The sequence below is a fragment of the Serratia sp. CoH_122_TC_1 genome, from assembly GCF_058191755.1.
Map to the genome: position 1 here is coordinate 173,015 of NZ_JBXWLA010000006.1, position 57,671 is coordinate 230,685.

The following is a 57,671-nucleotide window of genomic DNA, read 5'->3' on the forward strand; positions in this document are numbered from 1 at the left end:
TATTGCCTCCAGTCTGCGGCCCGAGCGTTTTAATCTGCTGGTGATTGGCATTGAAACCTTGCACGAAGCATCGGGTGTGCTCAATCCGGCGATGAGAGAGTCACTGTTACTGACACTGGCCAAAAAGCTACGTGCGTGTATCGATGAAAACGGCGTATTGGCGCAGTTGAGCAACACCGAGTTTGCCATTCTGGCCAAAGGCGTTGAGCGCCCCTTCCATGCGATGCAGCTGGCACGCCGCATCATGGCGCAGATCAATGCGCCGCTGAGCTTGCAGGAAATGCCGTTGAGGCCAAGTGCCAGCATCGGTATCGCGCATTACCTTAATTCGGGAGAGAGTGCGGAACAACTGCTGCGTAGCGCGACTTCGGCCATGATGTCAGCACATCGTGAAGGTAAAAATCAGGTGCTGTTTTTCGAGCCGAGCCTGACGGAGCGTACCCAAAAGCGGCTGACGCAGGAAAGTGAAATTCTGCAGGCCATTGAACAGCGTCGATTTACGCTATTTTTGCAGCCACAGATAGATATGCAGTCCAATGCGGTGATAGGCGCAGAAGCGCTGCTGCGTTGGCAGCAGTATGACGGCAGCTATACCCTTCCGGCAGATGTGATCCCGTTAGCTGAAGAGCTTGGGGTGATTGTGCCACTCGGTAACTGGGTGCTGGAGGAGGCATGCCGTATTTTGGCTGATTGGCAGAGCCGTGGTATCAGCATGCCGCTAGCGGTCAATGTGTCTCCCATCCAGATGCAGCATGAAGATTTTGTCCCGCATCTGAAAAGTGTGCTTGCGCAGCACCACATTGATCCGCGTAAGTTGCTGCTGGAAATTACCGAAACGGTACGTATTGACGATCTCGATCGTGCACTGGCCTTGCTACGTGAATTGCACGACCTGGGGCTGTCCATCGCATTGGATGACTTTGGTATGGGATATTCCAGCCTGAATTATCTGAACCGATTGAAATGCCTGCCGATCGATTTGATTAAAATCGACAAGAGCTTTATTCAGGGCCTGCCGACAGATGACGCCATGGTGCGTATCGTCAGTTCTATTTCTGAGGTATTGGCGCTGCCGGTGATGGCCGAAGGTGTCGAAAATGCCGAACAACGCGATTGGCTGCTACGACACGGTATTCATAGCGGGCAGGGCTTCCTGTTTGCCCGCCCGTTGCCGCGCAGTGAGTTTGAAGCCGAATTCTGCCAGCCACCCGCCTGATTTTACCTTTCTGATCTCTCGGGCGATTCCTGTGTCGCCCGCCCGCTGCCTCGTCCGAGAATGCCTGTCTTTACTACCGCTTTTGAGTTAATGCAAAGAAATGCTTACGCAATTTACAGCCTTGCATTTGGGCTGGCGCGTTTCAGCTCTTAAATTCGTATCAACATGTATCTATTGGTGCAACAAATTATTTCCATGTTGTTAGGTGGGTGTTATTTTCCGCGCAAGCGATGAACAGGCGAGATAACGAGAATACCGCCTGGTGCGTGTCTTCCCCCCCAAAGGATGTTCATATGAAATTCACTATCTTTAAGAGCCTCTATTTTCAGGTGTTGACGGCGATTACGCTGGGCATCCTGCTTGGTCATTTCTATCCTGACATTGGCGCACAGATGAAACCTCTGGGCGATGGATTCGTTAAACTGATTAAAATGATCATCGCGCCGGTGATCTTCTGTACCGTGGTGACGGGTATCGCGGGTATGGAGAGTATGAAAGCCGTCGGCCGTACCGGTGCGATCGCACTGCTCTATTTTGAAATCGTCAGTACCATTGCACTGTTGATTGGCCTGCTGATTGTTAACCTGGCCCAACCGGGCGCCGGGATGAACATCGATCCAGGGACTTTGGATGCCAAGGCGGTGGCCGTTTATGCTGAACAGGCCCAGCAACAGGGCATTATTCCGTTCTTGCTGGATATCATCCCTGGTAGCGTCATCGGTGCCTTCGCCAGTGGCAACATTCTTCAGGTGTTGCTGTTCGCCGTACTGTTCGGTTTTGCCCTGCATCGTCTGGGTGATAAAGGCCAGCTGATCTTCAACGTTATCGACAGCTTCTCCCGCGTGATTTTCGGCATTATCAATATGATTATGCGCCTGGCGCCACTGGGTGCCTTCGGGGCGATGGCGTTTACTATCGGTAAATATGGCGTGGGTACGCTGTTGCAACTGGGTCAGCTGATCGCCTGTTTCTACATTACCTGCATTCTGTTTGTGGTGGTGGTGCTGGGCTCCATTGCCCGCGCCAACGGTTTCAGTATCTTCAAATTCGTTCGTTATATAAAAGAAGAACTGCTGATCGTGCTGGGGACTTCTTCTTCCGAGTCGGTGCTGCCGCGGATGCTCGATAAAATGGAGAAGCTGGGCTGTAAGAAATCGGTGGTGGGCTTGGTGATTCCGACCGGCTACTCGTTTAACCTGGACGGGACCTCTATCTACCTGACTATGGCGGCCGTGTTTATCGCGCAGGCGACCAACACCCATATGGACATCGTGCATCAGGTAACGCTGTTGGTGGTGTTGTTGCTGTCCTCTAAAGGGGCTGCAGGGGTGACCGGCAGCGGCTTTATCGTGCTGGCTGCCACTATTTCTGCTGTCGGCCACTTGCCGCTGGCCGGTCTGGCGTTAATTCTGGGCATTGACCGCTTCATGTCTGAAGCCCGTGCGTTGACTAACCTGGTCGGTAATGGTGTGGCAACGGTCGTCGTGGCTAAATGGTGTAAACAGTTGGATGAAAAGCAGTTGCAAGACACCCTGTCCAACAAGCAGGTAACAGGTGCCGATAAAACGCTGCCTTCAGCCTGATTGACTCCTCAAATCACCGGTTGCAGCCGCAACCGGTGACGTTTTATCCCCCCGCGTAATGAATTCTTGCATTAAAAAATCGGTTATCCATTATTTTTCACACTAATGAGTGACATCCGCAAAGGCGCGCGGTCTAACTCGATGGTACACTTTCTGCTTTCCGCCCCACTGTGAAACTCAGGGCGTATTTGTAGGTTGTTTGTCGCAGCCTAATATTCCGGTGAATGGAATATCCGCATTTGCATAAAGAAATTGGATAGTAATTAAGTAGGGGTTCACATGCAGGGCACCAGAATTCATCTCATAGTAGGTGGGCTGCTGTTGGCTGCAGCCAACAGCAGCGTGCAGGCTGAAGCACTACAACCCGATCCTGCTTGGCAGCAGGGGGCGTTGGCCAACGGGTTTTCATGGCAGATACTCGATACGCCGCAACGGCCGAGCGATCGCGTCGAGTTGCGGTTGATGGTCAACACTGGCTCGCTCGTCGAGTCTTCGCAGCAGATTGGCTTTGCCCATCTGCTGCCGCGCCTGTCGTTGGCGCGCAGCGAAAGCTTTACCCCACCGCAGTTACGTTCACTGTGGCAACAGAGCGTGGACAGCGAGCGACCTTTGCCTCCGGCCATCAGCTCTTATGACTTCACCATTTATAATCTCAGCTTGCCGAATAACCGCCCAGACTTGCTGAAAGAGGCGCTGACGTGGCTTTCCGACACCACCGGCAAACTGGCGATTGACGAACATACGTTGCACGCGGTGATGAACTCTAGCGTCGATCCGGTTGGCACGTTCCCGCCAAACCCAAAAGATGCCTGGTGGCGCTATCGCCTAAAAGGCTCAACGTTGTTGGCGCACGATCCGGCTCAACCGCCGAAACGGCCAGTGAATGTCGACCAATTGAAGAAATTCTACCAGCAATGGTACACCCCCGACGCGATGACGTTATACGTTGTGGGCAAGGTGGACAGCCGCAGCTTGGGTGAGCAAATCAACAAAGCTTTCTCACCACTGAAAGGCAAGCGTGAAACTCCCGCTCTGATGCCGACGTTGACGCCGTTGCCACCGCAGCCGGTTAGCCTGATCAGTGAACAGGTTAAGCAGGATACGTTGTCGATTATGTGGGATGCGCCATGGCACCCGATCCGCGATTCGCAAAACCTGAGCCGTTATTGGCGTGGTGATATGGCGCGTGAGGCGTTGTTCTGGCATCTCCAACAGGTGCTGGAAAAAAGCGACCAGAAAAACCTGCATTTGGGCTTTGATTGCCGCGTGCAATACCAGCGTGCCCAATGTGCTATCCATCTCGACACGCCGAATAACAACCTGAACAACAGCCTGAGCTTTATTGCACGAGAGCTGGCTAACGTGCGTGACAATGGCCTGTCGCAGGATGAGTTTAACGCGCTGCTGGCGCAGAAAACCGATCAACTGAGCAAGCTGTTCGCCACCTATGCCCGTACCGATACGGACGTGCTGATGAGCCAGCGCCTGCGCTCGCAGCAGAGTGGCGTTGTGGATATCGCACCGGAGCAGTATCAGAAACTGCGTCAGGAGTTCTTGAGCGGGTTAACGCTTGAGGCGCTGAATCAGGAATTGAAACTACAGCTTTCGCAAGATGCGACGTTGGTGTTGATGCAGCCGAAGGGCGAGCCAGAGATGAGCATGAAGCAGCTACAGGAAACCTATAGCGGCATTATGTCTCCGGCCCCTGCCGTGGTGTCGGAAGAGGTCAAGCCGACCGACACCGCGCCCGCACCAGAGACCAGCGCACAGTAACGACAGAGGGGGCGTTTGCCCCCTTAGTTACGGTACAGCACTTTGATGATGTGGTAGCCGAACTGGGTTTTCACCGGGCCGTAGGGCTTCAACAATGGAATGCTGAACACCGCTTTATCAAAGGCGGCCACCATGGTGCCCTTGTTGAATTCACCCAAAGAGCCACCGTTGCGTTTTGACGGGCAGGTCGAGTATTTGCGCGCCAGCGTGTCAAAGCTGACACCACGTTTAAGCTTGGCCAGCAGTTCATCGGCCAGTTTTTCATTGTCTACCAGAATGTGCAGAGCGCACGCCGTCTTTGCCATGGTATTGCCTTTATCGATACAGAAATTGCGCTGATTATATACCCTAAATAATTGGAGGTGTATCAAGGCGGCAAGGGCGCTCTCAGGTCAGTGATTTGGGGGAGTGAATGCAGCCAACACAGGTGCAGCTTCAAGTATGGCGGGTATACCCGTTAAATCTCATCGGGGCTTTCTGCTACAATCCCTTTCCACGTTATAAAGTCGAGCAATAAAGCGCCATGCGATTAAACCCCAGCCAACAACAAGCCGTCGAATTCGTTACCGGGCCCTGCCTGGTGCTGGCCGGTGCAGGTTCCGGCAAGACGCGCGTCATCACCAACAAAATCGCTCACCTGATCCACAACTGTGGTTATCAGGCGCGGCACATCGCCGCCGTGACCTTTACCAATAAGGCCGCACGTGAGATGAAAGAGCGTGTGGCGCAAACCATGGGGCGCAAAGAAGCGCGCGGGCTGATGATATCCACCTTCCACACGTTGGGCCTGGAAATCATTAAACGTGAATATGCCGCGTTGCAGATGAAGTCTAACTTTTCGTTGTTCGACGATCAGGATCAGCTGGCATTGCTGAAAGACCTGACCGAGAAATGGCTGGAGAATGACAAAACGCTGGTGGCGCAGCTGATCTCGACTATCTCCAATTGGAAAAATGACCTGGTCGATCCCAAAAAGGCTATGGAACTGGCGCGTTCGGAACGCGACAAACTTTTTGCGCATTGTTATGGCCTGTATCACGCGCACATGCGTGCCTGTAACGTGCTGGATTTTGACGATTTGATCCTGCTGCCAACCTTGCTGTTGCAGCGTAATGAAGAGGTCCGCGAACGCTGGCAGAACCGTATTCGTTACCTGCTGGTGGATGAATATCAGGATACCAACACCAGCCAGTACGAGTTGGTGAAACTGTTGGTGGGCAACCGTGCGCGCTTTACCGTGGTGGGGGACGATGATCAGTCGATCTACTCCTGGCGCGGTGCACGTCCGCAGAACCTGGTGCTGTTGAAGGAAGACTTCCCGGCATTGCAGGTGATCAAACTGGAACAGAACTACCGTTCGAGCGAGCGCATTCTGAAGGCGGCGAATATTTTGATCGCCAACAATCCACACGTGTTTGAAAAACGGCTGTTTTCCGAGCTGGGCTATGGCGAAGAACTGAAGGTAGTGACCGTCAATAACGAGGATCATGAGGCTGAGCGGGTCGTGGGGGAACTGATTGCCCATCACTTCGTGAAACGAACCAATTACGGTGATTATGCGATTCTTTATCGCGGCAACCATCAGTCGCGGCTGTTTGAAAAAATGCTGATGCAAAACCGTATCCCTTACAAGATTTCCGGCGGGACCTCGTTTTTCTCACGGCCAGAAATCAAAGATCTGCTGGCCTACCTGCGCGTCCTGACTAACCCGGATGATGACAGCGCGTTTCTGCGTATCGTCAATACGCCGAAGCGTGAAATTGGCCCGGCAACGCTGCAAAAGCTGGGAGAGTGGGCTAACCAACGTAACAAAAGCCTTTTCCGTGCCAGTTTTGATCTCGGGTTGAGTCAGCATCTGACCGGCCGTGGGCTGGAGTCTTTGCAGCGCTTCACCCATTGGCTGGACGGCATTGCCCAGTTGGCGGAGCGCGAGCCGGTAGCCGCGGTACGCGATTTAATTCATGGCGTGGACTATGAAAGCTGGCTGTTTGAAACCTCGCCCAGCCCGAAAGCCGCCGAAATGCGCATGAAAAACGTGAATACCCTGTTTGGTTGGATGACGGAAATGCTGGAAGGCAGCGAGCTGGATGAACCCATGACGCTGACGCAGGTGGTGACGCGCTTTACGCTGCGGGACATGATGGAACGCGGTGAAAGTGACGAGGAGCTGGATCAGGTTCAGTTAATGACACTGCATGCCTCCAAAGGGTTGGAGTTCCCTTATGTCTTCCTGGTGGGGATGGAAGAGGGGCTGTTGCCACATCAGAGCAGCATTGACGAGGATAACGTTGATGAAGAGCGTCGCCTGGCTTATGTGGGGATCACGCGAGCCCAAAAAGAGCTGATTTTCACGCTGTGCCGTGAGCGTCGCCAGTATGGCGAGCTGGTGCGACCGGAACCGAGCCGTTTCTTGCTAGAACTGCCGCAGGATGATTTGGCGTGGGAAAGTGAACGTAAGGTGGTTAGTCCGCAAGAGCGAATGCAAAAAGGGCAGAGCCATTTGGCCAATATTCGAGCCCAGTTGGCCAAGGCCAAAGGCGGAAACTAAAAGAAAGGGCGCGGTAAGCGCCCTTGTCATATCAACGTTGTTCTTCCAGGATGAGCGGCCAGTGCACATAGCTTTGCCAATGGCTTTCCTGATCCAGCGCTTCTGCGCGTAATGGATGCTGTTCAAGCCAGCCCGGTGGCAGGATCACTGTCAGTTCGTCATCATTATTGGCACGCAGGCGTACCGCAGGCAGTGTGTCGTCGCGACGACGGCTGGCAAAGATAATGGCCAAGCGCAGAATCCGGCATAAACGTTGCGCCATACGCGGTGGCAGTGCGTTTTGCTGGCTGAGCAGCGGCAGATCGATGGTGTTGCTTTGGTTTTGCAGCAGGGTGGCGAGCAGCTTTTTTTGCGCCGGGGTAAAACCGGGTAAATCCAGATGGCGGATCAGATAAGCGGCGTGTTGCGGCGCTTGCTTGAAATCAACACTGAGGCCAATTTCGTGGATCAGGCAGGCGCTGTGCAATAACTCGCGACATCGCGCATCCAATTGCCATTCATTACTGACCTGCTGCGAAAAGTTGGCAGCCAATTGGCTGACGCGTTCGGCCTGCTCGGTGTCCAACAGATAGCGACGTTGCAGGTTGCGAATCGTGCGGCTGCGAATATCCTGTTCCACTGGCAGGTGCAGCATGCCGTAGACCAAGCCTTCGCGCAGTGCGCCGCCAGCCAGCATCATGCTTTCAATACCCAGTTCCTGGAAAATCGCCAGCAGGATGGATAGCCCACTGGGAAATACCAGCGCGCGTTCCAGCGTCAGCCCTTCAATTTCCAGCTCTTCCAACTTACCGCACTGAATGGCACGTTGTTTCAACTGACGCAGTTTGGACAGGGTGATTCGTTCATCCATACCCTGCGCAACCATGATTTCCTGCAGTGCCTGGACGGTGCCGGAAGCGCCGACGCAGATCTGCCAACCGTGTTGACGCAGCTGTGGCGCAATAGGGCGCACCATTTCACGCGCAGCCTGTTCAGCCCGTTCGAAATTCTCCTGCCCCAGATTGCGATCGCTGAAAAAACGCTCCAGCCAGGTGACACACCCCATCGACAGGCTATACAGCTGGGCTGCCTGTGCGCCGGTACCTGTGACTAATTCGGTACTGCCGCCACCGATATCGACCACTAAACGTTGGTCTGGTCCACCGGTAGTATGGGCAACACCGTGGTAGATCAGGCGGGCTTCTTCCTCGCCGCTGATCACCTGGATCGGGCAACCAAGGATCTGCTCGGCAGTCTGTAGGAATTCATCGGCATTGCACGCCAGACGCAGCGTAGCCGTGGCGACTACGCGAATCTGTTCACGGGGAATGTCCTGCAGGCGTTCAGAGAACAGCTTCAAACATTGCCAACCGCGCTGCATAGCTTCTTGCGACAGGTGGTTGTTCTGATCCAGCCCGGCTGCCAGGCGCACTTTGCGCTTAATGCGCGCCAGTGTTTGAATACTGCCGGCTACCTCGCGCACCACCAACATGTGGAAGCTATTGGAGCCAAGGTCGATCGCGGCATAAAGTGCGCTGGAACTGAGCATTGTCTATCAGCCTGAACGTTTACGGTTGTTGCGCGGTGCACCGCCACGACGTGGCGAAGAGTTACGACGCGGGCCGTTGCCACCGCGTGGGCGAGCCAGGCGCTTAGGCGCAGGCAAGTCACTCATTAAGGCATCGCTGTTGTACTTGCTCACTGGAATGCAGTGGCCGGTATAGGTTTCGATCGCCGGCAGGTTGAGCGCATACTCTTCACAGGCCAGACTGATGGAGTGACCGCTTTCGCCGGCACGACCGGTACGACCAATACGGTGGACATAGTCCTCGCAGTCGTCAGGCAGATCGTAGTTGAATACGTGCGTAACCAGCGGGATGTGAAGACCGCGGGCGGCGACGTCGGTGGCAACCAGAATATCCAGGTTACCCTTGGTGAAATCGTCCAGAATACGCAGACGCTTCTTCTGCGCGACATCGCCGGTCAACAGGCCTACACGGTGACCATCGGCGGCCAGATGGCCCCAAATGTCTTCACAGCGATGCTTGGTGTTGGCGAAGATGATGCAGCGGTCAGGCCATTCTTCTTCGATCAGCGTCTGTAACAGGCGCATTTTTTCTTCGTTGGACGGGTAGAACAACTCTTCTTTAATGCGGTGGCCGGTTTTCTGTTCCGGTTCCACTTCAACATATTCAGCGTTGTTCATTTGTTCGAAAGCCAGCTCGCGTACGCGATAAGACAACGTGGCAGAGAACAGCATGTTCAGGCGTTGATCGACCGGAGGCATACGACGGAACAACCAGCGGATATCTTTGATAAAGCCCAGATCGTACATACGATCGGCCTCATCCAATACCACAACCTGGATTGCGCTCAGGTCAATATAGTTTTGTTTGGCGTAATCGATCAAACGACCGGTAGTACCGACCAGGATATCCACGCCGCTTTCCAGCACTTTCAGCTGTTTGTCGTAGCCGTCGCCACCGTATGCCAGGCCAAGTTTCAGGCCGGTAGATTTGGACAGGGCTTCTGCGTCGGAGTGGATCTGTACCGCCAGCTCACGCGTTGGCGCCATGATCAAGGCGCGCGGCTGATTGGTCTGGCGATCCTGTTTCGCCGGGTGAGAAAGCAAATAGTGAAAAGTAGACGCTAAAAATGCCAGCGTCTTTCCGGTACCGGTTTGCGCCTGACCTGCAACGTCACGCCCAGAGAGCGTGAGCGGCAATGCTAACGCCTGGATAGGCGTGCAATGTTGAAACCCTTTCTTTTCAAGGGCTTCAAGGACTAACGGGTGCAGGGCGAAGTCGGAAAACTTCTGTTCGGTCAAGTGTGTTTTGCTCATAGTGTGGTAGAATATCAGCTAACTATTGCTTTACGAAAGCGTATCCGGTGAAATAAAGTCACCTTAGGTTGGTTAATGCTACACCAACAAGGTAGACACAATCCTTTGGAGTAGAACATGAGCGATAAAATTATTCACCTGACTGACAGCAGCTTCGACACCGACGTGCTGAAAGCTGAAGGGCCAATCCTGGTCGATTTCTGGGCTGAATGGTGTGGGCCGTGCAAGATGATTGCTCCGATTCTGGATGAGATTGCCGAGGAGTTCGAAGGCAAGCTGACCATCACCAAGCTGAATATCGACCAAAACCCGGCAACCGCACCTAAGTACGGTATCCGTGGTATCCCTACGCTGTTGTTGTTCAAGAACGGTGAAGTGGCTGCGACCAAGGTTGGTGCGTTGTCCAAAGGCCAGCTCAAAGATTTCCTTAACGCGAATCTGTAATTGGGCGAGAAGCCGTATGCCCAATGGATTTGACACTGCGGTTCACAACGTCGCAGTGTGAGAGGCAACGGGGATATACAGGCGTCTGGCGGGGATGTTCAATTCACCGCTAGACGCCTGCCAAGAAGCGTGTTAAGTTTAACCATACTGCATATAGAACTTGCCCGAAGTTTTAAATCTAAAGAGTCTAAATCTAAAGCGTTACTCTGTGTTGAACCGCTGGCGTTGAAAGAAAAATGAACTCAGCCCGTGTTTTAACAATCAAACGGTTTTGCAAAATCAATTTTAAGGTACCTTCGATCTTAAACCGTCAATGCGCGCGTCCTCTGTAAGCCATTTCTTACCGTGACAGCTCAGCGCCCGGTGATCGAACGTCCAGTAAACAGGCACGAATATCCAATGGATTTCAGGGTGTGGCCAGTCGGCAACCGAACGAATCTCCGTAGCTTAGTCCGCTAAGTGGCTGGGGTTAACACGGGAAACCAACGCAACCACCAGAAAGCCGAAAGATATATCCCGCTGCCATACCATTCACGATATAAGTTCGAGACATACCCCGAGTTTAAGAACCCACCACTATGAATCTTACCGAATTAAAGAATACGCCGGTTTCTGAGCTGATTACTCTCGGCGAAAATATGGGGCTGGAAAACCTTGCCCGTATGCGCAAGCAGGACATTATCTTCTCTATCCTTAAGCAGCATGCGAAAAGTGGAGAAGATATCTTCGGCGATGGCGTGTTGGAAATATTGCAAGATGGATTTGGTTTCCTCCGCTCTGGAGACAGCTCCTACCTTGCAGGCCCCGACGACATCTACGTATCCCCTAGCCAAATCCGCCGTTTCAACCTCCGTACAGGTGACACCATTTCCGGTAAGATTCGTCCGCCAAAAGAAGGCGAGCGTTACTTTGCCCTGTTGAAAGTTAATGAAGTTAACTACGACAAACCGGAAAACGCCCGCAGCAAGATCCTGTTCGAGAACTTAACACCACTGCATGCCAACTCCCGTCTGCGGATGGAACGCGGTAACGGCTCAACCGAAGACTTGACCGCACGCGTGCTGGACCTGGCTTCACCGATTGGTCGTGGTCAACGTGGTCTGATTGTTGCTCCGCCGAAAGCCGGTAAAACCATGCTGCTGCAGAACATTGCGCAGAGCATCGCCTACAACCATCCAGACTGCGTGCTGATGGTTCTGCTGATCGACGAACGTCCGGAAGAAGTGACCGAGATGCAGCGTCTGGTTAAGGGCGAAGTTATTGCTTCTACCTTTGATGAACCAGCCTCGCGCCACGTTCAGGTTGCAGAAATGGTGATCGAGAAGGCCAAGCGCCTGGTCGAGCACAAAAAAGACGTTATCATCTTGCTTGACTCCATTACTCGTCTGGCGCGTGCCTACAACACCGTAGTACCGGCTTCCGGTAAAGTGTTGACCGGTGGTGTGGATGCCAACGCCCTGCATCGTCCTAAGCGTTTCTTCGGTGCGGCACGTAACGTTGAGGAAGGCGGCAGCCTGACCATCATCGCTACCGCGCTGGTCGATACCGGGTCGAAAATGGACGAAGTTATCTACGAAGAGTTTAAAGGTACCGGCAACATGGAATTACACCTGGCGCGTAAAATCGCCGAGAAGCGTGTATTCCCTGCGATCGACTACAACCGCTCTGGTACACGTAAAGAAGAATTACTTACCACGTCTGAAGAACTGCAGAAAATGTGGATCCTGCGTAAAATCATCCACCCAATGGGTGAGATTGATGCGATGGAGTTCCTCATTAACAAGTTGGCCATGACCAAGACCAATGATGAATTCTTCGATATGATGAAGCGCTCATAATGACGATGCGCTCATAATTGAGTAAAAAATTCAGAGAACGCCACGCCTAGTCGTGGCGTTTTTTGCTTTTGGCAGATACGATAAGTAACAGAAATGGAAACGTAAGTCATTTTCGTGACTTACTGAGAATTCATCTTATTTGCGGTCGATGTTTCGTCGTTCGCGCTTTGTTACTGTCGAAACAGCAAGCAGACAAGGTGAAATAAGAATGAGTGGCTGTTGTCATAGGAAATGACTGAAAGGTAGCGGGATCCCATGGCGCAACCTGTCGCCCGTGTTAAGCTGCCTTATCTTCTACAGAGATCTTGTTAACTGTGAACTTACTCACTATGAGTACTGAAATTCTATTTGTTTTCCTGTTTTCTTTGGCTTTTCTCTTTGTTGCCCGTAAAGCAGCAAAACGTATTGGTCTGGTTGATAAACCGAATTACCGTAAACGGCATCAGGGGCTCATTCCTCTGGTCGGGGGTATTTCTGTTTATGCCGGATTGTGCTTTGCCTTCCTTATTTCTGACCAAACGATTGCGCATGGCAAACTCTACCTCACTTGTGCGGGGATATTAGTGTTCGTTGGTGCGCTTGACGATCGTTTCGACATCAGCGTTAAAATTCGTGCGCTGGTTCAGGCACTGGTTGGCATTGCGATGATGGTCTTTGCTGGGCTCTACTTGCGCAGTTTTGGCCATGTGCTGGGTGACTGGGAAATGCAGCTGGGGCCGTTCGGCTACCTGGTGACGCTGTTCGCCGTTTGGGCGGCCATCAATGCTTTTAACATGGTGGATGGCATTGACGGCCTGCTGGGAGGGCTGTCATGCGTCTCTTTCGGTGCGCTGGGCGTATTGTTATATCTGAGCGGTCATTCTGATCTGGCCTTCTGGTGTTTCGCGATGATTGCCGCCATCGTGCCTTATATCCTGCTTAACCTCGGCATTCTTGGTCGGCGGTATAAGGTGTTTATGGGCGATGCCGGCAGTACGTTGATCGGTTTCACCGCCATTTGGCTGCTGCTGCAAAGCTCGCAGGGTAAAGCTCATTCTATTAACCCTGTCACTGCGTTGTGGATTATCGCTATTCCGCTGATGGACATGATTGCCATCATGTACCGTCGCTTACGTAAGGGGATGAGTCCCTTTTCCCCAGACCGTCAACATATTCACCATTTGATCATGCGTGCGGGCTTCACGCCGCGGCAGGCTTTTGTGCTGATTACGCTGGCAGCTGCGCTGTTGGCTGCCATCGGTGTGTTGGGTGAACGCCTTACTTTCATCCCTGAATGGGTAATGTTGGCATTATTCTTGCTTGCTTTCTTCTTATACGGTTACTGCATTAAACGCGCCTGGCGTGTTGCACGTTACATTAAGCGTATCAAACGTCGTCTGCGGCGTTCGAACAGCAATAAGCAAGTATCTTAATCAGAGGCTTTTGGGCAGTGATGAATCCAGAAACAATGTCTAACAAGAACGCCCCGGCAGTGGATAACGAACTCGATATCCGTGGCCTGTGTTGTACCCTGTGGCGCGGTAAACCATGGATTATTGGTATTGCGGCATTGTTTGCCGTGGTTGCGCTGGTCGTTTCCTACCTGGTGAAACAGGAATGGAGTGCAACGGCGATTACTGACAGGCCAACCGTAAATGCATTGGGCGGTTATTACTCCCAACAACAATTCCTGCGCAATCTGGATGTAAGAACCATGCCAGCTGCTGCCAGTGAGCAGCCAGGCATTGCTGACGAAGCGTATAATGAATTCATTATGCAGTTGGCCGCTTACGATACACGTCGTGATTTTTGGCTGCAGAGCGATTATTACAAGCAGCGTCAGGAAGGCGATGCGGGCGCTGATGCGGCATTGCTCGACGAACTGATTAACAACATACAGTTTACTGCGCGTGATGATAAAAAGGTGCCGAACGACGGTGTGAAATTGACGGCGGAAACGGCAGCAGATGCTAACCGTCTGCTGCGCCAGTACGTCGCCTTTGCCAGCCACCGTGCAGCACAGCACTTGAACGAAGAGATCCAGGGGGCTTGGGCTGCCCGTACCACCTCGATGAAAGCGCAGGTCAAGCGCCAGGAAGCGGTCGCAGAGGCGGTGTATAAGCGCGAGTTGAATACCATTCAACAGGCGTTGAAAATTGCCGAAACGCAGGGCATCAGCCGGACTCAAACCGATACACCGGCAGAACAGCTGCCAGACTCCGATCTGTTCCTGCTGGGTAAACCTATGCTGCAGGCACGCCTGGAGGGGTTACAGGCTTCGGGGCCTACATTCGATCTGGATTACGATCAAAATCGTGCGATGCTGTCGACATTGAACGTTGGCCCGACGTTGGACGAAAAGTTTCAGACTTACCGCTATTTGCGGACGCCTGAAGAGCCGGTAAAACGTGATAGCCCGCGGCGGATATTCTGGCTGATCATGTGGGGCGCGATGGGTGCTTTGGTTGGCGCAGGTGTTGCCCTGGTGCGTCGGCCGCGTAATTAAAAATAATATAATAATTCGCTGATGGGCGCGTAAGCGCCCAATTCGCAGGTACGCCTGCGGTTAACCGACCAAAAGAGATTCGCTGTGAAAGTGTTGACTGTTTTCGGCACCAGACCTGAAGCCATCAAAATGGCACCGCTGGTACATGCCCTGGCTCAGGATGAAGCCTTTGAATCAAGAGTCTGCGTGACGGCACAGCATCGTGAGATGTTGGATCAGGTATTGCGGTTATTTGAAATAGTGCCTGATTACGACTTGAATATCATGAAGCCCGGTCAGGGATTGAGTGAGATTACCTGCCGTATTCTGGAAGGTCTGAAAGGCGTTCTCGAGGAGTTCAAACCGGACGTAGTGCTGGTTCATGGTGACACTACCACGACGCTAGCGACGAGTCTGGCGGCGTTTTATCAGCGTATTCCCGTAGGGCACGTTGAGGCAGGTCTGCGCACCGGCAACCTTTATTCGCCGTGGCCAGAAGAAGCTAACCGTAAGCTGACCGGCCATCTGGCGATGTATCACTTCGCTCCGACGGAAAATTCGCGTCAGAATCTGTTGCGGGAACTGCTGCCGGACGATCATATTTTCGTCACCGGTAACACGGTGATCGACGCGCTGTTCTGGGTACGCGATCGGGTGATGGGTGATACCGCATTGCATGACAGCCTGGCACAGCGTTATCCGTTCCTGGATGCCAATAAGAAATTGATTCTGGTTACAGGCCACCGTCGCGAAAGCTTTGGTGGTGGTTTTGAGCGGATCTGCAGCGCACTTGCAGAAATTGCACGCACGCATCCCGATGTGCAGGTGGTGTATCCGGTGCATCTCAATCCAAATGTCAGCGAGCCGGTCAACCGCATTTTGAAAGGGATCGATAATATTATTCTGATCGATCCGCAAGATTATTTGCCCTTCGTGTATCTGATGGCCAAGTCTTATTTGATCCTGACCGATTCTGGCGGCATTCAGGAAGAGGCGCCGTCATTGGGCAAACCTGTGCTGGTAATGCGTGACACCACCGAGCGACCGGAAGCGGTAGATTCAGGCACGGTGCGTCTGGTGGGCACCGACGTGGCAAAAATTGTCGACGCCGTAACCCGCTTGCTGACGGATGAAAGTGAATATCACGCCATGAGCCGGGCGCATAACCCTTACGGTGACGGGCATGCCTGCCAGCGTATTCTTGAAGCTTTGAAGAACCATCAGGTGACACTATGAGTTTTAACACTATTTCAGTTATCGGCCTGGGTTATATCGGCCTGCCAACAGCGGCGGCGTTCGCCTCCCGTAAGAAAAAAGTGGTGGGCGTAGATGTTAACCAACATGCGGTAGATACCATCAATCGTGGCGCGATCCATATCGTGGAACCCGACCTGGATAAAGTGGTGAAAGACGCGGTCGATGGCGGTTATCTGCAAGCCGTAACTCAACCTCTTGCCGCAGATGCTTTCTTGATCGCGGTGCCAACGCCGTTTAAAGGCGATCATGAGCCGGATCTGGCTTATGTCGAAGCTGCGGCAAAATCCCTGGCTCCGGTGCTGAAAAAGGGCGATCTGGTTATTTTGGAGTCGACCTCTCCGGTCGGCGCCACCGAACAGATGGCCCAGTGGCTGGCCGAGGCGCGTAGCGATCTCAGCTTCCCTCAGCAGGCAGGTGAGTCTGCCGACGTGAACATCGCTTACTGCCCAGAGCGTGTGTTGCCAGGGCAGGTGATGGTTGAGCTGATTCAGAACGACCGCGTTATTGGTGGCATGACGCCAAAATGCTCAGAGCGTGCCAGCACGCTGTATAAAATTTTCCTCGAAGGTGAGTGCGTCATTACCAATTCGCGCACCGCTGAGATGTGCAAGCTGACCGAAAACAGCTTCCGCGATGTGAACATCGCGTTTGCCAATGAACTGTCGCTGATTTGCGCGGAACAGGGCATCAACGTGTGGGAGCTTATCCGGCTGGCGAATCGCCATCCGCGGGTAAATATTCTGCAACCAGGCCCTGGTGTTGGAGGCCATTGTATCGCGGTCGATCCGTGGTTCATTGTCTCGCAAAATCCGCAGCAGGCGCGTTTGATCCATACTGCGCGCCTGGTGAATGACGGAAAACCGCTGTGGGTGGTGGATCGCGTTAAGGCGGCGGTTGCTGACTGCCTGGCGGCGACCGACAAGCGTGCATCCGAAGTGAAAATTGCCTGCTTTGGTTTAGCCTTTAAGCCAAATATCGACGATCTGCGCGAAAGCCCTGCGGTTGAAGTGGCACACCTGATTGCCGATTGGCACGTTGGTGAAACGCTTGTCGTTGAGCCTAACGTTGAGCAGTTGCCGAAATCACTGGCGGGCCATGTGACGCTGAAAACGCTGCCTGAAGCATTGCAACAGGCAGATGTGATCGTGATGTTGGTCGATCACAAGCAGTTCAAGGCAATTAAGCCGGAAGAAATAAAACAAACATGGGTTGTGGATACCAAAGGGGTATGGCGTTGAAACGTATTTTAGTCACTGGTGGGGCTGGCTTTATTGGCTCAGCGGTCGTGAGGCACATCATCGAAGCTACGCAGGACAGCGTCCTGGTGGTAGACAAACTCACCTACGCGGGCAATCTGGAGTCGCTCTCGGTGGTTGCCGATAACGAACGCTATTCGTTTGAACAGGTGGATATTTGCGATCGTTCGGCATTGGATCGGGTATTTGCCCAGTATCAGCCGGACGTGATCATGCACCTGGCGGCGGAAAGCCATGTTGACCGTTCTATCGATGGCCCGGCGGCATTTATTGAAACCAACGTGGTGGGTACCTACACCATGTTGGAGGCGGCCCGCCATTATTGGCAACCGCTGGATGCAGAGAAGAAGCAGAGTTTCCGTTTTCATCACATCTCCACCGATGAAGTGTATGGCGATCTGCACGGTACGGACGATTTGTTCACTGAAACCACGCCTTACTCGCCGAGCAGCCCCTATTCGGCCTCCAAGGCGTCCAGCGATCATCTGGTCCGCGCCTGGTTGCGTACCTATGGCTTGCCGACGCTGGTCACCAACTGTTCCAATAATTACGGCCCATATCACTTCCCGGAGAAGCTGATCCCGCTGGTGATCCTCAATGCCGTGGCCGGTAAACCCTTACCGGTGTATGGCGATGGCGCACAGGTGCGTGATTGGCTGTATGTTGAAGATCATGCGCGTGCATTATACCAGGTGGTTACCGAAGGCGTGGTCGGTGAGACCTACAATATCGGTGGCCACAATGAGCGCAAGAATATTGAAGTCGTGCATACCATTTGCGATCTGCTGGAAGAGTTGGCACCGAATAAACCACAGGGCGTGGGGAAATACCGTGACCTGATTACTTACGTCAAGGATCGTCCGGGCCACGATATGCGTTATGCGATCGATGCCGGAAAAATTGACCGGGAGCTGGGCTGGCGCCCACAGGAAACCTTTGAAAGCGGTATCCGCAAAACGGTTTCTTGGTATCTGAACAATGAAACCTGGTGGCGTCGTGTTCAGGACGGTTCCTATGCGGGTGAACGTTTAGGTTTATCAGACTAAATACAGCGAGGCCGTTACCTGAGTGGCGGTCCTGCAGATTTTTGGAGTAAGTATGAAAGGCATTATTCTGGCTGGCGGTTCCGGTACCCGTTTGCACCCTATTACCCGTGGCGTATCCAAGCAACTGTTGCCTATTTACGATAAGCCGATGATTTATTACCCGATGTCGGTGCTGATGTTGGCTGGTATCCGCGACATTTTGATTATTTCTACCCCGGAAGATTTGCCTTCGTTCCAGCGCTTGTTGGGGAGCGGCGATCAGTTTGGTGTGAATCTCAGCTATGCCGCACAACCGAAGCCAGAAGGCTTGGCTCAGGCGTTCTTGATTGGTGAAGAGTTCATCAATGGAGACTCCTGTTGTTTAGTGTTGGGGGATAACATCTTCTTCGGCCAATCTTTCAGCCCTAAACTGAAAACTGTCGCGACGCGTACCGAAGGTGCAACGGTATTTGGCTATCAGGTGATGGATCCCGATCGCTTCGGTGTGGTGGAGTTTGACGAGAATTTCCGCGCATTGTCGATTGAAGAAAAACCGAAAAAGCCTAAATCTGACTGGGCAGTGACCGGCTTGTACTTCTACGACAAGCAGGTTGTGGAATTTGCTAAACAGGTGAAACCTTCGGAGCGTGGTGAGTTGGAAATCACCAGCATTAACCAGATGTATCTGGAGCGTGGTGAACTGACCGTTGAACTGCTAGGCCGTGGTTTTGCCTGGCTGGATACCGGTACCCACGACAGCCTGCTGGAAGCCAGTAGCTTTGTGCAGACGGTAGAAAAACGTCAGGGCTTCAAAATCGCCTGTCTGGAAGAGATTGCCTGGCGTAACGGTTGGCTGGATGATAAAGGCCTGAAGCGTGCCGCCAGCGCACTATCCAAAACCGGTTACGGCAAGTATTTGCTGGATCTACTGCATGTACGTCCACGCCACTATTGATCCCTTAGCATGGGAATCTGAGTTTTTCGCCCTTACTAGCGCAAAACTCAACTTTTCCGATACGGCCCCGGCGCTAGCCGAGGCCGATCTGGCTGGCTGGGCTTTGGTACAGGCCAAAATCCCGGCACATCAAACAGCGTGGGCCGACGGACTGGCTCAGCTAGGTTTTCAATTGGTTGAGGGTGAAGTTGATCTTGTGCTGAATATCGGCACGGAATGTGCCTCATCCCAAAATGTGTCTCCGCAGGGCATCCGCCTGGCTGTGCCTACCGATATTCCGGCGCTGCGTGCTGCCGCGGCCCGCGTGTTCACTGCCAGCCGTTTCCGTGCCCCTTGGTATGATGTCCAAGACAGCGGTCGTTTCTATGCCGCCTGGATCGAAAAAGCGGTCTTGGGGACATTTGACCATCAATGTCTATTGGCGCTGGATGCTACCGGACAGCCCGAGGGGTTTGTCAGCCTGCGCGATATTGGCAACCAAGAAATGCGAATCGGTTTACTGGCGGCATTCCCCGGCGCGTCTGGTAAAGGGATTGGCGCGCGATTGATGGCTGCGGCCATTGCTGAATGCCGGTCGCTAAAGCGTCTGCGGGTTGCGACCCAGCTCGGAAACATTGCCGCATTACGGCTCTATCAACGACAGGGTGCTGTGATTGAAAGCACCTCGTATTGGTTATACAGAGGAAAACATGATCCCATTTAACGCACCACCGGTTGTTGGTACCGAACTTGACTATATGCAGGCTGCGATGGGCAGTGGCAAGCTGTGTGGTGACGGTGGGTTTACCCGCCGCTGCCAGCAATGGATGGAACAGCGGTTTGGTAGCCCGAAGGTGTTGTTGACGCCATCTTGCACCGCGTCGCTGGAAATGGCGGCAATCCTGCTGGATATCCAGCCGGGCGATGAAGTGATCATGCCGAGTTTCACCTTTGTTTCAACGGCTAACGCTTTTGTGCTTCGAGGCGCCACCGTGGTGTTTGTCGATCTGCGTCCAGACACCATGAACATCGATGAAACTAAAATCGAAGCCGCGATCACCGACAAGACCCGCGCTATTGTGCCGGTACATTATGCTGGCGTGGCCTGCGAAATGGACACCATCATGGCGCTGGCGAAAAAGTATAACCTGTTCGTGGTGGAAGATGCCGCGCAAGGCGTGATGTCTACCTACAAAGGGAAGGCGCTTGGCACCATCGGCCATATTGGCTGCTTTAGCTTCCACGAAACCAAAAATTACACTGCGGGTGGGGAAGGCGGTGCCACGCTGATTAACGATCCGGCGCTGATCGACCGGGCGGAGGTCATCCGTGAGAAAGGCACCAACCGCAGCCAGTTCTTCCGTGGTCAAGTTGATAAGTACACCTGGCGTGATATTGGCTCGAGCTACCTGATGTCAGACCTGCAAGCGGCCTATCTCTGGGGCCAACTTGAAGCTGCCGATCGTATCAACCACCGTCGCTTGGCGCTGTGGCAACAGTATCACGATAGCCTCCTGCCATTAGCCAAGGCGGGTCGGATCTTTCTGCCGACTATCCCGACGGGCTGCGTACAAAATGCGCATATGTTCTATATCAAATTGCGCGATATTGAGGACCGCACGGCGTTTATCAATTATTTGAAAGAAGCCGAAATCATGGCGGTATTCCATTATATTCCGCTACACGCGTGCCCAGCGGGCGATCGCTTCGGTCGTTTTGCCGGTGAAGATCGCTTCACCAGCCAAGAGAGTGCACGTCTGGTCCGTTTGCCATTGTTCTACAATATGTCTGATGTCACTCAACGCACGGTGATCAATACCATTCTTAACTTCTGCGCTTGATATGTCACTGGCAAAAGCGTCGATTTGGACTGCCGGCTCTACGCTAATCAAGATTGGCGTAGGGCTGTTGGTGGTGAAACTGCTGGCCGTGGCGTTTGGTCCCAGCGGGGTTGGGCAAGCGGGTAACTTCCGCCAGTTGATTACCGTGTTGGGCGTGTTGTCCGGCGCCGGGATTTTTAACGGTATCACTAAATACGTTGCCGAATATCATCAGGATCCACAACGGCTGCGGCTGGCTGTTGGCACGGCATCGACTATCGTTCTGGGTTTTTCCACGCTGTTGGCACTGGTGTTTCTGTTCGCGGCTGAACCCATCAGTATCGGGTTGTTCGGCCATGCTGAGTATGTGAACGTGGTGCGGGCGGTGGCGTTTATACAGATGGGCATTGCCTACGCCAACCTGTTTATGGCGGTGCTGAAGGGCTATCGTGATGCGATGGGCAACGCACTGGCGGTGATTGCCGGCAGCTTGATTGGTGTCGTGGCGTACTACCTGTGCTTTACGCTCGGGGGTTATGAAGGCGCACTGGCAGGGTTGGCGCTGGTGCCTGCACTCGTGGTGTTGCCCGCAGGCTTTATGTTGTGGCGACGCAAAACCCTGCCGCTGCGCTATTTTGCGCTGGCATGGGACAAGGCATTAGCCAGCCATCTTGGCAAGTTCACTATTATGGCGTTGATCACGTCGGTGACGCTGCCAGTGGCCTACGTGATGATGCGTAACTTGCTGGCGAGCCATTACAGCTGGGATGAAGTGGGGATTTGGCAGGGGGTGAGCAGTATCTCCGATGCTTACCTCCAGTTTATCACCGCTTCATTTACCGTTTATCTGTTACCCACGTTGTCACGGTTGAAGGAAAAAAGCGCCATCTCGCAGGAGATCGTGCGTTCACTTAAATTTGTGCTGCCTGCGGTGGCCGCGGTAAGTTTCACCGTCTGGCTGTTACGTGATTTCGCCATCTGGTTACTGTTTACGGACAAGTTCATCGCGATGCGCGATCTGTTTGCCTGGCAGCTGGTGGGGGACGTATTGAAAGTTGGCGCTTATGTGTTTGGCTACCTGGTTATTGCCAAAGCGTCGCTGCGTTTTTATATCCTGACCGAAGTCAGTCAGTTCCTGCTGTTGACGCTGTTCTCGCATTGGTTGATACCCTTGCACGGTGCGTTGGGCGCGACGCAGGCTTACATGGCAACCTACATCGTGTATTTCGCGCTCTGTAGCTGCGTATTTATTCTTTATCGTAGACGAGTATGACCACACTGATTCACGTATTGGGATCTGATATCCCGCATCACAATCAGACGGTGCTGCGTTTCTTCAACGACGTGTTGGCGAAGCGCCTGCCGTCCGATCAGACGCGCCATTTCATGGTAGCGGCGAAAGACGCCGCTGCGCTAGGGTCGTTCCCCGATCTGAACATTGAAGGCTATCCGGACAAAAAAAGTCTGGCGATGGCGGTCATTGCCCGTGCTCAGGCCGATCGCAACCAGCGTTTCTTCCTGCATGGCCAATTTAACCCTACGCTGTGGCTGGCATTGTTAAGTGGGAAGATCAAAGCGCATCAGGTGAGTTGGCACATCTGGGGGGCCGATCTTTATGAAGACGCCACCAGTTGGAAATTCCGTCTGTTCTATTTACTGCGCCGTATTGCGCAGGGCCGGGTGGGGCACGTGTTCGCCACCCGTGGTGACGTCATCCACTATCAGCAGCGCCATGCGCGTGTGCCGGCTTCTCTGCTGTATTTCCCGACACGGATGGATCCGGCGTTAACCGGCATTAACGTAGAGAAAAACCTGGCTGGCCCAATGACCATTCTGGTGGGAAATTCGGGCGATCGTACCAACCGGCACGTGGAGGCGCTGAAAGCGATTCATCAGCAGTTTGGTGCCGATGTTCGAGTGATCTTGCCGATGGGGTATCCGGCCAATAACGATGCTTATATTGAGCAAGTACGTGCAGCCGGGCTGGCGTTATTTAGCGCCAGGAACCTGCAGATACTGACGCAGCAGGTGGCATTTGACGATTACCTGAATATCCTGCGTGAGTGCGATCTCGGTTACTTCATCTTTAACCGTCAGCAGGGCATTGGCACCCTGTGTCTGCTGATCCAGTTCGGTGTGCCGTTCGTCCTGAGTCGACAGAACCCATTCTGGCAGGATCTGGCCGAGCAGCATCTGCCGGTGCTGTTTTATGGCGACTCACTGGATGAGGCGGTGGTACGAGAAGCGCAACGCCAATTGGCATCGGTGGATAAGCAGGCGATCGCCTTCTTCAATCCTAACTACGTTGATGGCTGGCAGCAGGCATTAACCCTGGCAGCAGGGGAGCAGTCATGACGCTGGCGCAATTTGGCGGGTTATTTGTTGTCTACCTGATAGGCACGTTGTTTGTTCTGACATTGACCTATCAGGAGTTCCGGCGCGTCCGCTTTAACTTCAACGTGTTTTTTTCGCTGCTGTATCTGCTGACGTTTTACTTCGGCTTCCCACTGACGTGCCTGCTGGTGTTTCAGTTCGACGTTGAGGTGGTGCCTGTGGAGTTCCTGCTGTACGCCATTCTCTCCGCCACTGCGTTTTATGCGATTTACTACGTCAGCTATAAAACCCGGTTGCGAAAGCGTAGCGTGCAGCCGCGTAAGCCGGTATTTACCATGAACCGGGTGGAAACCAACCTGACGTGGGTATTGCTGGCGTTAGTCGCCATTGTCACTGTTGGCATTTTCTTTATGCAAAACGGTTTCTTGCTGTTCAAGCTCAATTCCTACAGCCAGATTTTCTCCAGTGATGTCTCTGGCGTGGCGCTCAAGCGGTTCTTCTATTTCTTTATCCCGGCGATGCTGGTGGTCTACTTCCTGAAACAAGATTTGCGTGCCTGGTTCTTTTTCCTGGCGGCAACGGTCGCTTTTGGCATTTTGACCTACGTGATTGTCGGTGGGACCCGCGCCAATATCATTATTGCCTTCTCGCTATTTCTGTTCATCGGCATTGTGCGGGGATGGATCTCGTTGTGGATGCTGGTAGCCGCCGGGGTGTTTGGTATCGTTGGTATGTTCTGGTTGGCGTTGAAGCGCTACAGCCTGGACGTCAGCGGCCCCGAGGCGTTTTATACGTTCCTCTATCTGACGCGTGATACGTTCTCGCCGTGGGAAAACCTGGCGTTACTGCTGCAAAATTACGACAAGATTGATTTCCAGGGCCTGGCACCTATAGTGCGTGATTTCTACGTCTTTATTCCGGCGTGGCTCTGGCCGGGGCGGCCGGATACCGTGCTAAATACCGCCAACTACTTCACCTGGGAAGTGTTGAATAACCATTCAGGCCTGGCAATCTCACCGACGCTGATCGGTTCGTTGGTGGTCATGGGGGGCGCGCTGTTCATTCCGGTTGGCGCGGTCTTGGTGGGTATGATCATCAAATGGTTCGACTGGCTGTATGAGATGGGCAAAAGCGAGCCGAACCGTTATAAGGCTGCCATATTGCAGAGTTTCTGCTTCGGTGCGGTATTCAACATCATCGTGTTGGCTCGCGAGGGCGTGGATTCGTTTGTCTCACGCGTGGTGTTCTTCTGCCTTATTTTTGGTGCCTGTTTGCTGATGGCAAAATTGCTGTACTGGTTGTTTGACTCTGCCGGCTTGATTAAGGCGCGTGTGCTGCGTTCGCGCACGCTGACAGCGCCTGCGTCATCCGTTCAGGCCGACAGCCTTTTGTAAGGTAAGGGTAATAATAAGATGGAAGTAAAAATCTCGGTCCCCAAATATGAGCTGCGCGGTTTCAGCCTCTGGGGGTTTCGCGATATGGCACAGTGCATGGATTTTCTCTTTGACGGTGGCCGGGTAAAACAGGGCACGTTAGTTGCCATGAATGCCGAAAAGATTCTGACGGCCGAACAGGATGCAGAACTCCATGCCCTGCTGGACGAAGCGGAATATAAGTACGCCGACGGCATCAGCATGGTTCGGTCTATCCGTCGTAAATATCCGGGTGCCGATGTGTCTCGCGTCGCGGGAGCCGACTTATGGGAAGCATTGATGCAACGCGCGGGGCGTGAGGGTACGCCAGTGTTCCTGATTGGCGGCAAGCCGTCGGTATTGGCGGAAACGGAACAGAAGCTGCGTAGCCAGTGGAACGTTAATCTGGTCGGTAGCCAAGATGGTTACTTCAAACCTGAACAACGTGAAGCGCTATTTGAGCGGATTCGCGCCAGTGGCGCCGCCATTGTGACGGTTGCCATGGGATCGCCGAAACAGGAAATCTTGATGCGAGACTGTCGCAAGATCCATCCAAAAGCGCTCTATATGGGGGTTGGCGGGACCTACGACGTGTTTACTGGGCACGTAAAACGTGCACCAAAGATCTGGCAAAACCTCGGTCTGGAGTGGCTGTATCGGCTGTTGAGCCAGCCGAGCCGCCTTGGCCGCCAGCTGAAATTGCTCAAGTTTGTTGGCTACTACTATCGCGGTAAGATGTAATCACGACGTTGGGGCGGATTATTCCGCCCTGATGCAACAAATTGTTTAAATAACCTGCTTTGTGGCTGTTTATTCAGCGTCTCTATAACCTCAGTTCCTAAACTCCCCTGCATTTATTCCATAAAGTTTTAAATTGCGGTTTGCTTATAGCGGCAAAATGCGAAACGATACCGCCCTGAAATTATCCCCAGCTGTTGGCGCCAGATATGGCCGCACTGAACGACGTTTTTCTCCGCCGTAAGATTGCCTCGATCGCCAGTTGATGTCCGTCACCGCGACGGGAGATGATTTACGCTATTTTTAATTAAAACAATAACGACCGGTAACGGCCGGCATGCAAACACAATCAAAAAAATAATACTGAGGATTTATGGCACACAAAGAAAAACCGCAAGGTCTACATCGGGGGCTGGAAGCCCGGCATATCGAGCTGATTGCGCTGGGTGGCACCATTGGCGTCGGTCTGTTTATGGGCTCCGCCAGTACGCTGAAATGGGCCGGGCCGTCGGTATTATTGGCTTATATCATCGCCGGGTTGTTCGTGTTCTTTATTATGCGTTCGATGGGCGAAATGCTGTTCCTTGAGCCGGTCGCGGGCTCTTTTGCCGTTTATGCGCATAAATACATGAGCCCGTATTTTGGCTACCTGACGGCCTGGGGCTATTGGTTTATGTGGATTGCCGTTGGTATCTCAGAAATCACCGCCATTGGGGTCTACGTGCAGTTCTGGTTCCCGGAGATCCCGCAATGGATACCCGCGCTGATTGCCGTGGCGATGGTCGCGCTGGCTAATGTGGCGGCGGTGCGCCTGTACGGCGAGCTGGAGTTTTGGTTTGCCATGATTAAGGTGACCACCATCATTGTGATGATTCTGGTCGGGCTGGGGGTGATCTTGTTTGGCTTCGGCAATGGGGGGCAACCTATCGGCTTTGCCAACCTGACAGAGCACGGCGGTTTCTTTGCCGGCGGCTGGAAGGGCTTCCTGTTTGCGCTCTGTATTGTCGTGGCGTCCTATCAGGGGGTTGAGCTGGTTGGCATCACCGCCGGTGAGGCCAAGAACCCGCAGGTGACGTTAAAACGCGCGATTAACAATATCCTGTGGCGCATCCTGATTTTCTATGTTGGTGCCATTTTCGTCATTGTCACCATCTTCCCATGGAACGGTATCGGCACCACCGGCAGCCCGTTTGTACTGACCTTTGCCAAAATCGGTATCGTTGCTGCTGCGGGTATCATTAACTTCGTGGTGTTGACCGCTGCGCTTTCTGGCTGCAATAGCGGTATGTATAGCGGGGGGCGCATGCTGTACGCATTGGCCAAGAACCGTCAACTGCCGGCCTCACTGACCAAGTTGTCTGCCAGCGGCGTGCCGGTGAACTGTATTGCTGTGACCATCGCCTGTCTGTTGGTCGGCTCTGGTCTGAATTATTTGATCCCCAATCCGCAGGCGGTGTTCGTTTATGTCTATAGCGCCAGCGTACTGCCGGGTATGGTGCCGTGGTTTGTGGTGTTGATTAGCCAACTGTATTTCCGTCGTGCTCATAAGGAAGCGATCAAAACCCACAGCTTTAAGTCGATTATGTTCCCCTATGTGAACTATTTGACCATCGCTTTCCTGGTCTGCGTGCTGATCGGCATGGGAATTAACCCGGATACCCGCATTTCTCTGCTGGTTGGTGCGATATTCTTAGCGGCAGTCAGCCTGTGCTACTTTGCTTTCGGTATGCACAAGAAACATCATCCGGCTGAAAAACGGACAGAAACCCAGCAATAAACGGTGAAAAGGGGCTACGGATAGCCCTTTCCTGCGCAGGAGTGAGCAAAGCGTAATCAAACGCAACATTTCTGCGAAAAAGCACTAGACAGGATTAGGTTAAAACCGTAGTATCCCCTCCCGCAACGGCGCTATGCGCCCGTAGCTCAGCTGGATAGAGCGCTGCCCTCCGGAGGCAGAGGTCTCAGGTTCGAATCCTGTCGGGCGCACCATTAAGTTTGTGTGCAAGAGCTGCGGTGGTAGTATTACCGCGTGAAGTAGTAAGAAGTAGAAATGGTGGCTATAGCTCAGTTGGTAGAGCCCTGGATTGTGATTCCAGTTGTCGTGGGTTCGAGTCCCATTAGCCACCCCACTTCCTAAGAGAAGTGAAGAATTTTAAGCTGTTTTGTGACTGTGCGAAGGTGGCGGAATTGGTAGACGCGCTAGCTTCAGGTGTTAGTGTTCTTACGGACGTGAGGGTTCAAGTCCCTCTCTTCGCACCACACACAAAATGTCTAATAAATTTAATATTTACATAGACATAAGCGATAAAATTTAGTAGTATCTGCAACAAGAAATCGGCGAGTAGCGCAGCTTGGTAGCGCAACTGGTTTGGGACCAGTGGGTCGGAGGTTCGAATCCTCTCTCGCCGACCACATTCAAAGAAACCGACGAAAGTCGGTTTTTTTACGCCTGGAGTTTATGGGATGAGGCAAAACTGTCTGGAACAGGTTTGAACAGCGCTTTAGCGTTGGCCCGTAGGGCAAGCATCAAAGATGCGCGTAATTCTCTCTCGGCGACCATATTCAGAAAAGCCCGTTCAGCAATGAGCGGGCTTTTCGCTTTCTGCCATTCGGCCAACTGTCCCAGCGCTGTTTAATGTTTTCGCCGCACTCTCGCAGGCGTGTTGGTTTTCCACGACAATCGCATGGTGCATTGTCGCCAGGATGAGACATATAATGCATTGATTTATATATATAAAAATCGCTTTAGCTTAAGTCGTCGTTATAAGGCGACATATCTTCTGGCATAGCGTGATGGAGCGGATAACAGGTGGCTGAAAGCACGATGCATGTTAGTGTGATCAAATCTGTTTTAATTCAGTGTGATAGATGAAATGTTTATAAACATTGATGCTGTTTGAAAAAGTTGGCACGCCAAGTGCAATATCTACCTCGTAGATGCTCATTCCACTTCTTATGTTCGCCTTAGGCTTCATAAACCCTGGGAATGACGCAGAGCCGATTTAGGGTGCCTATTGCCCACCAGAACGATGTCAGCGTTGCTTACAGCCACTGACATCACACTCCGGGCATAACGTTGAGTGAGGCACCGCCCCTGTTGTCCTAGACCTGATTGCTTTTTTATACACTTGCCACCGCGGCAAGTGTTTTTTTTTGCCCATACCCTTCATACTTGAACCTGCATCGGTCTTGGCTGCGTTTGCGCCCCCCAGTCACTTACCTGAGTAAGCTCCTGAGGATTTACAAACTTGCCGCCGTGATTCAGCTGCAATTATTTCGGGTATACATCGTTGCCATACTTGAAGCTGCATCTGTGCCGCTGCGTTTGTGCGCCTCAGGCATAGGATAAAGAGAATAAAAAAAGCGCGCCGAGTGGCGCGCCTTGAAGACACAGCATGGTCGCGTTAGTCGCCGTTTTGCTTCAGAGTCAACATTAGACCTTCACGTCGCATCTGAGCTGCCTCATCTGAACGGTGCAGCTTATCCAGCACGTCAGCCAGCCAGGCATAATCGTAGGCATCCGGGCGTTGTTTCAATGCTTCCCGCAATGCATCGGCGGCCTGTTGCCATTCACCGTGTTTCATCAACAACTGCCCCAGCGTGCTGTTTAGCAGCGGTGTGGCACCGTGTTGTTTCACTTGCTGACGCAACGCTTTCTCCAGCTGCTGTGGATTCCCTGACTTCAAACGAGGGATCAGCAACACCAGTCGCTCGTCATATTGACGTTTCAGGCTGTCGAGCACGATTTCCTGTGCTAATTCGTGATCATTGCATTCGATCAGATGTTCTACCATCGCAATTTGCAACGGAACTTCATGGCGGGTTTTACGGCTTTGATCTTTCCACCAACGCTTCAGGCCGTCGCTGCCTTCATCTGCCATTGCCTGATTCATCAGGCCAATATAAGCCTGTTGCTGCAATGCTTGCAGTTCAGCTTCGGTATGCAGATTGATCTTGCTCATCGATGGCAAGATCTCAAGCAATGAGGCAAAGGCACCGGTACGCAGATAAGCCATTTCCGCCAGTCTTAACACTTCTGGGTGACGGGGCGCTTGGTTTAGCAGGCGATCGACACCGTGACGCGCAGCATGGTTTTCACCCTGTGCGAGTTGAATGCGTACGCGAGTAATGTCTACCGGCAACTGATCGGTGTCGGCGGCTTCGGCGGCGCGTTCCAGATATTGATTGGTGCGGAAGTCGTCGCCGCGTTGCTGTGCAGCTTCGGCGGCCAAGAGGTAGTTTACGACCGGCTGCTCCGCGTGATCCGCGTTGCGCGTCAGCAGTTTCTCAACTTGTTTGTAATCACCTTCGGCCAGTTTGATCAGTGCAGCCTTGGTTTGCTTGCGAGCACGGGTGCGCTTACGGCCGACAAACCAGCCACGGGTACGGGCTCCTGTACGGAAGAGGCGGCGCAGGATCCATTCGATCACCAACAGCACCACAAACAACAAGACGCCCATGATCACCAGACCGGTGACACTGGTTTCAATGTTGTAGTTATCGGTCTGAATCAGCACATAGCCCTGATGGCCGGCCAACATCGGCCCAACCACCACACTGGCAATTAACACCAGGAACAGAAATAGCACGCGTAACATGGCTTATCCCTCCTGGTGGGCTGCAGGGGACTGGGCCATCAGATTACGCACCCGGGTCTGCATCAGTTTTTCCAGCAGTGGCTGGCTTTTCAGGTGGTCCGGCACGTCCATTGTGATCGACTGCTGGCTCAGCGCATCCAACTCTTCCAGGAACGCTTTCGTGGCGGGATCGGTGGTATCGAAGTACGCGCGGACCCACGTAGAAATGGTTTCCAGCGACTGTTTATACACTTCATTTTGATGGCGTGGGATTGCCTGGGCGGCAACTAACAGGCGTGAGCGAATATTTTCGCGCAGGTAAATGTCCTGATTCGGTGCCAGCAAGGGCTCTGCACTGCTATCACGGCGGCGGACCGTAATAAAGTCGGCCATAAAGTTATGCCAGCTTTTCGCCAGGTTTTGCCGCCATTCGCCGATAGAACTGGACAGCTCGGTGCTGTCTTGGTCCATTGGCGCTTCGTCACGGTCGTTATCCGCCAGGCGCAGATTATCAACCTGGTTGGAGAGCTGATTGGTTTTGAGAATGATGCCATCGAAATCTACCTGGGTAAGGGTAGATAGCGTGCTGATATCTTCGGTGATGGCGCGACGAACCTCGAGCAGGCTTGGGTCGTTCATGTCAGCCAGGCTGGCGTCGGCGCTTTTTAGCAAGGCTGCGGCGGTCGTGACGTCCTGATCGCTCCACAGTTTACGCCCGGCCATTTTCACCAAGAAGTCGGCCTGCGCCAGCAACCAGGTTTTGGCGTCGCTGCCGGAAATAATGGCGACTTTTTCTTGCAGCTCATTAAGCTGGCGTGCCAGGGTCGCTTGCTCACGATCGGCAGCATCCAGCGTTTTACCCTGTTGCTGCAGCAGCCCTTCCAGCGCCCCTCTTTCTTGCTGTTGGCTCTGTTTCAGGGCTTCAAGCTGCTGCTGCAAGGTTTGATTGGCGGCAATGAGCTGCTGTGCTTGTCGATGTGTGTGGTAATAACCGCCGGCGGCCAAAGCAATAACCAGCACGATGGCAATTGCGCCTAATACCGGGCCGGTATTTTTACCTTTGCGCTTGTCAGCGTCTGGCTGCTGGGGGCTCTCAACCGCTGTGGTTGGCTCTTCAACCGGTGCGGATGGGGTATTTTGTTCCGTCATAGTGGCACATCCCATAGTCAGGTTTATTGTAGCGCGCGGATCAGCGCGTCATTATCGGCATTATCAGCTACCCGAATTGTGCTCCAGCCCAATTCCTGGGCGAGGGTAGCCAAACGTTCACTGACGACGACCAGGCGGCAACGTAATAGCCACGAAGAACGGTAGTAATCAGGAACTAAAGTATAGAGCTGTTGTAACATTTCACCGCTGGTGACGACCAGTGTATCAACACCGGCGCGCTGCCAGTGGGCGCTTTGTTCGCTACCATCATAATGCACCGGGCTACGTTGATAACATTCATAATAGCTGACGGCTGCGCCACGCTCGCTCAAGGTATTGCCGAGCAGCTCGCGTCCACCGTTGCCGCGTAGGATCAGTGCCTGTTTGCCGTCGAGTTTCTGTAAGGCAGGCAGTAGCAACAAGGTTTCGCTGATCTCCTGCTCACGTGGGTACTCCACCGGTAGGCTGGTGATCCGGTGCATCGCCAGCGCGGTGGTGCGGCCGATAGCATAATAGGTCAGTCTGGCGGGCCATGACAGCCCGACGCGGCCCATCACCGAGTTGGCGTAGCTCACCGAGTGCTGAGACAGGATAAACACCAGATCGCCATCGTTAAGCTGCTGCAATGCCTGTGGCAATTTTGGCAGATCGCCGCCGGGGGCGAAATCGATCAGCGGTGCATGATAGGCAACCCGGCCGAGCGCGCGCAGTCGGCTTACCAGTTCTTCTCCTGACGGAGAGGGGCGGGTCACCAGTATCGTCATGCCGGGGGATTTCCCTGATAAACATCCTGCAAAATTTCACGTGCGCCTTTCGCCAGCAGCTCTTCTGCCAGCTCAACGCCCATCTGTTCAGCTTGTGCTGCCGGGCCGTGACGCTCGCCGCGTACCATCTGGCTGCCATCGGGGGAGCCGACCAGCGCCCGTAGCCACAGGCTATTGCCATCCAGCTCGGCATAGCTGCCGATGGGTACCTGACAACCGCCTTCCAAACGGGTGTTCATCGCACGTTCTGCGCGCACACGGATTTCGGTTGCCGCGTGATTGAGCGGCGCCAACAAGGCGCGGGTAGTTTCATCGTCGAGGCGGCACTCAATGCCGACAGCACCCTGACCGACAGCCGGAAGGCATTCTTCCGGGGTCAGCGGGCTGCGGATACGCTGTTCCAGCCCCAGGCGATTCAGCCCCGCGACGGCCAGAATAATGGCGTCGTAATCGCCGTTATCCAGTTTTGCCAGGCGTGTTCCGACATTACCGCGTAGATCGCGCACGATCAGATCCGGGCGGCGCTCACGCAATTGGCACTGACGGCGTAGGCCGGACGTGCCGACTACGCTGCCGTGCGGCAGTTGATCGAGCGAGTCGAAACGGTTGGAAACAAATGCGTCGCGCGGATCGTCACGCTCACAAATGGTCACCAAACCCAGACCCTCGGGAAAATCGATCGGGACGTCTTTCATCGAATGGACGGCGATATCCGCACGGCCATCCAATAACGCCAATTCAAGTTCCTTAACAAACAGCCCTTTACCACCGACTTTCGCCAGTGGTGTATCCAGAATAATGTCGCCCCGCGTAACCATTGGCACCAGTTCGACCTGTAGGCCCGGGTGGCTGGCCATCAGTCGCTGCTGCACATAATGTGCTTGCCAGAGAGCGAGTGGGCTTTGGCGGGTGGCAATTCGAATAATTTTGTCTAACATGGTTGTTACCGTTTTTATAATTCGCTATTCATCCTACCACTGAGTACGAAAAGTGTCAGTGCAAGAAGCCACAGGCGGATAAAGGACAACGGAATCAACGGGACGTGTGATGTATTTTGGGGCAGTTAACACTGCGGGTAAATCGTTTAGAGTGGCGCTACAGTAATAGTGAAGCGTTACTTCCTTTACGGTCAATCAGCAAGGTGTTAAATTGATCACGTTTCCAGCAATAAGTTGCCAAATATTCTTCCAACACTAACGGCGCTTATGGAATACGGGTTTTTTTCTAAACACCGGGATAATCAGGCGAGACGTCTTGTACCTCTACATCGAGACACTGAAGCAGAGACTGGATGCGATCAATCAATTACGAATCGATCGCGCCCTAGCGGCCATGAAGCCCGCGTTCCAACGGGTATACAGTCTGCTGCCTACCTTATTGCACCACCACCACCCACTGATGCCAGGTTATCTGAACGGTAACGTTCCCCATGGCGTTTGCCTCTACACGCCTGATGAAACCCAGCAAGAATACCTCAACGATTTAGAAGACAAATGGGGCAGCCCGTTTGATAAGCTGGCCAGCGGTGAACTGCCGATTACCGGGGTTTACTCCATGGGCAGCACCTCGTCGATCGGTCAAAGTTGCAGTTCGGATCTCGACATCTGGGTATGCCACCAGTCTTGGCTGGACAACGAAGAACGCAATCGTCTGCAACAGAAATGCAGCCTATTGGAAAAATGGGCTGCGTCGATGGGGGTTGAGGTTAGCTTCTTCCTGATCGACGAAAACCGCTTCCGTCACAACGAAAGCGGCAGTCTGGGTGGTGAAGACTGTGGCTCTACCCAGCATATTTTGCTGTTGGACGAGTTTTATCGCACCGCGGTGCGGCTGGCCGGCAAACGCATTTTATGGAATATGGTGCCGGGCGAAGAAGAAGCGCATTACGATGAATATGTGCTGTCGCTGTACTCGCAAGGGGCGTTAACGCCGAACGAATGGCTGGATCTCGGCGGCCTGAGTACGCTGTCGGCAGAGGAATACTTTGGTGCCAGCCTGTGGCAACTGTATAAAAGTATCGACTCGCCTTACAAAGCGGTACTGAAAACCCTGCTGCTGGAAGCCTATTCCTGGGAATACCCCAATACGCAGCTGTTGGCGATGGGCATCAAGCAGCGTCTGCATCAGGGCGAGATCGTCTGCTTTGGTCTCGACGCTTACTGTATGATGCTTGAACGCGTCACGCATTATCTGACTGAAATCAACGACACTACCCGCCTCGATCTGGTCCGCCGCTGCTTCTATCTCAAAGTCTGTGAAAAATTGTCGCGTGCCAATGCCTGCGTTGGCTGGCGTCGTGAAATTCTCAGCCAGCTGGTTAGCGAATGGGGCTGGGACGAAGAGCGCCTGGCGATCCTGGATAATCGCGCCGGCTGGAAAATCGAACGGGTACGTGAAGCGCACAACGAACTGTTGGACGCGATGATGCAAAGCTATCGCAACCTGATCCGTTTCGCCCGTCGTAACAATCTTAGCGTCAGCGCCAGCCCGCAGGATATTGGCGTGCTGACCCGTAAGCTGTATGCCGCGTTTGAAGCCCTGCCTGGCAAGGTAACGCTGGTGAACCCGCAGATTTCGCCAGATCTGTCGGAAGACGACTTAACCTTCATTCATGTCCCGGTTGGCCGCGCCAACCGTACCGGCTGGTATCTGTACAATCAGGCTCCGGCCATGGACTCTATCGTCAGCCATCAGCCTCTCGAATATAACCGCTATCTGAATAAATTGGTGGCCTGGGCCTATTTCAACGGCCTGCTGACGCCGAAGACCCGGCTGCACATCAAAAGCGGTAACCTGTGCGACACGGCCAAACTGCAGGAGCTGGTGGCCGACGTGTCGCACCACTTCCCGCTGCGGCTGGCGGCGCCTACGCCAAAAGCGCTGTACAGCCCGTGTGAAATCCGCCATTTGGCGATTATCGTCAATCTGGAAAACGATCCGACCGCAGCCTTCCGTAATCAGGTGGTGCATTTCGATTTCCGTAAGCTCGATGTGTTCAGTTTTGGCCAGCAGCAGCAATGTTTGGTAGGCAGTATCGATCTGCTGTACCGCAATTCGTGGAACGAAGTGCGTACTTTGCATTTCAGCGGTGAGCAATCGGTGTTGGAAGCGTTGAAGACTATTCTTGGCAAAATGCATCAGGATGCCGCTCCGCCGGAGTCGGTCGAGGTGTTCTGCTATAGCCAGCATTTGCGCGGCCTCATCCGTACGCGTATACAGCAGCTGGTTTCTGAATGCATTGAGCTGCGCTTGTCCAGCACACGCCTGGAACCGGGTCGTTTCAAAGCGGTTCGCGTTGCCGGACAAACATGGGGCTTGTTCTTCGAGCGCCTGAGCGTGTCGGTGCAGAAGTTGGAAAATGCGGTGGAATTCTACGGCGCCATTTCGAACAACAAATTGCATGGTCTGTCGATCAAAGTAGAAACCGATCAGGTGCATTTGCCTCCGGTAGTGGATGGCTTTGCCAGTGAAGGGATCATCCAGTTCTTCTTCGAAGACACGTCGGACGATAAAGGCTTTAACATCTATATTCTGGATGAGTCTAACCGGGTTGAGGTGTACCACCATTGTGAAGGCAGTAAAGAGGAGCTGGTGCGCGATGTCAGCCGGTTCTACTCTTCCTCACATGACCGCTTCACGTACGGTTCAAGCTTTATCAACTTCAACCTGCCCCAGTTTTATCAGATCGTGCAGCTCGATGGCCGCACTCAGGTCATCCCGTTCCGCAGCAATGTATTGTCGAGCCTGTGCGTTCCCCTGACCGAGGGTGCAACTCTGCCGCTGAAGCAGCAGTTTCAATTGCATTGATTTCACAGGGGCTCAACGTGCTGAGCCCCTGTGAACGCCACCATACTTAGGCAAATGCCACATCTTCGCCGGCCTGTGCGCTGGCCGCTTCACTCAGTAACGGGTAGAAGGCGCGACCGCTGCGATCGCAGACCCACACGCCGTCACGGTAGTTAAAGTGGTAGCCGCCGGTTTTGGTCGCCAGCCAAACCTGATGCAGCGGCTCCTGGCGATTGATCACAATTTTGGTGCCATTTTCGAAGCTTAACGTCATTACTCCGCCGTTAGTTTCGTAATCGATGTCTGCATCGCCGTCAAAATCGTCCAGTGTCTCTTCAATATTAAGCATCAGTTGGTCAGCCAACTGGTGAAACTCACTGTCGTTCATATTCAATTCCTATTGCTTTTCATGATCCACCTGCGATTATAGAGACCTTGGACGCATGAATTACAGGCATTAATGCAAATGAAAAAACAACTACGCTATGCGCTGATGGCAGTGCTGTTTACCGGGCTCTCTGGCTGCGGTCTGAAAGGCCCGCTGTACTTCCCTCCAGCCGATCCGGCCAGCAAGAAACCTCAGGTTCAGACTGGCGATCAAGTACAGAAAAATCAGCAGGAGCTTTCTGGGTCTCAGCAAAAACCGTCGATGAGCGACCAGTAACATCTTGTTTGCGGCGGCGTGGGCCATCGCAAACTCAAGACGGATAGCGGAGTATGATATGCAGTTCTCCAAAATGCACGGTCTGGGCAACGACTTTATGGTGGTCGATGCCGTTACACAGAATGTCTATTTTTCACCCGAGCTGATCCGCCGTTTGGCCGATCGGCACTTGGGCGTTGGCTTTGACCAGATGCTGGTGGTAGAACCGCCTTACGATCCTGAACTGGATTTTCACTACCGTATTTTTAACGCTGACGGCAGCGAAGTGGCGCAGTGTGGTAACGGTGCCCGCTGTTTCGCCCGTTTTGTGCGATTGAAAGGGCTGACCAATAAGCGTGATATTCGCGTCAGTACCCAAACGGGGCGTATGGTGCTGAGCGTCACCGATGACGATCTGGTTTGTGTGAATATGGGCGAGCCAAACTTCGATCCTCAGGCCGTCCCTTTTCGTGCGACCAAAGAAGAAAAGACGTACATCATGCGTGCGGCCGAACATACGGTGTTGTGTGGCGTGGTGTCGATGGGCAATCCGCATTGTGTTTTACAGGTGGATGATGTAAAAACCGCCAAGGTGGAGTTGCTTGGACCGGTACTGGAAGGGCACGAGCGCTTCCCGGAACGGGCCAATATCGGTTTCATGCAAATTGTCAGCCGTGAGCATATCAAGCTGCGCGTCTATGAACGTGGCGCTGGCGAAACGCAAGCTTGCGGCAGCGGCGCTTGTGCTGCAGTGGCGGTGGGGATTCAACAAGAATTGCTGTCAGAAGAGGTGCATGTAGAACTGCCGGGTGGCAGCCTGCATATTCGCTGGAAAGGACCGGGTAGCCCGCTGTTTATGACCGGTCCGGCAACCCATGTATATGACGGATTTATTCATCTATGAAGAGCGTTGAGGACCAGGCTGTCGCGGGCATTGAGCTTGACGATGACGCCGTAATGCAGTTTTTACTGCAAAACCCAGATTTCTTTATCCGCAATGCGCGTTTGGTGGAACAGATGCGCGTTCCCCATCCCGTTCGCGGCACTGTGTCGTTGGTCGAGTGGCATCTGGCCCGCCAGCGTAATCATATCAATCAGTTGGAAGAAGAAATCACGCTGCTGATGGAGCAGGCCAGTGCGAACGAAACGCTGTTTGCCAGCCTGTTGCATTTGCAGGCCAATCTGGCCACGGCCAGTAGCTTGCAGGATATGCTCAACCGCCTGCAACGCTGGGCACGCGGATTCGGTCTGGCCGGTGCCAATATCCGTCTGTTTTCAGAAAGCTGGAAAATTGGCGCGCCTTCCGACTTTACGCATCTTGGCCTGACGCGTTCGTCATTTGAGCCGTTGCGTATTCAGCGCTTGGGCGATCAGCAACATTTCCTTGGGAGCCTTAACGGTCCTGAGTTGTTGCTGTTACTGCCACAGGCCAAGCTGGTCGGTTCGGTAGCGCTGTCGATGCTGGGTGATAATGGTGAGCTTGGCATGGTGATTTTCAGTAGCCGTGATACCCAACACTATCAGCAGGGCATGGGTACGGTGATGCTCAATCAGCTGGCGCGTATGTTGCCTGAACTGCTGGAACGCTGGATCGAACGCGCATGATCCCGTTGGCGGCCAGCCTGCAACAGCCGGTGGACGCTTTCTTGCGTTATCTAAAGGTGGAACGCCAGCTCAGTCCATTGACACAGTTAAGCTATTCGCGCCAGTTGCAGGCGCTGATGGTCTTGACGCAAGAGATGGGCGTGACGGAATGGCCGGCTTTGGATGCTGCCAAAGTCCGTATGCTGGCAGCGCGCAGTAAACGTGCCGGGTTACAGTCTTCTAGCCTCGCGTTGCGCCTGTCGGCGTTACGCAGTTTTCTCGACTGGCAGGTCAGCCAGGGTATGCTGATTGCTAACCCTGCGAAAGGTATCCGAACGCCACGTAGCGGTCGGCATCTGCCGAAAAACATCGACGTCGATGAAATGAATCAGTTGCTGGATATCGATCTTAACGATCCGCTAGCGGTACGCGATCGGGCCATGCTTGAGGTCATGTACGGTGCCGGTCTGCGTCTTTCGGAGCTGGTTGGGCTGGATTGCCGCCATGTCGATCTGGGTGCGGGTGAAATTTGGGTGCTGGGTAAGGGCAGCAAGGAACGCAAGCTGCCGGTAGGTCGCACCGCGGTGACTTGGCTTGAACACTGGTTGGCGATGCGCGATTTATTTGGGCCGTCAGACGATGCGATGTTCCTGTCTAATCAAGGTAAGCGTATCTCGACCCGCAACGTGCAAAAGCGTTTTGCCGAGTGGGGCATCAAGCAGGGCGTTAACAGCCATATTCATCCGCACAAACTGCGCCACTCGTTTGCAACCCATATGCTGGAATCGAGCGGCGATCTGCGTGCGGTACAGGAACTGCTGGGCCACGCCAACCTGACCACCACTCAAATCTATACCCACCTCGACTTTCAACATCTGGCGACCGTGTACGATGCAGCGCATCCACGTGCCAAACGGGGGAAATCCTGATGCATTTTTATCGTCCGCTGCGGCCGTTGGCGGCGTTGACCTTTGATCTGGACGACACGCTGTACGACAACCGTCCGGTGATCAAACAGACTGAGCTGCAGTCTGTGGCCTTTTTGCAGAATTACCATCCTGGATTGAACCACTTCCAGTCGGCGGATTTTCACCGCCTGCGTCAGGAACTGCGTGAACAGGACCCGGAAATTTATCACGACGTCACCCAATGGCGTTGGCGGGCGATCCACCTAGCGCTGAGCCGACAGGGGCTGCGTGATGCTGAAGCCGCCGGTGGGGCGGATGCGGCAATGCAGAACTTTGCGCTGTGGCGTAGCCGCATTGATGTGCCTGAAGCAACCCATGCGACGTTGAAAGCCTTGGGTGAACGTTTTCCGCTGGTGGCGATCACCAATGGCAATGCCGATCCTGCGCTCTGCGGGCTGGATGGTTACTTTCAGTTTGTGTTGCGTTCGGGGCCGGATGGCCGCGCCAAACCTTATCAGGACATGTACCAGCTGGCCGCCGAACGGTTAGGGATCGCGCCTCAATCTATTCTCCACGTCGGTGATGACTTGACCACTGACGTCGCCGGGGCGTTACGTTCCGGCTTACAAGCCTGTTGGATCAACGACCGTCAACGCAGCCTGATGCAGGCCGCTGACAGTCGCCTGCTGCCACACATTGAGATCGCTCAGTTGGCATCGCTGACAGCATTGTTATAGCCCTTCATGCTTGAAACCGCAGCGGTGTTGTCACCCCAGCCACTGACTGGAGTCAGTTCCTGGGGCTCGCACACTGGCCGCCTTGCTGCAACTTCAATTATTTCGGGTATAATCCCAAACTGACTCTGTATAAATTCACAGTGGAATCGCATTTCTGACGCGCTTTCCCTTACCAATTAATGGTGCCTATGGACGTTTCCGATCTGCTCGACAGCCTGAATGAAAAACAACGCGAAGCCGTGGCGGCGCCACGTGGCAACCTGTTGGTACTGGCCGGCGCGGGCAGTGGTAAAACCCGAGTGCTGGTGCATCGCATCGCCTGGCTGTTGTCGGTAGAGAACTGTTCGCCGTATTCCATTATGGCGGTGACCTTCACCAACAAGGCGGCGGCGGAAATGCGCCACCGTATCGAACACCTGATTGGGACCAGCCAGGGGGGGATGTGGATCGGCACTTTCCACGGCTTGGCTCATCGTCTGCTGCGTGCTCATCATTTGGACGCCAACCTGCCACAAGACTTCCAAATCCTCGACAGCGACGACCAACTCCGCCTGCTCAAACGTATCGTCAAAGCGTTGAATATCGATGAAAAGCAGTGGCCGCCGCGTCAGGCGATGTGGTACATCAACGGCAAAAAAGATGAAGGCCTGCGCCCACAGCATGTTGAAACCTATAACAACCCCGTAGAGGCAACCTGGCTGCGTATCTATCAGGCGTATCAGGAAGCCTGTGACCGTGCCGGGCTGGTGGACTTTGCCGAACTGCTGTTGCGTGCCCATGAGCTGTGGCTGAACAAGCCGCATATCCTCAATCATTACCGCGAACGCTTCACCAACATATTGGTGGACGAGTTCCAGGACACCAACAGTATCCAATATGCCTGGATCCGCTTGCTGGCCGGCAATAACAGCAACGTGATGATCGTGGGTGATGACGACCAGTCCATCTATGGATGGCGTGGCGCTCAGGTGGAGAACATCCAACGTTTCTTGAAGGATTTCCCTGGTGCCCAGAGCGTCCTTCTGGAGCAAAACTACCGTTCGACCAGCAATATTCTGAAAGCAGCCAACACCCTGATCGCCAATAACGGCGGGCGCATGGGTAAAAACCTGTGGACCGAAGGCGGGGATGGTGAACCCATTTCAATCTATTGTGCCTTCAACGAACTCGACGAGTCGCGCTTTGTGGTTGGCCGCATCAAGGCCTGGCAGGAGAACGGTGGCGCACTGAATGACTGTGCCATTCTTTACCGCAGCAATGCCCAGTCACGTGTATTGGAAGAAGCGTTATTGCAAACGGCAATGCCGTACCGCATTTACGGCGGGCAACGCTTCTTCGAGCGTCAGGAGATCAAGGACGCATTGGCCTACCTGCGGTTGATCGCCAATCGTAACGACGATGCGGCGTTTGAACGTGTGGTAAATACCCCAACGCGTGGCATTGGTGACCGGACGCTGGACGAAGTGCGTCGTACAGCACGCGATCGCCAACTGACGTTGTGGCAGGCCACCCGCGCGCTGTTGCAGGACAAAGTGCTGGCCGGGCGCGCGGCATCTGCGTTGCAACGTTTTACCGAACTGGTGGACGCACTGGCGCACGAAACCGCCGATATGCCGCTGCACGTTCAGACTGACCGGGTGATCCGTGATTCGGGTCTGTTCATTATGTATGAACAGGAGAAGGGCGAAAAAGGCCAGGCGCGTATCGAAAACCTCGAGGAACTGGTAACCGCAACGCGCCAGTACAGCTATCAGGATGAAGATCAGGATCTGATGCCGCTGCAGGCATTTCTTTCACATGCGGCACTTGAAGCGGGTGAGGGGCAGGCCGATGCTTATCAGGATGCGGTGCAGTTGATGACCCTGCACTCGGCCAAGGGGCTGGAGTTTCCGCTGGTGTTTATCGTCGGTATGGAAGAGGGGATGTTCCCAAGCCAAATGTCGCTGGATGAAGGTGGGCGCTTGGAAGAAGAACGCCGTCTGGCCTACGTTGGCTTGACGCGTGCCATGCAGAAATTGACGCTGACCTACGCTGAAACACGCCGCCTGTACGGCAAAGAGGTTTATCACCGCCCTTCACGTTTCATCGGTGAACTGCCGGAAGATTGCGTGGAAGAAGTGCGTTTGCGCGCCAGTGTCTCGCGGCCGGTGAGTCATCGCCGTATGGGTACGCCGATCAGTGAAAACGACACCGGTTATAAGCTGGGCCAGCGAGTGCGTCACCCCAAGTTTGGTGAAGGGACCATCGTCAATCTGGAAGGCAGTGGTGAACACAGCCGGCTGCAGATTGCGTTTCCAGGGGAAGGGATTAAGTGGCTTGTCGCCGCCTACGCCCGCCTGGAAACGGTGTAACTTATACTCGTTATACTGCTGGTTGCACCTGTTTTACCCCAGGCACCTGGTTCACTCAGCGCCTGGGGATTCAGGGTCTCGCGGCCTTCATGCGACTCGAATTAAGCCGAGCATATTGCGGCGGTTTGAAGAACCGCCTCAGTGAGCGAAACGGTCACCCACTTGCGCAGTGGCATACCAACGCATCACCGCTTCGGTGCCTTCAGCCCCTTCTTGCGGTGCCCACTGCATGCAGTCTTCTTCAGACAGCGCCTGATAAGGCCCTTGTTTCACCTCAAAAACCACACCACCTGGATCAACCGACAGCACGGCATGCCAGGTATATGCCGGCATTTCCAGCACTTTGGTTTCTTCACCGAGCAGGGTTCGCTGGGTGACGACGCCCTCTTCGTTAAATTGCAGTACTACAAAGCGTCCGCGCAGCGGGGTTAACAGTTCCCAGGTTTGCGGATGACGGTGTGGGCGGATATAGGTGCCGGGTTCCATGGCAATCGCCAATCGTTGTACCGGATCGCTCAACTCGTCGTGTAACGTGCGGTGCGCGCGCAGGCGTGCCACTTTGGCGGCCTGTTCACTCATGGTGGTCAGGTCGTGGGCAGTAATCTGTTTCATTCGTAAAGTCCGCAAGCTTATCGTGGCGTAATCTTAGCAACATTCTTGGGCGTGGTCAGAGATCGCCGCGACTTTTTCGTTACCGTTTATCGCGGATTAAGCCGAATTTATCCTATTCGTCATAGCGATGAATTGTTGCGCAATTATCGTGCCTAACGTGTTGACAGACTTTTTCTTCTCGGCGTAACATGCGCGCACTATTATCAATGAGGACATACGCCTTGGACACACCCAGTAGATACTGGCTCACTGACCTGGACAACAACAGGTACAACTTCTAAGGCTATCCTATTGAGCTGATAGCCTTCGTGGTTGTCGGCGACCTCTTAAGTGTCGCTACGAGTCAGATCCTTCATGGTCTGAAACAAGCTGGTGATGCAACACCCCCTCTGTTTCTGTGCTTCCACGCGTTGTTTACCCCTGTCACCCTAAGGGAGTTTGGCACATGCTAAGCGCGTTTAAATTAGATAACAGCCGCCTGTCCCGTCTGGAGTTGGATGAATCCGATGATCTGACCACGTCATTGTGGGTTGATCTGGTTGAGCCGGAAGAAGGCGAGCGTGAGCGCGTTCAAAGCGAGCTGGGCCAAAGCCTGGCGACACGCCCGGAGCTAGACGATATCGAAGCCTCCGCGCGTTTTTTCGAAGACGAAGACGGTTTGCATATTCACTCTTTCTTCTATTTTGAAGATGCGGAAGATCATGCCGGTAACTCCACGGTGGCTTTCACCATTCGTGATGGCCGCTTGTATACCCTGCGTGAGCGCGAACTGCCGGCGTTTCGCCTGTATCGTATGCGTGCCCGTAACCTGACGATGGTCGACGGCAATGCCTACGAGCTATTGCTGGATCTGTTCGAAACCAAGATTGAGCAGTTAGCCGACGAGATCGAAAACGTCTACAGCGATCTGGAAAAACTCAGCCGGGTGATCATGGAAGGCCATCAGGGTGACGAATACGACGAAGCGCTGTCAACGCTGGCAGAGCTGGAAGATATCGGCTGGAAAGTGCGCCTGTGTTTGATGGATACCCAGCGTGCTCTGAACTTCCTGGTGCGTAAGGCACGGTTACCGACCGGTCAGTTGGAACAGGCGCGTGAAGTGCTGCGTGATATCGAATCCCTGCTGCCGCACAACGAATCGCTGTTCCAGAAAGTGAACTTCCTGATGCAGGCAGCGATGGGCTTTATCAATATTGAGCAGAACCGCATCATCAAGATCTTCTCGGTGGTGTCCGTGGTGTTCCTGCCGCCAACGCTGGTGGCCTCAAGCTACGGGATGAACTTTGAGTTTATGCCAGAGCTGAAGTGGTCGTTTGGTTACCCTGGTGCTATCAGCCTGATGATCCTGGCAGGGTTAGCCCCCTATCTGTACTTCAAGCGCAAGAACTGGCTTTAACCTGAGGGGCGAACTTGTTCGCCCGATATTTCTGCCTAACCCCAGTCTTAGCCTGCAAAAAAGGGGTAGAATGCTCCCTCAGCTTATCTGTCTGTAAGGCGTGAGTTTTGATGGAGAAGTCCCCCCGTTTGATTCAATGGTCAATCCTGCTGCTGGCCTCGCTGGTGCTGGGGTTTGGCCTGCAAACCTTTCATATTCCCGCTGCGCTGTTGCTGGGGCCGATGATTGTCGGTGTGGCGATGGGGCTATTGGGTGCCACGGTACGTATTCCCAGCGCCCTTTTTATCGCTGCGCAGGCGGTACTGGGCTGCATGATTGCGCAAAGCCTTTCCCCTGCGATTCTCACGCCGTTACTCAATGATTGGCCTCTGGTGCTGTTGGTACTGATCGCGACGCTGTTGGCGAGTGGTATTTCCGGTTGGTGCCTGGTGCGCTTTAGCGGTTTGCCGGGGCCTACGGGGGCCTGGGGCTCATCGCCCGGCGGTGCGTCGGCGATGGTGGCGATGGCCGGAGATTTTGGTGCAGATGTCCGGCTGGTGGCATTCATGCAGTACTTGCGGGTGCTGTTTGTCGCGACGGCGGCAGCGTTAGTGGCCCGTATTGGTTTGGGGGATGAAGCGGGCCAGGGTAGCGCAGCATTGGAATGGTTCCCGTCGCTGGATTGGCGCTTTCTGGCGACGCTGGGAGTGGCTATGATCGGCGCGTGGTTGGGGCCCCGGCTGCGTATTCCCTCTGGTGCATTGCTGTTGCCGATGATCATCGGTGCGGCGCTGCATTCCAGCGGGACGATGGCCCTGCAGGTGCCGGAATGGCTACTGGCGTTGGCCTATACTCTGATTGGCTGGAGCGTTGGGCTACGTTTCACCCGACCGATATTTTTGTTGGCGCTGCGTACCTTGCCGCAAATGGTGGTGTCGATCGTCGCGCTGATGCTGATTTGCGGCCTGCTGGCATGGATGCTGACGCATTTCCTGCCGGTGGATATGATGACGGCCTATCTGGCAACCAGCCCTGGCGGGTTGGATACCGTGGCGATCATTGCCGCAGGCAGCCGGGTAGATATGTCTTTTGTGATGGCGATGCAGACACTGCGGCTGTTCACCATTTTGCTGACGGGGCCGGCGATGGCGCGGTTTATTTCCAACCGCGCCGCGCCGGCATCAACCTGACGTTGGTTCAGCGTAGTTTGCGTTGGGTGTAAAGCGCATCCATGATAAACAGAATCAACGCTGCCCAGATAAAGCCGAAGGTCACCAGTTTGTCCTGACCCACAGTTTCACCGTAGAAGGTGACGGCCAGCAGAAACATCAGCGTGGGGCCGAGGTACTGGAAAAAGCCAAGTGTCGACAGGCGTAGGCGGGTCGCTGCGGCAGTAAAGAACAGCAGCGGCACGGTGGTGACGATACCGGCAGCCACCAGTAGCAGGTTTAACGACCCAGGGTTAGCGCCCAGGTGGCTGGTCGGGCTGTCGGCAAACAGGAACAGATACGCCGCCGCCACGGGCAGTAGCCACAGGGTTTCAATCAACATACCGGTCTGTGCGTCTATGGCAATTTTCTTGCGAAGCAAGCCGTAGAACGCGAAGCTGAACGCCAGCCCCAGGCCAATAATCGGCAGAGAGCCAAATTGCCATAGCTGAATCAGTACGCCGGCGAACGCCAATACCACCGCCAGCCACTGCATTCGGCGGAAGCGCTCCCCCAGGAACAACATCCCCAACAGCACGTTCACCAGCGGGTTAATGAAATACCCCAGGCTGGCCTCCAGCATATGGTGGTTATTCACCGCCCAGATAAACAGCAGCCAGTTGCCGCCGATCAGCAGTGCCGTCACCGCCAGCAGCAACAGCCGTTTGCGGTTGTGGCAGGCGGCACGCACCTGTGGCCAATTGCGGCCCAGTGAGATCAGCGCCAGCATAAAGAAGAATGACCAAATGACCCTGTGAGTGAGGATCTCATCGGCAGGGACCTGTTGGATCAGTTTGAAATAGGCCGGAGCAATGCCCCAAATAAAATAGGCAGCAAGAGCAAAGAAGATGCCCTGCCGCGTTTGCTGTGCGTCCATGACGATACTCAGATGGGTAAAACGGAGGTGCGGTGAGTGTACTGAAGACGCTCACCGCATACAATCACCCGACCAGGTAGGTGGCGGTGGCACTGGCAATATGCAGGCCATCGTGGTTATGCAGTTCAACGCGGGCGACAGCAACTTTGTTGCCGCTGCGCAAGACGCTGGCCGCAGCCACGAAGTGCTCACCGCGACCCGGGCGTAGATAGTCAACGCGCAGATCGATAGTCCCCATGCGTGACAGGCGAGTAGCGACTTCTTCTTCGAGCAGAGGATCCAGACGCATCAACACACTGCCGGCGCACGCCAACCCTGCGGCGACGTCCAGTACCGACGCGATTACGCCACCGTGCAGGATCTTCTGGGCAGCGTTGCCCACCAACTTGGGCTGGTTGGTGAAACTCAGCTCCACGTAGTCGTCGTCAAAGCGGCGGAGCTCAAGGCCCAGCTCGCGGTTAAACGGCATGTGATAAACAAAGATTTCGCCAATTTTCTGGCGTGCGGCTTCGAGAGTCAGTGGTGTTGTAGACATAAATACCTATGCTTGTTCTGTGTAGTAGGGAAGGTAACTGGTCAGTCCAGGTTAACTGTTTGTTGATATTATGCCTATATTTTGTTGCTTTCCAGACTAATCCAATAAATACACGTCACGCTGCTGTAAAACCGCCTTTGTGTGTAAAATGGCCTGTTTTTATTTCAGAGTTTGTCATTTTTTGTTGGGGTGAGGAACGTTATGCGCATTTTGTCAGGGATCGTTTTAGCCACGCTGGCGGTGCCGCTGGTGGTTCAGGCGGAAGAGGCCAAAGAGCAGCAAATTCATGATAAACCGGCGGTGCGCGGCAGCATTATTGCCAACATGCTGCAGGATCACGACAACCCATTTACGCTGTACCCGTACGATACCAACTACGTGTTGTACACCGATACCAGCAATATCAACAAAGAAGCCATCAAGTCCTATAACTGGGCCGAAAATGCACGCAAGGATGAAGTGAAATACCAGCTCAGCCTGGCGTTTCCACTGTGGCGCGGTATTGCCGGCGACAACTCTGTGCTGGGCGCTTCTTACACGCAACGCTCATGGTGGCAGCTTTCCAACCACAGTGAGTCATCGCCCTTCCGTGAGACCAACTATGAACCACAGGTATTCTTGGGCTGGGCGACGGATTACAGCTTTGCCGGTTGGACACTGCGTGACGTTGAAGTTGGTCTTAACCACCAATCCAACGGCCGCTCTGATCCCACTTCTCGCAGTTGGAACCGCGGTTACGCGCGCTTTATGGCGCAAAATGGCAACTGGCAGGTGGATCTCAAACCCTGGTTCCGTTTCTCGGAAAGCGACAGCAGCGACGACAACCCGGATATCACCAAATACATGGGTTACTACCGCCTGAAAGTCGGTTATGCCTGGGGTGACAGCATATTCAGCGTCGACAGCCATTATAACTGGAACAGCGGCTACGGCGGCGCGGAAATGGGCTGGAGCTACCCGATCGGCAAGCACGTGCGTTTCTACACTCAGGTGTTCAGCGGCTACGGCGAATCCTTGATTGATTACAACTTCCGGCAGACACGGGTTGGCGTTGGTGTCATGCTAAACGATATTATGTAATCATACCCTGCGTACTTGAAGCTGCTGCTGTGTTGGCTGCGTAGACTCACCCCCGCTCACTTGGTTGGCCAAGCTCCCGGGGATTCACCTACTGGCCGCCTTGCCGTAGCTCCAATGACTTTGGGAATACCGTTCAAAGTGGGGAAGTGTGTGTCAACCGCAGCAGTGATAAACAAAGAGTTGCTGGCAGAGCAGGTATTACGCGATACCTTCGGCTACCAGCAATTCCGACCGGGTCAACAAACGATTATCAATACGGCGATCGCTGGGCAGGATTGCCTGGTTGTTATGCCGACCGGTGGCGGTAAATCGTTGTGCTATCAAATCCCGGCGCTGGTGATGGACGGCCTGACATTAGTGGTTTCCCCATTGATCTCATTGATGAAAGATCAGGTTGATCAACTGCTGGCCTATGGCGTCTCTGCCGCTTGCTATAACTCGACTCAGACACGCGAGCAACAGCTTGAAGTGATGGCGGGTTGCCGCAATGGCCAGATCAAAATGCTGTATATCGCCCCTGAAAGATTGATGATGGACAGTTTCCTCGATCAGCTCGGGGGCTATCCACCGGCCCTGTTGGCGGTGGATGAAGCGCATTGTATTTCTCAGTGGGGTCACGATTTCCGTCCAGAATACCGCGCGCTGGGGCTGCTGAAGCAACGCTTCCCAGATATGCCGGTGATTGCCCTGACCGCGACCGCCGATGAGTCGACGCGTGGCGATATCGTGCGTCTGTTGGCGCTGCAGGATCCGCTCGTCCAGGTCAGCAGCTTTGACAGGCCGAATATTCGTTACACGCTGGTGGAGAAGTTCAAACCGCTCGATCAGCTGTGGCGCTTTGTGCAGGACCAACGGGGTAAGAGCGGTATTATTTACTGCAACAGCCGCGCCAAGGTTGAAGACACCACCGCGCGCCTGCAAAGCCGTGGCCTAAGCGTGGGAGCCTACCACGCAGGGCTGGATAATGAGCGCCGCGCACAGGTGCAGGAAGCCTTCCAACGTGACGATTTGCAGGTGGTGGTGGCTACCGTTGCTTTTGGCATGGGCATCAACAAACCCAACGTGCGTTTCGTGGTTCACTTTGATATTCCACGCAATATCGAATCTTATTACCAGGAAACCGGTCGCGCTGGGCGCGACGGCCTGCCGGCCGAAGCCATTTTGTTGTATGACCCGGCGGACATGGCTTGGCTGCGTCGCTGTCTGGAAGAAAAACCGGCCGGGCAGCAACTGGATATTGAACGTCATAAGCTCAATGCCATGGGCGCGTTTGCTGAAGCGCAAACCTGCCGCCGATTGGTGTTACTCAACTATTTTGGTGAAGGTAAACACCAGAACTGCGGCAACTGCGATATCTGCCTGGATCCGCCCAAGCGCTATGACGGACTGGAAGATGCCCGCAAGGCGTTGTCCTGCGTGTACCGTGTCGGCCAGCGTTTCGGGCTGGGCTATATTGTCGAAGTGCTGCGCGGCTCCAATAACCAGCGTATCCGTGAATACGGGCATGAAAAGTTGCCGGTATACGGCATTGGTCGCGATCAAACCACCGAGCATTGGACGAGCGTACTGCGTCAGTTGATCCACCTGGGTTTTATCACTCAGAACATCGCTTTGCATTCGGCGCTGCAACTGACCGAGGCCGCACGCCCGGTACTGCGTGGTGAGCTGGAGCTGCAACTGGCGGTACCGCGCATCCAGAGCCTGAAGATCCGCAGTAGCGCTAACCAAAAATCCTACGGTGGTAATTACGATCGCAAATTGTTCGCTAAACTGCGCAAGCTGCGTAAGTCGATTGCCGACGAAGAAAATATCCCCCCTTACGTGGTATTCAACGATGCTACGCTGCTGGAAATGGCGGAACAGATGCCAATTAAGGCCGGTGACCTGTTGAGTGTTAACGGTGTCGGCCAGCGCAAGCTGGAGCGTTTTGGCGCCCCGTTTATGGCGATGATCCGCGATCACCTCGATAATGACGAAGATTAAGGGCAATAAATCATGTTGATGCTATTTCTAACCGTGGCTCTGGTGCACCTGATTGCGCTGATGAGCCCGGGCCCAGACTTCTTTTTTGTGTCGCAAACCGCCGCCAGCCGTTCGCGCCGTGAGGCGATGATGGGCGTGGTGGGCATTTCGCTCGGCATCGTGGTGTGGGCGGGGGTGGCGCTGATGGGCCTGCACTTGATCCTGCAAAAAATGGCCTGGCTGCATCAGATTATTATGGTCGGCGGTGGGATTTACCTGTGCTGGATGGGCTGGCAGCTGCTGCGTTCCGCTCGCGCCCAAAACGCGCAATCTGCGCCGGCACCGGAAGTGAAGGTCACCTTGCCCAAGCCGGGACGCAGCTTTATTCGTGGCTTCCTGACGAACCTGTCTAATCCGAAGGCGGTTATCTATTTCGGCAGCGTGTTTTCACTGTTTGTGGGTGACGATGTGGGGGCCGGTGCGCGCTGGGGCCTGTTTTTGTTGATCATCGCTGAGACGTTTGTTTGGTTCAGCCTGGTTGCGGTGGTGTTTGCGCTGCCAGCGATGCGCCGCGGCTATCAGCGGCTGGCTAAGTGGATCGACGGGCTGGCGGGCGTATTGTTCACCGGCTTCGGCTTGCACCTGATTTTTACCCGCTAGGCTATTTTACTTGCCAGGTTGGGCCCGAGCAGTGCTCAGGAGCCTCACGTACTCCGTGTAGGCTCCGGGTCTTATGCGCTGATCCTCTCCAACCTGTTTGCGATAATTAGGCGTAGAATGCGCTATCAGGCTTTTCTTGCCGTGGCGAGCAACCCGGCCACCAGAATAAACAGCGAACCGAAGATGCGGTTCAGCAGCTGCATTTGGCGTGGCGTTTTTAGCCAACCTGCAATGCGGGTTGCCAGCGTGGCGTAGCCAATCATCACGATGATATCTACTACCACGGTGGTGACACCCAGCACCAGGTACTGTTCGGCCTGCGGCTGGTTGGGCAAAATAAACTGTGGGAACAGCGCGGCCAGAAACACGATGCTTTTTGGGTTGGTCAGATTTACCAGCACCGCACGGCGGAACAGGCGGCGGCGCGGCATCGTACCCGCCAGCGTATGCAGGTCCAGGGCACCGGCGGCGCGCCACTGTTGAATACCGAGCCACACGAGATAAGCAGCACCCAGCCATTTCAGCAATTCAAACGCCATCAGCGATTGCGACACCAACGCGCCCAGGCCAATGCCGACCAGAACGATATGCAGACTCAGCCCAACCTGCAGGCCGGCGATCGATGCTGCCGCGCCACGATAACCGTGGCTGATGCCGGTGCTCATGGTGTTGATCGCCCCTGAACCGGGTGACAGGCTGAGGATAAGGGTTGTTAGCAGGTAGGTTAACCACCAGTCTAAGGTCATCGCAGTGCTCCCTGAAAGCGCCAATTTGTGCCAAAATGGTTCGGTTTTTGTAAGAATTGAATCACAATACGCTAGTATTATTTCTTGTGCCAGAAGTCACATTTTTGCCGCTGGCGGCTCAGGGAAAAGCTCTTGATGACGTCGTTTACTCTCAGCACTGATGACTGGTTAACGCGTGAAACGCAGTTCGCTGCCTTCGCCACCGGACCGCTGCTGGATTTTTGGCGGCTGCGTGAAGAAGGCGAGTTCAGCGGGGTTGGCGGTGTGCCAATCCGTTTCGTACGTTTCCGCTCTGCACGTCACCAGCGGGTGGTGGTGATCAGCCCCGGCCGCATCGAAAGTTACGTTAAATATCCTGAAGTTGCTTACGATCTGTTTCATTGCGGCTATGACGTAATGATTCTGGATCACCGTGGGCAAGGCCGTTCAGGCCGTTTGCTGGCAGATACGCACCGGGGTCATGTGATAAACTTTGCCGATTACGTTGACGATTTCGCGCAATTCTATCAGCAAGAAGTGGCACCAGGTGGCTACCGGCAACGTTTTGCGTTGGCCCATTCGATGGGGGGAGCGATCCTGGCGCAGTTTCTGGTACGCCAGCCTCAGAGCTTTGACGCAGCTGCGTTTTGTGCGCCCATGTTCGGTATTTATTTGCCAATGCCCGACTGGATGGCAAACCGTATCCTGAATTGGGCGGAGAAATACCCCGTAGTACGCGACTACTATGCAATAGGCACTGGCCAGTGGCGGCCACTGCCCTATGTCGTCAATGTATTGACCCACAGCCGGGAGCGCTATCGGCGCTGTTTGCGTTATTACGCCGATTATCCCGAGTTACAAGTGGGCGGGCCGACTTACCATTGGGTAAGGGAAAGCCTGCAGGCTGGGCGAGAGATTATTGCTCAAGCGGCTAAAATAACCACGCCGCTATTATTATTACAGGCCGGGGAAGAACGGGTGGTCGACAACCGTTCCCACCAGGCTTTTTGTCAGGCATTGTCAGACGCGGGTCATCCCTGTGAAGGGGGTAAACCGCAGGTTATCGAAGGCGCACGGCATGAGATCCTGTTTGAGCGGGACGCGATGCGCGCCGAAGCATTGAGCGCAATCCTGCGTTTCTTTGCTCAACACTTAGGTGGTGCACCTACCGCCGACCACTCCATCAGAGGTTAGAACATACCGCTATGTATCACGTCGTTGCTTCCGATTTAGATGGCACGCTGCTATCACCTGACCATACGCTGTCACCTTACGCCAAAGAGACCTTGAAGCTGCTGACCCAGCGTGGCGTGCATTTTGTTTTTGCTACCGGCCGCCACCATATCGACGTTGCGCAGATCCGCGATAGCCTCGATATCAATGCCTTTATGATCACCTCTAACGGCGCTCGAGTGCACAATACCGACGGCGAGCTGATTTTCAGTCATAATCTGGCCGAAGACATTGCCCGTGATCTCTACGGCATGCTGCATGACGATGCGGACATCACCACCAACGTCTACCGGAACGACGACTGGTACATCAACCGCGAAAGCCCGGAGCAGGAGGAATTCTTCCGCGAGTCGATCTTCACCTACCAGCTGTTCGAGCCAGGCCTGCTGGAAACCGACGGTGTGTGCAAGGTGTACTTCACCTGTGACGATCACGAAAAACTGCTGCCGCTGGAAGATGCCATCAATGCGCGTTGGGGCGATCGGGTTAACGTCAGTTTCTCGTTTCCAACCTGTCTGGAAGTGATGGCGGGCGGTGTGTCAAAAGGGCATGCGCTGGAAGAAGTGGCCAAGATCATCGGCTATACGCTGAAAGAGTGCATTGCCTTTGGCGATGGTATGAATGATCTGGAAATGCTGTCGATGGCCGGTAAAGGCTGCATCATGCGCGACGCGCACCAGCGTCTGAAAGACAAGCTGCCTGAGCTGGAAGTGATTGGCTCCAACGTCGACGACGCGGTACCGCACTATCTGCGCAAGATGTTCCTGGCCTGATAACCCTTCGTTTAGCATTGTTGGCTACGCGCACTTACCCCAGTCACTGACTTGAGTAAGCATCCCGGGGATGCGTTTACTTGCCAGCCTCGCCGGGACGCGAAATCCATTGGGTTGTGACTTATCATGGGGCGCCTTGCGGCGCCCTGATGGTTACTTGTGCTGACCCTGCTTTTGCAGGAATTGCACGCCCTTGTCAGGGAAGTCGGTGAATACGCCGTCAACGCCTGCTTGGTTGTAAATCACGTCATACAGTTGGTTCACGTCGGTGACGTAGTTCGGTAGCGCATCTGCACGGATGGTGAATGGGTGCACCGCCAGTTTATTGGCATGGGCTTCCTTCACCATGTCGGTCAATACCACCTTGCCGGGCTTGGATTTCTCCGCTACCACCAGCATGTGGTAGTCCGGTCCGATACCGTCGGCGTACTGAGCAATTTGCTTCATCGCGCCTGGCTTGAACATCCAGTCATAGTCGTATTCCACCCACTTGCCATCGGCCTTTTGCTCATAGGTTTCCTGCCACTTGTTATAGGCAATCAGTTGGATCAGTTTCAGATCCATACCCATCTTCGGTTCAAGCTCGGTTTTAATTCGCTTCAGTTCGTTGGCGTCGAAGCATTGCAGATAGACGTTATCGCCTTTGCCGGTATAACCATACTGCTTCAGGACTGACAGCACCTTACTGGAGATGTCTTTGCCTTCCTGCTTGTGGAACCAGGGTGCTTTGATTTCCGGGTAGATACCGATATTTTTACCGGTTGAATGGTTCAGGCCCTGAACAAACTCGATCTCTTCCTGGAAGGTATGAACACGGAAGTCGGATTTGCCCATCGGGAAACGGCCTGGGTATCCCTGTACCTTCTTGCCGTTTTCGATCTCAAAGCCTTCGGTAAACTTCAGCGATTTAATTTCCGGCAACGTGAAGTCGATGGCGTAATAGCGACCATCTTTGCGCGCACGGTCTGGGAAACGTTCTGCCACATCGGTGACGCGATCGAGATAGTGGTCATGCAACACCACCAACTCGTTGTCTTTGGTCATCACCAGATCCTGCTCGAGGAAGTCTGCCCCCTGCGCATAGGCCATGGCCTTCGCGGGCAGCGTGTGTTCCGGCAGATAACCGCTGGCGCCACGGTGGGCAATGACTACCTTGTCGGCGGCGTGCGCCGCGCTGACCATTGAGGTCGCCAGGATGATCCCTGTCAGCAGGGCTTTGACTTGAGTCCGCATGTTGTTGTTCTCCGTGTTGTAGGGGCAGAGGGGAGTAAAAAGGCCGCAATGCGGCCTGAGTTTGATGACAAAGTGGTTTTTGAACCCGAGATGCCCGGGCTTAGCGCGCCGAGGGGCGCTCCGGCGGACAAGCCGCTACGACCCCATCGGCACACTTTCCCTAATAACAGGCTTTGTCAGCAGTGTAAGGCCGCAATGCGGCCTTTAAATAATGCGACAGTGATATGAAACTTAACCGCGTTTATTGGCAGCGATTTCTGCGTGGTGCTTTTTCTCGCTCATCATGGTCAGCAACAACAGGACTACCGCACCGATGCTGCCGCCAATCATCACCATGAAGCCGCCGTCCCAACCGAAGTAGTCAACGGTATAGCCGACGATGGCGCTGGCTGCGACGGAACCCCCCAGGTAACCGAACAGACCGGTGAAGCCCGCAGCGGTACCGGCTGCTTTCTTCGGCGCCAGCTCCAATGCGTGCAGACCGATCAACATCACCGGGCCATAAATCAGGAAGCCGATGGTGATCATACAGGCCATATCGATGCCAGGATTACCGACCGGGTTCAGCCAGTAAACCACGGTGGCGATGGTCACCAGGGTCATAAAGAACACGCCCGTTGCACCGCGGTTACCTTTGAACACCTTGTCCGACATCCAGCCGCACAGCAGGGTGCCCGGAATACCGGCATATTCGTACAGGAAGTAAGCCCAGGAAGACTTGTCCAGCGCAAAATGCTTCACTTCTTTCAGGTAGGTCGGTGACCAGTCCAGGATGCCGTAACGCAACAGGTAGACGAACACGTTGGCCACGGCGATGTACCACAACAGCTTGTTCGGCAGAATGTATTGCATGAAGATTTGCTTGGCAGTCAGCTCTTCTTCCGCTTTATCGCTGTAATCGTCCGGGTAATCGTTTTTGTATTCTTCGATCGGTGGCAGGCCACAAGATTGTGGGGTGTCACGCATTAGGGCAAAGGCGATCAGGGCGACCAGGATGGCACCGAAGGCCGGCATATACAGCGCAGCATGCCAGTCGTTGAACCATGCCATACCGAGCAGGAACAGCAGTGGCGGCAGACCACCACCTACGTTGTGGGCACAGTTCCAGACCGAAACAATACCGCCGCGTTCTTTCTGCGACCACCAGTGCACCATGGTACGGCCACACGGCGGCCAGCCCATTCCCTGGAACCAACCGCACAGGAACAGCAGCACGAACATGACAGCGATGCTAGACGTTGCCCAAGGCACGAAGCCCATGAACAACATCACTGCTGCGGCCAAAATCAAGCCGGCGGGCAGGAATACGCGCGGGTTGGAGCGGTCAGACACCGACCCCATGATGAATTTGGAAAAACCGTAGGCGATAGAAATACCGGACAGCGCGAAACCGAGGTCACCGCGGCTGAAACCTTGGTCAATCAAATAAGGCATGGCCAGGGTGAAGTTCTTGCGCACCAGGTAATAGGCGGCATAACCGAAGAAAATCCCCATAAAAATTTGCCAGCGCAATTTACGGTACAGCGGGTCGACTTTGTCGACCGGCACACGGGAAATGTGTGCTGCCGGCTTAAAAATACTCAACATGAGCGCCTCCGATGGCTTTATCTAGTTATCACATCAATATGATCTTGTACGTTCATTTGATGATTGAGCGGATATCGAATGTGGTGTTTTTATGTTCCATAACGAGCGTCATCCTAGTCAAATCAGCCTGGTGTCGCTGTGATGAATGGCGCAATTGTTACACTTTTATGAAGCACCGGCGAATTTTGAGCGATTCGTTAACGTTATGAAATAGAAAAACACCCAAAAATCGTGATTATGATCACATTCATGGTTTTTTGTGGACATTATGTTTTCGTTTCAGGTTCGTTATTGTTCCTTATCAAACAAAGACCCCAGTGACTGTGGCTCAATAGACGCATAACCACGGATCATGAGGGAGTGTCATGAGCAGCCATTCACCGGCTAACGAAACGGATGTGATCATCATCGGCGGTGGCGCGACCGGCGCGGGCATTGCGCGTGACTGTGCGCGCCGTGGACTGCGTTGCATACTGCTTGAGCGCCACGACATCGCGACTGGCGCGACGGGCCGCAACCATGGCCTGCTGCACAGTGGTGCGCGTTATGCGGTGACCGACGGCGAGTCGGCACGCGAGTGCATAGAAGAAAACCGTATCCTCAAACGCATAGCACATCACTGCATTGAGCGTACCGATGGGCTGTTTATTACGTTGCCGCAGGATTCGTTGGCCTACCAACAAGAGTTTATTGCCGCCTGTCACAGTGCCGGCATCAACGCCGAAGCGATTGACCCACAGTTGGCACTGCGCCTGGAGCCTGCGGCGAATCCAACATTGATAGGTGCAGTGCGCGTACCCGATGGCACTGTTGATCCGTTCCGACTAACCGCCGCGAATATGCTCGATGCCCGTGAGCACGGCGCACAAATTCTGACCTATCATCAGGTGGTTGGTTTGATTCGTGTGGGCGATCGCGTGACCGGCGTGCGCGTTTTCGACCATAAATCTGCACGCCGCTACGATATTCATGCCGAAATGGTGGTTAACGCCGCCGGCATTTGGGGCCAGCAGATTGCGGAATATGCCGATTTGCGTATTCGTATGTTCCCGGCGAAAGGTGCTTTGCTGATCCTCGGGCATCGCATCAATAACATGGTGATCAACCGTTGCCGCAAGCCCGCAGATGCCGACATTCTGGTTCCGGGTGACACCATTTCGTTGATTGGCACAACGTCCACCCACATTGACTATGACCAGATTGACAACATGCAGGTGACACCACAAGAAGTGGACATCCTGATACGTGAAGGCGCGTTATTGGCACCGGAGCTGGCGCAGACCCGTATTCTGCGAGCTTATGCCGGCGTGCGTCCACTGGTGGCCAGTGATGATGATCCGAGTGGCCGTAACGTCAGCCGTGGCATTGTGCTGCTAGATCATGCCAGCCGTGACGGGTTGGAAGGGTTTATCACCATCACCGGCGGAAAACTGATGACCTACCGGCTGATGGCACAGTGGGCCACCGATAAAGTATGCGAAAAGCTCGGGTTAACTAGCCCCTGCACCACTGCGCAAGAGGCCCTACCGGGTTCCCGCCAGTCGGCGGAAGAAACCGTGCGCAGCGTGGTTTCCCTGCCCGCCAGCATTCGCGGTTCGGCGGTTTATCGTCACGGTGACCGCGCCAGTCGGGTACCGGCTGGCGATCGGCTGGATAACAGCCTGGTGTGCGAATGTGAAGCCGTTACCGCCGGCGAGGTGCGTTATGCGGTGAACACGCTCACCGTCAATAATCTGGTTGATCTGCGCCGTCGTACCCGCGTTGGCATGGGCACCTGCCAAGGTGAGCTTTGCGCCTGTCGCGCCGCTGGGCTACTCACGCGTTTTAACGTCACCACCCCGCAGCAGTC

At 54.1% G+C, this 57,671-nt stretch carries 48 protein-coding genes and 4 tRNA genes (2 of these 52 running past the window's edge); 38 read left to right on the forward strand and 14 right to left on the reverse strand.

What is annotated here, in order from left to right; all coding sequences use genetic code 11:
- From hmsP to AC2FC2_RS09770, 3 genes are all read left to right on the forward strand, one after another.
- Positions 1-1,216, forward strand: the 3' portion of a protein-coding gene (hmsP, locus tag AC2FC2_RS09760) for a biofilm formation regulator HmsP (protein WP_209637858.1). It extends 791 nt beyond the left edge of the window; the window shows 1,216 of its 2,007 coding nt (coding positions 792-2,007); its start codon lies beyond the left edge, outside the window; the stop codon is at positions 1,214-1,216.
- A gap of 293 nt (positions 1,217-1,509) precedes the next feature.
- Positions 1,510-2,799, forward strand: coding sequence for a dicarboxylate/amino acid:cation symporter (locus AC2FC2_RS09765; RefSeq protein WP_209637856.1), 1,290 nt, complete (start codon positions 1,510-1,512; stop codon positions 2,797-2,799).
- Positions 2,800-3,078: 279 nt separating this feature from the next.
- On the forward strand, positions 3,079-4,572 hold the full coding sequence (locus AC2FC2_RS09770; protein ID WP_490308362.1) for a M16 family metallopeptidase: 1,494 nt from the start codon (positions 3,079-3,081) through the stop codon (positions 4,570-4,572).
- Positions 4,573-4,595: 23 nt separating this feature from the next.
- On the opposite strand, the gene ppiC is transcribed toward AC2FC2_RS09770, so the two are convergent.
- Positions 4,596-4,877 carry a peptidylprolyl isomerase PpiC gene (ppiC, locus tag AC2FC2_RS09775; protein ID WP_037422904.1) on the reverse strand — a complete coding sequence of 94 codons (282 nt, stop codon included), beginning with the start codon at positions 4,875-4,877 and terminating at the stop codon, positions 4,596-4,598.
- A 218-nt stretch (positions 4,878-5,095) separates the two neighbouring features.
- Between ppiC and rep the strand changes: the two genes are divergently transcribed.
- The gene (gene rep / locus AC2FC2_RS09780) at positions 5,096-7,120 is read left to right on the forward strand and encodes a DNA helicase Rep (RefSeq protein ID WP_490659148.1); all 2,025 of its coding nucleotides are present in this window, start codon (positions 5,096-5,098) and stop codon (positions 7,118-7,120) included.
- A gap of 31 nt (positions 7,121-7,151) precedes the next feature.
- On the opposite strand, the gene ppx is transcribed toward rep, so the two are convergent.
- Together ppx and rhlB are read right to left on the reverse strand one after the other, a co-directional pair.
- Positions 7,152-8,648 carry an exopolyphosphatase gene (gene ppx, locus AC2FC2_RS09785; RefSeq protein WP_209637850.1) on the reverse strand — a complete coding sequence of 499 codons (1,497 nt, stop codon included), beginning with the start codon at positions 8,646-8,648 and terminating at the stop codon, positions 7,152-7,154.
- 6 nt (positions 8,649-8,654) lie between these two features.
- The gene (rhlB, locus tag AC2FC2_RS09790) at positions 8,655-9,941 is read right to left on the reverse strand and encodes an ATP-dependent RNA helicase RhlB (RefSeq protein WP_490659149.1); all 1,287 of its coding nucleotides are present in this window, start codon (positions 9,939-9,941) and stop codon (positions 8,655-8,657) included.
- A gap of 117 nt (positions 9,942-10,058) precedes the next feature.
- On the opposite strand from rhlB, the gene trxA reads away from it, so the two are divergent.
- The 19 genes from trxA (at position 10,059) to AC2FC2_RS09885 (ending at position 27,875) form a co-directional block, all read left to right on the forward strand.
- Positions 10,059-10,385 carry a thioredoxin TrxA gene (gene trxA, locus AC2FC2_RS09795; protein WP_209637845.1) on the forward strand — a complete coding sequence of 109 codons (327 nt, stop codon included), beginning with the start codon at positions 10,059-10,061 and terminating at the stop codon, positions 10,383-10,385.
- 578 nt (positions 10,386-10,963) lie between these two features.
- Positions 10,964-12,223 carry a transcription termination factor Rho gene (gene rho, locus AC2FC2_RS09800; RefSeq protein ID WP_037422810.1) on the forward strand — a complete coding sequence of 420 codons (1,260 nt, stop codon included), beginning with the start codon at positions 10,964-10,966 and terminating at the stop codon, positions 12,221-12,223.
- A gap of 314 nt (positions 12,224-12,537) precedes the next feature.
- Positions 12,538-13,635 (forward strand): UDP-N-acetylglucosamine--undecaprenyl-phosphate N-acetylglucosaminephosphotransferase, encoded by a 1,098-nt coding sequence (wecA, locus tag AC2FC2_RS09805; protein WP_490659150.1) that lies wholly within the window; start codon positions 12,538-12,540, stop codon positions 13,633-13,635.
- A gap of 20 nt (positions 13,636-13,655) precedes the next feature.
- Positions 13,656-14,708 carry an ECA polysaccharide chain length modulation protein gene (wzzE, locus tag AC2FC2_RS09810; RefSeq protein WP_209637841.1) on the forward strand — a complete coding sequence of 351 codons (1,053 nt, stop codon included), beginning with the start codon at positions 13,656-13,658 and terminating at the stop codon, positions 14,706-14,708.
- An 84-nt stretch (positions 14,709-14,792) separates the two neighbouring features.
- The gene (gene wecB, locus AC2FC2_RS09815; RefSeq protein WP_209637839.1) at positions 14,793-15,923 is read left to right on the forward strand and encodes a non-hydrolyzing UDP-N-acetylglucosamine 2-epimerase; all 1,131 of its coding nucleotides are present in this window, start codon (positions 14,793-14,795) and stop codon (positions 15,921-15,923) included.
- A complete protein-coding gene (gene wecC, locus AC2FC2_RS09820; protein WP_490659151.1) occupies positions 15,920-17,182 on the forward strand; it encodes a UDP-N-acetyl-D-mannosamine dehydrogenase in 1,263 nt (420 codons plus the stop codon). The genes wecB and wecC overlap by 4 nt, the downstream gene beginning before the upstream one ends.
- Positions 17,173-18,246 (forward strand): dTDP-glucose 4,6-dehydratase, encoded by a 1,074-nt coding sequence (gene rffG / locus AC2FC2_RS09825; RefSeq protein ID WP_265556416.1) that lies wholly within the window; start codon positions 17,173-17,175, stop codon positions 18,244-18,246. The genes wecC and rffG overlap by 10 nt, the downstream gene beginning before the upstream one ends.
- A gap of 52 nt (positions 18,247-18,298) precedes the next feature.
- Positions 18,299-19,180: a glucose-1-phosphate thymidylyltransferase RfbA gene (gene rfbA, locus AC2FC2_RS09830; RefSeq protein ID WP_404760597.1), complete on the forward strand. Its 882-nt coding sequence runs from the start codon at positions 18,299-18,301 to the stop codon at positions 19,178-19,180.
- Positions 19,158-19,883: a dTDP-4-amino-4,6-dideoxy-D-galactose acyltransferase gene (gene rffC / locus AC2FC2_RS09835; RefSeq protein ID WP_490659152.1), complete on the forward strand. Its 726-nt coding sequence runs from the start codon at positions 19,158-19,160 to the stop codon at positions 19,881-19,883. The genes rfbA and rffC overlap by 23 nt, the downstream gene beginning before the upstream one ends.
- Positions 19,870-21,000 (forward strand): dTDP-4-amino-4,6-dideoxygalactose transaminase, encoded by a 1,131-nt coding sequence (rffA, locus tag AC2FC2_RS09840; RefSeq protein ID WP_490659153.1) that lies wholly within the window; start codon positions 19,870-19,872, stop codon positions 20,998-21,000. Before rffC ends, rffA begins: the two co-directional genes overlap by 14 nt.
- A 1-nt stretch (position 21,001) precedes the next feature.
- Positions 21,002-22,252 (forward strand): lipid III flippase WzxE, encoded by a 1,251-nt coding sequence (gene wzxE / locus AC2FC2_RS09845; protein ID WP_490659154.1) that lies wholly within the window; start codon positions 21,002-21,004, stop codon positions 22,250-22,252.
- Positions 22,249-23,334, forward strand: a complete 1,086-nt coding sequence (locus tag AC2FC2_RS09850) for a TDP-N-acetylfucosamine:lipid II N-acetylfucosaminyltransferase (protein WP_490659155.1) — start codon at positions 22,249-22,251, stop codon at positions 23,332-23,334. The genes wzxE and AC2FC2_RS09850 overlap by 4 nt, the downstream gene beginning before the upstream one ends.
- The gene (wzyE, locus tag AC2FC2_RS09855) at positions 23,331-24,707 is read left to right on the forward strand and encodes an ECA oligosaccharide polymerase (RefSeq protein WP_265556410.1); all 1,377 of its coding nucleotides are present in this window, start codon (positions 23,331-23,333) and stop codon (positions 24,705-24,707) included. The genes AC2FC2_RS09850 and wzyE overlap by 4 nt, the downstream gene beginning before the upstream one ends.
- An 18-nt stretch (positions 24,708-24,725) precedes the next feature.
- The gene (wecG, locus tag AC2FC2_RS09860; protein WP_209637820.1) at positions 24,726-25,466 is read left to right on the forward strand and encodes a lipopolysaccharide N-acetylmannosaminouronosyltransferase; all 741 of its coding nucleotides are present in this window, start codon (positions 24,726-24,728) and stop codon (positions 25,464-25,466) included.
- A 370-nt stretch (positions 25,467-25,836) separates the two neighbouring features.
- Positions 25,837-27,240: a bifunctional threonine/serine APC transporter ThrP gene (thrP, locus tag AC2FC2_RS09865; RefSeq protein ID WP_209637818.1), complete on the forward strand. Its 1,404-nt coding sequence runs from the start codon at positions 25,837-25,839 to the stop codon at positions 27,238-27,240.
- 135 nt (positions 27,241-27,375) lie between these two features.
- Positions 27,376-27,452, forward strand: a tRNA-Arg gene (locus AC2FC2_RS09870).
- A 64-nt stretch (positions 27,453-27,516) separates the two neighbouring features.
- A tRNA-His gene (locus tag AC2FC2_RS09875) sits at positions 27,517-27,592 on the forward strand.
- A 43-nt stretch (positions 27,593-27,635) separates the two neighbouring features.
- Positions 27,636-27,722: transfer RNA gene (locus AC2FC2_RS09880), tRNA-Leu, on the forward strand.
- 76 nt (positions 27,723-27,798) lie between these two features.
- Positions 27,799-27,875 (forward strand) — tRNA-Pro (locus AC2FC2_RS09885).
- A 992-nt stretch (positions 27,876-28,867) separates the two neighbouring features.
- On the opposite strand, the gene hemY is transcribed toward AC2FC2_RS09885, so the two are convergent.
- The 4 genes from hemY to hemC are packed head-to-tail and all read right to left on the reverse strand — an operon-like array spanning position 28,868 to position 32,891.
- Entirely contained in the window at positions 28,868-30,061 is a 1,194-nt protein-coding gene (gene hemY / locus AC2FC2_RS09890) for a protoheme IX biogenesis protein HemY (RefSeq protein ID WP_490659156.1), read from the reverse strand.
- 3 nt (positions 30,062-30,064) lie between these two features.
- Entirely contained in the window at positions 30,065-31,189 is a 1,125-nt protein-coding gene (gene hemX / locus AC2FC2_RS09895) for a uroporphyrinogen-III C-methyltransferase (protein ID WP_209637814.1), read from the reverse strand.
- 23 nt (positions 31,190-31,212) lie between these two features.
- A complete protein-coding gene (gene hemD / locus AC2FC2_RS09900) occupies positions 31,213-31,953 on the reverse strand; it encodes a uroporphyrinogen-III synthase (protein WP_209637813.1) in 741 nt (246 codons plus the stop codon).
- Positions 31,950-32,891, reverse strand: coding sequence for a hydroxymethylbilane synthase (gene hemC, locus AC2FC2_RS09905; RefSeq protein ID WP_490659157.1), 942 nt, complete (start codon positions 32,889-32,891; stop codon positions 31,950-31,952). The genes hemD and hemC overlap by 4 nt, the downstream gene beginning before the upstream one ends.
- Before the next feature lie 316 nt (positions 32,892-33,207).
- Here hemC and AC2FC2_RS09910 point away from each other — a divergent pair, with 316 nt between their 5' ends.
- On the forward strand, positions 33,208-35,760 hold the full coding sequence (locus tag AC2FC2_RS09910) for a class I adenylate cyclase (protein WP_209637809.1): 2,553 nt from the start codon (positions 33,208-33,210) through the stop codon (positions 35,758-35,760).
- Positions 35,761-35,806: 46 nt separating this feature from the next.
- On the opposite strand, the gene cyaY is transcribed toward AC2FC2_RS09910, so the two are convergent.
- Positions 35,807-36,127 (reverse strand): iron donor protein CyaY, encoded by a 321-nt coding sequence (gene cyaY, locus AC2FC2_RS09915; RefSeq protein ID WP_209637807.1) that lies wholly within the window; start codon positions 36,125-36,127, stop codon positions 35,807-35,809.
- Between the two features lie 78 nt (positions 36,128-36,205).
- Between cyaY and lptM the strand changes: the two genes are divergently transcribed.
- The 6 genes from lptM (at position 36,206) to uvrD (ending at position 41,962) form a co-directional block, all read left to right on the forward strand.
- Positions 36,206-36,403 (forward strand): LPS translocon maturation chaperone LptM, encoded by a 198-nt coding sequence (gene lptM, locus AC2FC2_RS09920; RefSeq protein WP_314590912.1) that lies wholly within the window; start codon positions 36,206-36,208, stop codon positions 36,401-36,403.
- Positions 36,404-36,461: 58 nt separating this feature from the next.
- The gene (gene dapF, locus AC2FC2_RS09925) at positions 36,462-37,286 is read left to right on the forward strand and encodes a diaminopimelate epimerase (RefSeq protein ID WP_209637803.1); all 825 of its coding nucleotides are present in this window, start codon (positions 36,462-36,464) and stop codon (positions 37,284-37,286) included.
- Positions 37,283-37,987 (forward strand): DUF484 domain-containing protein, encoded by a 705-nt coding sequence (locus AC2FC2_RS09930; RefSeq protein ID WP_209637801.1) that lies wholly within the window; start codon positions 37,283-37,285, stop codon positions 37,985-37,987. Before dapF ends, AC2FC2_RS09930 begins: the two co-directional genes overlap by 4 nt.
- Entirely contained in the window at positions 37,984-38,895 is a 912-nt protein-coding gene (gene xerC, locus AC2FC2_RS09935) for a tyrosine recombinase XerC (protein WP_209637800.1), read from the forward strand. Before AC2FC2_RS09930 ends, xerC begins: the two co-directional genes overlap by 4 nt.
- Entirely contained in the window at positions 38,895-39,611 is a 717-nt protein-coding gene (yigB, locus tag AC2FC2_RS09940; RefSeq protein WP_490659158.1) for a 5-amino-6-(5-phospho-D-ribitylamino)uracil phosphatase YigB, read from the forward strand. The genes xerC and yigB overlap by 1 nt, the downstream gene beginning before the upstream one ends.
- Before the next feature lie 188 nt (positions 39,612-39,799).
- Entirely contained in the window at positions 39,800-41,962 is a 2,163-nt protein-coding gene (uvrD, locus tag AC2FC2_RS09945) for a DNA helicase II (protein WP_209637796.1), read from the forward strand.
- A gap of 138 nt (positions 41,963-42,100) precedes the next feature.
- On the opposite strand, the gene AC2FC2_RS09950 is transcribed toward uvrD, so the two are convergent.
- Positions 42,101-42,574, reverse strand: coding sequence for a WbuC family cupin fold metalloprotein (locus AC2FC2_RS09950; protein ID WP_209637794.1), 474 nt, complete (start codon positions 42,572-42,574; stop codon positions 42,101-42,103).
- 445 nt (positions 42,575-43,019) lie between these two features.
- Here AC2FC2_RS09950 and corA point away from each other — a divergent pair, with 445 nt between their 5' ends.
- Both corA and AC2FC2_RS09960 read left to right on the forward strand, forming a co-directional pair.
- Complete coding sequence (corA, locus tag AC2FC2_RS09955; protein WP_265556405.1) at positions 43,020-43,970, forward strand: magnesium/cobalt transporter CorA; 951 nt, start codon at positions 43,020-43,022, stop codon at positions 43,968-43,970.
- A 110-nt stretch (positions 43,971-44,080) separates the two neighbouring features.
- Positions 44,081-45,139 carry an AbrB family transcriptional regulator gene (locus tag AC2FC2_RS09960; RefSeq protein ID WP_490659159.1) on the forward strand — a complete coding sequence of 353 codons (1,059 nt, stop codon included), beginning with the start codon at positions 44,081-44,083 and terminating at the stop codon, positions 45,137-45,139.
- 7 nt (positions 45,140-45,146) lie between these two features.
- Here the strand turns inward: AC2FC2_RS09960 and rarD are convergent, their stop codons facing one another.
- Positions 45,147-46,034: an EamA family transporter RarD gene (gene rarD / locus AC2FC2_RS09965; protein ID WP_209637787.1), complete on the reverse strand. Its 888-nt coding sequence runs from the start codon at positions 46,032-46,034 to the stop codon at positions 45,147-45,149.
- A gap of 64 nt (positions 46,035-46,098) precedes the next feature.
- A complete protein-coding gene (locus AC2FC2_RS09970; RefSeq protein WP_037426267.1) occupies positions 46,099-46,569 on the reverse strand; it encodes a thioesterase family protein in 471 nt (156 codons plus the stop codon).
- A 201-nt stretch (positions 46,570-46,770) separates the two neighbouring features.
- On the opposite strand from AC2FC2_RS09970, the gene pldA reads away from it, so the two are divergent.
- The 3 genes from pldA (at position 46,771) to rhtC (ending at position 50,271) form a co-directional block, all read left to right on the forward strand.
- A complete protein-coding gene (pldA, locus tag AC2FC2_RS09975) occupies positions 46,771-47,649 on the forward strand; it encodes a phospholipase A (RefSeq protein WP_209637783.1) in 879 nt (292 codons plus the stop codon).
- 150 nt (positions 47,650-47,799) lie between these two features.
- The gene (recQ, locus tag AC2FC2_RS09980) at positions 47,800-49,632 is read left to right on the forward strand and encodes an ATP-dependent DNA helicase RecQ (RefSeq protein WP_490659160.1); all 1,833 of its coding nucleotides are present in this window, start codon (positions 47,800-47,802) and stop codon (positions 49,630-49,632) included.
- Positions 49,633-49,644: 12 nt separating this feature from the next.
- Positions 49,645-50,271, forward strand: coding sequence for a threonine export protein RhtC (gene rhtC, locus AC2FC2_RS09985; protein ID WP_265556402.1), 627 nt, complete (start codon positions 49,645-49,647; stop codon positions 50,269-50,271).
- Positions 50,272-50,396: 125 nt separating this feature from the next.
- Here the strand turns inward: rhtC and rhtB are convergent, their stop codons facing one another.
- A complete protein-coding gene (gene rhtB / locus AC2FC2_RS09990) occupies positions 50,397-51,017 on the reverse strand; it encodes a homoserine/homoserine lactone efflux protein (protein WP_209637778.1) in 621 nt (206 codons plus the stop codon).
- Between the two features lie 135 nt (positions 51,018-51,152).
- Between rhtB and pldB the strand changes: the two genes are divergently transcribed.
- Together pldB and yigL are read left to right on the forward strand one after the other, a co-directional pair.
- The gene (gene pldB / locus AC2FC2_RS09995) at positions 51,153-52,190 is read left to right on the forward strand and encodes a lysophospholipase L2 (protein WP_265556400.1); all 1,038 of its coding nucleotides are present in this window, start codon (positions 51,153-51,155) and stop codon (positions 52,188-52,190) included.
- 11 nt (positions 52,191-52,201) lie between these two features.
- A complete protein-coding gene (yigL, locus tag AC2FC2_RS10000) occupies positions 52,202-53,002 on the forward strand; it encodes a sugar/pyridoxal phosphate phosphatase YigL (protein ID WP_209637773.1) in 801 nt (266 codons plus the stop codon).
- A gap of 153 nt (positions 53,003-53,155) precedes the next feature.
- Here yigL and glpQ read toward each other — a convergent pair whose 3' ends face one another.
- Together glpQ and glpT are read right to left on the reverse strand one after the other, a co-directional pair.
- Positions 53,156-54,235 carry a glycerophosphodiester phosphodiesterase gene (glpQ, locus tag AC2FC2_RS10005; RefSeq protein WP_209637771.1) on the reverse strand — a complete coding sequence of 360 codons (1,080 nt, stop codon included), beginning with the start codon at positions 54,233-54,235 and terminating at the stop codon, positions 53,156-53,158.
- Positions 54,236-54,466: 231 nt separating this feature from the next.
- Positions 54,467-55,822 carry a glycerol-3-phosphate transporter gene (gene glpT, locus AC2FC2_RS10010; protein WP_037426293.1) on the reverse strand — a complete coding sequence of 452 codons (1,356 nt, stop codon included), beginning with the start codon at positions 55,820-55,822 and terminating at the stop codon, positions 54,467-54,469.
- 365 nt (positions 55,823-56,187) lie between these two features.
- On the opposite strand from glpT, the gene glpA reads away from it, so the two are divergent.
- Positions 56,188-57,671: the 5' portion of an anaerobic glycerol-3-phosphate dehydrogenase subunit A gene (gene glpA / locus AC2FC2_RS10015; protein ID WP_404760592.1), read on the forward strand. Its footprint extends 160 nt past the window's final position; the window shows 1,484 of its 1,644 coding nt (coding positions 1-1,484); the start codon lies at positions 56,188-56,190; the stop codon falls past the right edge of the window.

Excerpts from the sequence above, each read along its gene's own strand:
- AC2FC2_RS09850 (WP_490659155.1), top strand. The coding sequence starts at position 22,249 with ATGACCACACTGATTCACGTATTGGGATCTGATATCCCGCATCACAAT.
- glpQ (WP_209637771.1), bottom strand. The coding sequence starts at position 54,235 with ATGCGGACTCAAGTCAAAGCCCTGCTGACAGGGATCATCCTGGCGACC.
- corA (WP_265556405.1), top strand. The coding sequence starts at position 43,020 with ATGCTAAGCGCGTTTAAATTAGATAACAGCCGCCTGTCCCGTCTGGAG.
- dapF (WP_209637803.1), top strand. The coding sequence starts at position 36,462 with ATGCAGTTCTCCAAAATGCACGGTCTGGGCAACGACTTTATGGTGGTC.
- wzzE (WP_209637841.1), top strand. The coding sequence starts at position 13,656 with ATGAATCCAGAAACAATGTCTAACAAGAACGCCCCGGCAGTGGATAAC.
- hemX (WP_209637814.1), bottom strand. The coding sequence starts at position 31,189 with ATGACGGAACAAAATACCCCATCCGCACCGGTTGAAGAGCCAACCACA.
- AC2FC2_RS09950 (WP_209637794.1), bottom strand. The coding sequence starts at position 42,574 with ATGAAACAGATTACTGCCCACGACCTGACCACCATGAGTGAACAGGCC.
- rhtB (WP_209637778.1), bottom strand. The coding sequence starts at position 51,017 with ATGACCTTAGACTGGTGGTTAACCTACCTGCTAACAACCCTTATCCTC.
- lptM (WP_314590912.1), top strand. The coding sequence starts at position 36,206 with ATGAAAAAACAACTACGCTATGCGCTGATGGCAGTGCTGTTTACCGGG.
- yigL (WP_209637773.1), top strand. The coding sequence starts at position 52,202 with ATGTATCACGTCGTTGCTTCCGATTTAGATGGCACGCTGCTATCACCT.
- rfbA (WP_404760597.1), top strand. The coding sequence starts at position 18,299 with ATGAAAGGCATTATTCTGGCTGGCGGTTCCGGTACCCGTTTGCACCCT.
- AC2FC2_RS09930 (WP_209637801.1), top strand. The coding sequence starts at position 37,283 with ATGAAGAGCGTTGAGGACCAGGCTGTCGCGGGCATTGAGCTTGACGAT.
- AC2FC2_RS09960 (WP_490659159.1), top strand. The coding sequence starts at position 44,081 with ATGGAGAAGTCCCCCCGTTTGATTCAATGGTCAATCCTGCTGCTGGCC.
- hemD (WP_209637813.1), bottom strand. The coding sequence starts at position 31,953 with ATGACGATACTGGTGACCCGCCCCTCTCCGTCAGGAGAAGAACTGGTA.
- ppx (WP_209637850.1), bottom strand. The coding sequence starts at position 8,648 with ATGCTCAGTTCCAGCGCACTTTATGCCGCGATCGACCTTGGCTCCAAT.
- AC2FC2_RS09770 (WP_490308362.1), top strand. The coding sequence starts at position 3,079 with ATGCAGGGCACCAGAATTCATCTCATAGTAGGTGGGCTGCTGTTGGCT.
- AC2FC2_RS09970 (WP_037426267.1), bottom strand. The coding sequence starts at position 46,569 with ATGTCTACAACACCACTGACTCTCGAAGCCGCACGCCAGAAAATTGGC.
- thrP (WP_209637818.1), top strand. The coding sequence starts at position 25,837 with ATGGCACACAAAGAAAAACCGCAAGGTCTACATCGGGGGCTGGAAGCC.
- AC2FC2_RS09765 (WP_209637856.1), top strand. The coding sequence starts at position 1,510 with ATGAAATTCACTATCTTTAAGAGCCTCTATTTTCAGGTGTTGACGGCG.
- rhlB (WP_490659149.1), bottom strand. The coding sequence starts at position 9,941 with ATGAGCAAAACACACTTGACCGAACAGAAGTTTTCCGACTTCGCCCTG.
- pldB (WP_265556400.1), top strand. The coding sequence starts at position 51,153 with ATGACGTCGTTTACTCTCAGCACTGATGACTGGTTAACGCGTGAAACG.
- wzyE (WP_265556410.1), top strand. The coding sequence starts at position 23,331 with ATGACGCTGGCGCAATTTGGCGGGTTATTTGTTGTCTACCTGATAGGC.
- ppiC (WP_037422904.1), bottom strand. The coding sequence starts at position 4,877 with ATGGCAAAGACGGCGTGCGCTCTGCACATTCTGGTAGACAATGAAAAA.
- wecC (WP_490659151.1), top strand. The coding sequence starts at position 15,920 with ATGAGTTTTAACACTATTTCAGTTATCGGCCTGGGTTATATCGGCCTG.
- hemY (WP_490659156.1), bottom strand. The coding sequence starts at position 30,061 with ATGTTACGCGTGCTATTTCTGTTCCTGGTGTTAATTGCCAGTGTGGTG.
- hemC (WP_490659157.1), bottom strand. The coding sequence starts at position 32,891 with ATGTTAGACAAAATTATTCGAATTGCCACCCGCCAAAGCCCACTCGCT.
- rarD (WP_209637787.1), bottom strand. The coding sequence starts at position 46,034 with ATGGACGCACAGCAAACGCGGCAGGGCATCTTCTTTGCTCTTGCTGCC.
- rhtC (WP_265556402.1), top strand. The coding sequence starts at position 49,645 with ATGTTGATGCTATTTCTAACCGTGGCTCTGGTGCACCTGATTGCGCTG.
- cyaY (WP_209637807.1), bottom strand. The coding sequence starts at position 36,127 with ATGAACGACAGTGAGTTTCACCAGTTGGCTGACCAACTGATGCTTAAT.
- glpT (WP_037426293.1), bottom strand. The coding sequence starts at position 55,822 with ATGTTGAGTATTTTTAAGCCGGCAGCACACATTTCCCGTGTGCCGGTC.
- uvrD (WP_209637796.1), top strand. The coding sequence starts at position 39,800 with ATGGACGTTTCCGATCTGCTCGACAGCCTGAATGAAAAACAACGCGAA.
- yigB (WP_490659158.1), top strand. The coding sequence starts at position 38,895 with ATGCATTTTTATCGTCCGCTGCGGCCGTTGGCGGCGTTGACCTTTGAT.
- xerC (WP_209637800.1), top strand. The coding sequence starts at position 37,984 with ATGATCCCGTTGGCGGCCAGCCTGCAACAGCCGGTGGACGCTTTCTTG.
- rffC (WP_490659152.1), top strand. The coding sequence starts at position 19,158 with ATGTACGTCCACGCCACTATTGATCCCTTAGCATGGGAATCTGAGTTT.
- wecG (WP_209637820.1), top strand. The coding sequence starts at position 24,726 with ATGGAAGTAAAAATCTCGGTCCCCAAATATGAGCTGCGCGGTTTCAGC.
- rffA (WP_490659153.1), top strand. The coding sequence starts at position 19,870 with ATGATCCCATTTAACGCACCACCGGTTGTTGGTACCGAACTTGACTAT.
- rho (WP_037422810.1), top strand. The coding sequence starts at position 10,964 with ATGAATCTTACCGAATTAAAGAATACGCCGGTTTCTGAGCTGATTACT.
- wzxE (WP_490659154.1), top strand. The coding sequence starts at position 21,002 with ATGTCACTGGCAAAAGCGTCGATTTGGACTGCCGGCTCTACGCTAATC.
- pldA (WP_209637783.1), top strand. The coding sequence starts at position 46,771 with ATGCGCATTTTGTCAGGGATCGTTTTAGCCACGCTGGCGGTGCCGCTG.
- rffG (WP_265556416.1), top strand. The coding sequence starts at position 17,173 with ATGGCGTTGAAACGTATTTTAGTCACTGGTGGGGCTGGCTTTATTGGC.
- trxA (WP_209637845.1), top strand. The coding sequence starts at position 10,059 with ATGAGCGATAAAATTATTCACCTGACTGACAGCAGCTTCGACACCGAC.
- rep (WP_490659148.1), top strand. The coding sequence starts at position 5,096 with ATGCGATTAAACCCCAGCCAACAACAAGCCGTCGAATTCGTTACCGGG.